We start from the raw sequence: 57,671 nt of genomic DNA, 5'->3' as shown, positions 1-57,671 counted from the left end.
CACATCATCCAACCGCAGGTAGTATAATAAAATAATTTTTCTCCCGCATGAAGATTCGCATGCAGTGCAAGTTCCTTTGTATGATTGAGTAGAACGCCCGCACCTTGCACAATGCATTTGGGAAGACCGGTCGTACCGGAAGAAAACATAATGTAAACAGGATCCTGAAACGATATGGATTCGTAGTTTGGTTTCGCATTTTCTTCTTTCGGAAGATCGTCATAACGAATCGGTTTTGTTATCCCATCTAACAAGAATGAATCGCCTGTAAAAGAAGAAAGGATCGTCGACTTATAATCCGCGAACGATGCGAGTTTTGCAGATACCTCGCCCACTTTATCCAAAATGGAAATCTTTTTGCCTTTGAAAAAATAACCGTCGACTGCGAACAATACTTTCGGCTGAATCTGTTCGAACCTGTCCAAAATTCCCTTTGCTCCGAAATCGGGAGAGGCACTGGACCAAATGGCTCCTAAAGAAGTGGTGGCGAGCATTCCGATTGTAGAAACCGGTGCATTGGGAACCAAACCGCATACCCGGTCCCCTTTAGAAACACCCAGGGTTTTAAAATAAGAAGCTAGTTTGAAAACTTCAGACTTTAACTGAGAATAGGTGAATGTTTCCTTTTTTCCATCTTCGCCTAAGTAAAGAATGGCGATATCCTCCGGTTTTCCTTTTTCCAAAAGATTTTCCGCAAAATTCAGCTCGGCCCCGACAAACCATTTTGATTCCCAAAATTTGTCCGACCTTTGCAAAATACGATCCGGCGCTTTATGAAAGATAAACCCGGATTCTTTAGCCCAAAGAGACCAAAATGATTCCAAGTGGACAATCGACCAGTGATGAAACGAATCGTAATCGGGAAGGGAGACCCCCTCTTCTTTTTCTATTTTGATTCTAAATTTTGTAAGTAAAGTTTCCGGACCGGAAGCAGTCCAAAGTTTTCGGGATAAAGCCATGGTATGCAAAATAGAGAAATTGTGATTTGGAAGCAAGTCTCTTTGCATAAAAGAAGTGGCACAAATTTCTTTCCACTGAATCTTGGAGCTTATGTTATTTAACTCTTTGGACTACCTGGTATTTTTTATTTCCTGTTACATTATATACTGGTTGTCCCCGAGAAATTTCCGAAAATACATACTGATTGTATTTTCACTTATCTTTTACGCTTATTGGAGCAAGGCGTTTTTATTCCACTTCTTTGCATTTATCGTCCTCAGTCATTTTGCCGTAATAGGCATTCTCAAAACAAAAAAGAAAATATTTTTGATCCTGGGAATTGTAGTCAATTTGGCGAATCTCATCTTTTTTAAGTACATTCTAACATACTTACAATATATCATCAAAGAAGATTCGGCCCGGTTTCCTTTCAGCGACTCAATCACTAGTATCGCCCTTCCCCTTGCCATCAGCTTTTATACATTCCAGATGATCGCATACATTATAGATGCGTGGAGAGGAAAATTCACCGAGTCTCCTTTTCTTGACTTCGTATTATTCATTCTGTTTTTCCCGCAACTGATCGCAGGTCCCATCATGCGACATGATGATTTTTACAATCAGATCGAGAAGGCACAACTTAACTGGGATTATGTGCAAAGAGGATTTTATCATCTGATTTCCGGGATCATCAAAAAAGTTTTGATCGCCGACCAAATGGCAAAACTAATCAACCCGGTTTGGAATGATCCCACAGGTTACGACGGACTTTCCGCTTTTCTTGCTGTACTCGGATTTTCCGTTCAAGTGTTTTGCGATTTTTCGGGATACACTGATTTTGCACGCGGGTCTGCATTTCTTTTGGGATATGAAATCCCAGAAAACTTCAAGGCCCCCTATTACTCCGTCAGCTTCACCGAACTTTGGACCAGGTGGCATATCACTCTTTCGACCTGGATTAGAGATTATCTTTATATCCCTCTCGGCGGAAATAAAGTCTCCGAAACCCGTTTCAAATTCAATACGATACTGGTCATGTCACTCGGCGGACTTTGGCATGGAAACACTTATACTTTCTTTTTCTGGGGTTTGCTCCATGGGATTCTTCTCGGAATAGAACGCTCGTTATTTGGCAAGATAGACAGAAAGAATCTGAACTTACAGAAAAAAATCTTCGGCTTTATCATAGTAACGATATTCTGGCTGATCGGTGCTTCTTTTTTCCGTGCGGAAAATTTCGAAAAATTGGTTTTACTATGGAGTAATACTCTCAATCTGAAGGGGAACATCATCTACAAACCTGATTTTTGGGTTTTGGTTTTTGCATGTTATTCGATTCAATTCATAGAATTCAAAAATTATTTTTCACCGAAGTTTGCAGATATGGGAAAATGGTTGGTACCAGCAACCTGTATCATCGCCTATTTCGCTTTGGTCAAAATAGAAACCCAAGTGGAAACATTCATCTATTTTCAATTTTAAGAATATAAGTTATCATTATGAAAAAAATATACTACTATCCGTTGTTCATCTTTCTGATTGTTTTTCTGGCAGATAAAATCGCCTGCATACCGGTCTTACTCGAAAGCGGAAGAAGGCATTACAAAGCCGGTCAGAATATCCTTTTGGGAATCAATCCTGTTTGGACTGCGGATAAAATAAAACAGGAAACCGGTTCGACCACCGTATCCGTGTTTGGTTCTTCCAGATCCTATCTGTTTCATGAATGGAAAGAAATCCCCCTCAAGGAGAATTATTTTTCCAAACCGATTGCGATAGAAACCAGATCCATTGTCAAAGCTTCCGATTTTTTACTCAACTATCTCTTGATCCGATCCATGGGCAAGGTAGGTTATAAACCGAATCTGGTTGTGCTTGAATTTTCGGAAGAGATGTTGAATGAAAAAAGCCCCTTCACTTTCAAAAGCAAATCCGAAGAATTGATTCTGAATTCGGATGAACTTATTTCCCTTTTTCCTTATCTGGAAGGAGAAGGAAAAAGAAATGTGCTGTTTAAAATCCTATTCCCTTCCTATAATTATCATTTTCAACCGTTACTTGCCATTTCCAATATTTCCAAAGGCAAAAAGATAGAAGAAGAAACTCTCTTCGTGGAAATGATCGCGATCATGAATGAAAAACAACCTTTCGATCCGAAGAACGTAGGGTTTCCTTTGAATTCTTTTTCTCCGCAAGATTATCAAGCAAGGATCATCGATTATACAAACCAATTGATCCAAAACGATATCTTGAGAAATTATTCATACTCTTCCAATGAAGAAGGGGTATTTCATGCGACCATCGATTATTTGGAAAAGAACAATATACCAACTGTTATATGGGAGCCGACAGTGCATCCTTATTTTCTGGAAAAAAGAAAGCAGATCACCGGGGGAAATCATTTCCAAAAACTGAAAGAAAAATACATTTCCAAAGCTTCCGGAAATGTCCGCACCCTTTCCTTTGTGGAAGATCCTTTGAAATGTGACATATATGTGGATGCAAGCCATGTCTCCCCTGTCTGCATTCCGGAAATGGCGGACCGCATTTTTTCCGTTGCCAAAACCATCCCTAATTTTAAAAATTAAAGAAACCATCTCATATGAATGCGAAGACAAAACAGAGGAATCGGATTTGGCGGAAAAAAACCGCACTGACTCTATTTATACTTACATTCTGTTTGAACTTTGCTTTCCAAAAAATCGTAGATAACGAGGCGAATTGCGGAGTTTTAGGCGCGCCGGAAAGCGCATGCCCTTATGCATTTTTGGACCACGGTACCCATAAAGATATGGATCATTCTTTAGGCGAAGAAGGGGAACATGAAGACCATGTATGTTTTTCCTGTCCTTGCAATTTGCAACTTTCCGTTTCCTGGGATCTAAACCTCTATCATATCTATATCAATTTGAACTCTCTCTACTATCATATCGACGAGCCTGTGAAAAAAGAACTACCTAGTTTAAAAGGATACTTCCGCCCTCCACGTCTCTCCTTCTCCTAACAAATTGTTTACGATAACCTTAGGTTATCAAGGAGAAGCCATGTCCGTTTGTTATTCGAGAAGGGAAAAAACCTTCCTGTTTTTATTTTTCTTATTATTTCCACCAAATCTCTATCTGGTGGCAGAGGATTCTGTCCCACCCTTCTGTCGTCCTCCTTGGGACTTAACAAAGATCGCAAATTGTATCGTAGAGAATCATCCTGTTTACAAAACAGAATTACTCAGGCTGAAGGAAATCCAGGGAAGAAAGAAAATTTCCTCATACTATTTTCCAGCCAATCCGAATATTTCCACTTATTCTTCCCACAGAAGGGCAAGTGGTCCGAATGAAATTTTTTCCACGACTGCACAACAAGCTGCGAACTTCCAGGTGATGGTCACTCAGGAAATTTATACCGGTGGAAAAAGAGAAAAAGCGATTCAAATTGCAGACGACGAATTTAAGTCTCAAGTTTTCCGCATGGAGTCCGTTAGGCGAAATTTAAGTTTTTCATCTCTTCAAACCTTAATTCGTTATTTGAATCTGAAAAAGGAAGAGGAAATTACCAAAAATCTTTATCTTCTTTCTAAAGATCTGAGTTATCTGGCAAAGGCAAGAGTCCGGGAAGGGATTTCTCCCGCGATGGATGAAAGTCTGTCCGCTGCGGAAGAGTTGAGAATGGCGAAAGTCTGGCAATCAAGTGTGAGAAGATTGGAAGAGACAAAGGGAACGTTGTATTTGCTTTTATCCATTCCTTTGGAAAGTAAACTGGAATGGAATCCGGAAATTCATATTGCGCCGGATCTTCCGAACGACAGAGATTCCGTTATCCAATTGGCATTATTACAAAGACCGGAGATCCCTCTTTCCGAAAGGGAAATTCTACTCGCGATCCACAGATGGGAGGAAGTCAGACTTCAAAAAATTCCTAATTTGAATTTCGGTGCATTTGTTCAAAACGACGGATTCAATGAACGCGTAGTAGGCGGTCAAGTAAGTCTTCCTCTTACGATTTGGAGGGATTACGAAGGAGAATCCGCAGTCGCAAAAGCGAAAGAGGAACAAGCTCGCGAATCGAAAGAAACCGTCACAAGGATCGTCAAACAGGAAGTCATCAATGCTTTGTCCGGATACTTGACTTTAAAAGAAGAATTCTCTCTTTACAACACGGATCTGTTGAATCGAACCGATGAAGATTTGAATTTCTTAAGAGAAGCTTTGAAAACGGGAAAGGTCAAAGTCATAGATGCGATCAATAGCCAAAGAGTGCTTGTACAAACAAAGCTCAACTACATTCAAACCAAAACGGATTATGAGTCGGCTCAAATGGAATTGATCCGCGCCTTGGGATTACCGTTGGAAAATTTAAACCTTATTGAAAACTTATGAAATCAAAACTTATATTCAAATCTTCCGTCGCCGCAGTTCTTTTTGCACTTGGGATTTTCTATTTCGTATTTTCCGGAAAATCAAATAATATCGATAAACAAGAATTAGATGAAAAATCGGAAAAAGACACGGTACAAATCGATTCGGAAAGACAGAAAAATATCGGAATCAAAACGGAGCAAGTCGAGGTCAATGATTTCAGTTCCAAACTTCAACTCATCGGAGAAACGGAAGCCGTACCGGATGCTGTCATTGATATTCCCGCAAGAGTTTCAGGAAGAATCACGTCGGTTCATTTTATAGAAGGAGATAAAATAAAAAAGGGACAAAATCTGGTTGTAATCGATTCACCCGAACTTGCAAAACTCAGATCCGTTTACCAAACCGCCAAAACAAAATACATTGCCTCCGAACAAAACTACGAAAGGATTCGCTCTTTGGTACAGATGCATCTTGCCGCCAAACAAGAACTTGTCGATGCAGAATCCAATCTAAAGGTAATTCAATCGGAGAGGATAGCAGCGGAAGAAAATCTCCGTGCGACAGGACTTGCCATCAATAATGAAATTTCAGGCATCTATCGTGTGACCGCACCTAGATCCGGGCTTGCCATTATGAGAAATGCTATTCCCGGATCACAAGTGTTGGGAAGCCAAACGCTGACCACGATAGCCGATATGTCTGTTTTGTGGTTCCAGGCAAAGATTTTCGAAGGGGACTTGCAATTTCTTAAAGAAGGAGATTCCGTCAAAATAGTGTTAAACGCTTATCCTGACATCCTATTTGAAGGAAAATTGGATCATATCGGAGAAAAAGTGGATCCCGTGTCACGAACCATCCATGCGAGAATTGTTTTCAAAAATATCGGAAAGAAAGCAAAAATCGGATTATTCGGAAAAGCAAATATAGAAACCGAATCCAGAAGAGGAATTTTAATTCCTAGCTCAGCGGTGCAAACTTACCAAGACAAACATTTCGTATTTTTGCAAACAGAACCTACCCGGTTTCTTTGGAAAGAAGTGGAGATCGGTACGGAATCGGAAGGAAGAACGGAAATCAAATCGGGACTGGCTGAGAATGATCACGTGGTAACACAAGGAACATTCGAACTCAAAGCGATTTTATTCAAATCCACATTTGGGGAGGAATAATCATGGAATTCCTTACTCATATTGTTAGGTGGTCTCTCCAAAATAGATCAATTATCATGGTTGGCACCATATTTCTAATCATGATCGGAATCGATTCCGCAGGAAAAATAAAAATCGATGCGGTTCCGGACATAACGAACGTACAAGTACAGGTAGTCACGACTTCTCCCGCACTTTCTTCTTTGGAAATCGAACAATACGTAACTTATCCTTTGGAAAGAGCTTTATCCGGCATTCCGAGATTAAAAGAATTGCGTTCCGTATCAAGGTACGGATTTTCTCTTGTAACCGTAGTCTTTGAAGACGGGACGGATCTTTATAAGTCCAGGCAATTGGTAAGCGAACGATTGATGGAAGCTTCATCCAATATTCCCATCTCCTTCGGTGTTCCTGCGATCGCTCCGATTACTACCGGTCTCGGCGAGGTATTTCAATTCACTCTAGAAAGCGATCATCACAGTCTAACAGATCTTACTACATACTTAAATTGGTTTATCAACCCTTTACTCAAAACGGTACCGGGAATCGTAGAGGTGAATACATTCGGAGGAAGAACCAAACAGTTCCAAGTAATTGTTGACCCGAAAGTAATGATCTCTCTCGGAATTTCCTTAAAACAAATCGCTGAAGCAATCACAAATAACAACGCAGCTACCGGAAGCGGTTATTTGGAAAAAAACAAGGAACAGTTGATCTTAGGAAGTGACGGTCTTTTAAAAACGCTACAAGACTTCGAAAAAATTCCTGTAGGTAGAACAAGCGACGGATTCCCAATTTACCTGGGCTCTATTGCAAAAATAGAAGAAGGTTATAAACTCAGAAAGGGTGCTGCGACTGCAAACGGGAAAGGGGAAGTAGTCGGAGCCGTTACATTGATGCTGCTCGGAGAAAATTCTTTAGATGTAACTAAAGGAGTCAAAACCAAAATCCAACAGATTGAGAAAACTCTTCCTACGGGGATGAAAATCATACCATATTACGACCGTTCCGTGATGGTAGAAAATACGATCAAAACGGTATTCTGGAATCTTACGGAAGGCGCGATTCTTGTTATTTTCGTTTTATTTCTAATGATAGGAGATTTGCGATCCGGGCTCGTTATTGCGGCAACAATCCCCTTATCTATGTTATTTGCACTCACAATGATGCATATAAGGGATCTGCCTGCAAATCTTATGTCCATGGGAGCAATTGATTTCGGGCTGATCGTAGACGGAGCAGTGATTTTAATTGAAAATTCGCATAGAAGACTTTCAGAGAAAAGAAAAGAACTGAAAAGAAACCTGACCGACGGAGAAAAAAAAGAAACCATTCTAACCGCTACAGTTGAAGTTAGAAAAGCAACCATCTACGGAGAAATCATCATAGGGATTGTTTATCTCCCTATTCTTACTTTAGGAGGAACAGAAGGAAAAATGTTCATTCCTATGGCAATGACGGTATTATTTTCTTTGTTAGGTGCATTTTTCCTAACGCTTACCGTTATTCCGGTACTTGCTTCTTATATTCTGAACGCGAAAGACAATAATGAAGAGGAGACTTATCTTTATCAAAAAATCCAGAAGTGGTATTCTCCCAAATTGGAGCGTGCGTTTTTAGAGGGTAAAAAAATAATCTATGGAACCGTCGGCGTATTTGCCTCTTCTCTGTTTCTCTTTTTTCTGATGGGAGGAGAGTTTTTGCCGAACTTGGATGAAGGAAACATATTACTAGAGGTAACAAGACTTCCCAGCTCTTCCCTGACAGAGTCGGTAAATACTTCCCAAAAAATCGAAAAATCATTGTTAAACGAAATACCCGAAGTCACTGCAGTAGTTTCCAGAACTGGTTCTCCCGAACTTGCAATTGAACCGATGGGTGTGGAAAAAACGGATGTGTATCTGGATTTGAAGCCTAGAAACGAATGGAGCCTTTCCAAAGAAGAGCTGGAAGAAAAAACCGCAAATCTGATTTCAAATCGTATTCCCGAAGTAGCCTTCGGAATTTCCCAACCGATTGAGATGAGAAATAATGAAATCATGGCGGGTATCCGTGCAGATGTGGGAATTAAAATTTACGGAGAAGATTTGAAAACTCTGAAGATTTTGAGCGAAAAAATCGCAAATGAAATCCGATCGGAAAAAGGTGTCGTGGATCTTAGAATCGAACAATTATCAGGATTGGAATATTTACGAATAACACCTAACAGGGAAAAACTGGCAAGGTACGGGCAATCAGTAACTGACGTAAATCAAGTTGTTGAATCTCTTTCCGCAGGCCATAATACAGGAGTATTATACGAAGGAATGAAACGATTCGAAATAGTCGTTAAATCCGATTGGGGAAAAGATCCGGCTTCCATCGCCCATCTACCTGTGGGAGTAACTAAAAACACATACACTCCTCTTTCCGAACTCACGGATATAAAACAGGAAGACGGTCCGGTTCAGATCAATCATGAGAATCAAATTCGTATGGCACTCGTTCAATTCAATATTCGCGGTAATGATATGGTAAGTACCGTCAGACACGTTGAAAAAAAGATTAATGAAAAGATTATTTTTCCGGCAGGTTACCGTTATGCACTAGGAGGAGAATTTCAAAAATTCGAATCCGCTTCACAAACGTTAATGGTAGTGGTTCCGATCACTCTGTTTGTAATTTTACTGATTTTGTATTTGGCATTTCAAAATTGGAAACCGGCATTGATTATTTTTTTAAATGTTCCTTTTGCAATTACAGGAGGAATCTTTGCCCTGTTTCTCAGAGGGATGCCTTTCAGTATTTCTGCAGGTGTAGGATTCATCGCACTTTTCGGAATCGCCGTATTAAACGGTTTGGTATTGATTACTTTTATAAGAGAGCTGGAAGTAAAAGGAGAGAGTTTAAAGGATGCGGTGATTCATGCCGCAAAACAAAGATTACGTCCTGTTTTAACTACGGCACTGCTTGCTTCTATAGGTTTTTTGCCAATGGCGATCAGCACCACTCCGGGAGCAGAGGTCCAAAGACCTCTTGCTACCGTTGTGATCGGTGGGTTGATCTCAGCAAGTATTTTGACTCTATTCGTCTTACCGATCGTCTATTTGAAATTTTCTGCGAAAAAAGCTTTCATACTTTCAAAAGAAGCATAGTCCGCTTTCGCATTGTAAGCAATTCCGGGAATTCCGTGTTTTTCGGAACCCGGTCTTGTGAATCCGTGAACCGCGCCTGGATGAGAAACAAAGCTGAATGGAACTTTAGCATCTGTTAAATTCTTTGTAAATTCGGCGACGACTTCTTTCGAAATGAAAGGATCATCTCCGCCATGGTGTACTAAAATTTTAGACTTAACCGGTTTCGATCCTTTTCCTAAATTGGGACGCGGCAACATTCCATGAAATGATACGACTCCGCCTTTTAGGTTTGCACCGTCAAATGCCAGTTCCAAAACCCCTTTTCCTCCGAAACAATATCCGATCGCACCGATTTGATTCGGATCTACGTTCGGATCTGCTTTTAGAATTTCCAAAGCCTTATATATTTTTTTCAAAAATGCTTTCGGATCTCTGTTCGCAGCGGAAAGTTTCCCTGCTTCGTTATGATCTTCCGTCACAACACCTTTTCCGTAAACATCCATTGCGAAGGCAACATAACCCAAATCGGCAAGCTGTTTCGCTCTTTGTTTTGTGTAGCCGGACAATCCCCACCACTCATGAATCACTAAAATTCCCGGACGTTTTCCTGTAATCGACTTGTCCACAGCAAGAAAACCTTCGTAAGTTTTACCATCTAACTTGTATTCGACTGCTTTACCTTCTACGCTCGCCTTTACCGGCTGTTCCGAAGAAGGTGTTGTAGAACAAAATCCTAGTGCCGTAAGGCATGAAATGAATATAATTCGTTTGAACATAAATCCTCCAAAATTCGGACTATCCCCATCAAAATCCGAATCTTAGCAACTTATCCGTTCTCATCATTCTTTTTCCATAAGTATTTTTTTAAAGTTCCGTTCCCGGATTTTTCAGTAATCGGGGGAATCTGTCTTAGGCTGAAGATTATCCCTAAAGGCCTGAATTTCGCGTATACCAGTCGGTCTACCTTTAGTTTTTTCACCCAATAAACTTTCACGAAAGAATAAAATTTTATCGCTTAATCTTACTACGAATGTTAATCTTAACGAGAACACCGAGGCATATTATGATCAAGGGCAATTATTTCCAAACCAATGAAGATTTCAAAGAACACTTCCACGATCTTGTCGACTGGGACGAAATCGTAAATATCTACGAACACGGATTTGCAGACGCAAAAGAATACGAAAAAACGAAAAATCATCGTTTGGAAATGGCACCAACTAACGTAGAAGAAGCGGTTGCCTATTACGAAGAGATTTTAAATTCCTGCGGTGAAATTTCAGGCGAATATGTTTCCCAAGTAGCGCAAGATGTGGATCATGAAGGTTTGAAGTATGCCAATGGAGTAGTGACTCATCCGCAAGCAATGGTGGACGTTATACATAAATACCATGAAGCAGGACTCGGTCCGGCAGGGTTCAAACGCAAATACGGCGGATTAGGAGTTCCTAATATAGTTAAGGCGATGATTGCCGAACTTATGTACCGTTCCGATAGTTCGATCACGATCGCAGTAGGAAGCATGGGACTTGCCAGTATTCTGGAAAGATGTGCTTCGGAAGAAATGAAAGAAGAATGGATTCCGAAACTGATATCGAATCATTATACCGTAACTATGGGGCTTTCGGAACCGGATTTCGGATCCGACCTTCCCAACATTACGACAAAGGCCGTAAAAAAAGGAGACGATTGGTTTCTAACAGGTACTAAGCGGTTTCAAACGATGGCTTGCGGATTAAATGGAGAACCAGGCATGACTCTGACTCTTGCGAGAACGGGGACACAAGAAAGCGGAGCGCGCGGCCTTTCCTTTTTTATAGTGGAAAATAAAGACTACGAAGTCTCGGGCATCGAAAAAAAACTAGGTATCAAAGCTTCCGCAACATGCGAAGTAGTCTTTGAAAATAGCAAAGGTTATCTGGTAGGAAAAGAAGGTTTCGGACTTGTAAAGTACGTTATGGGAATGTTAAACGGTGCAAGGCTCAGTGTCTCTTCCCAAGGTACGGGAATCGCCACGACCGCATACGAAGAGGCGAAAAAGTACGCAGAAGAACGTATCCAATTTCATAAACCGATCATTACGATCCCTGCAGTCAAAAGAATGTTGGATCGAATGGAGAGGGAGATTGCAGGGATGCGTTGTCTTATGGTAGAGGCTGCCTATTCCGTTGATAAATACTATTGGACGGAAGATCTAAAAGACCTGGATCCTGCGAGCACCAAAGCGAAAGATGCAAAACTCTGGGAGAAAGTGGCAAACACTCTCACACCTATTTCCAAATACTATAATTCCGAAATGTGCAATGATTTGGTTTATGACGCCTTGCAGGTATTTGGTGGCGCTGGGTATACGGAAGATTATGATTTGTCCAGACTTTACAGGGATGCGCGTATCACCAATATCTACGACGGAACCACTCAGATACAAGTCAATGCTGCCATAGGAGGAATCACATCCGGAATGTCCCAAACGGGAATCTTTCGCCAATACCTGGACCAAAGATCGGAAGGCCTGAGCTTTGAAAAAAACCTATCGGAAACAAGAAAGGTATTCGAAGAGATCGTCGAGTCTTGGAAAAAAATCACAGATACTACTTTGCGTGAAAAATTCGCTTTCGAAGTAGTTGAGTCTAGTGCTCGTTTGGTGGTAGGAATTCTAATGGAAAGAGCGAAAGCAAAATCGAAAAGCAGAAAGGATTTGAGAAAAACCTGGTGCCAAGGATTTCATGCCGATTCTCTGGCTATCGTCACCGGCAATTTGATTCGAATTCAAAATGCGATTTAACTTCGGTTAAATTATTTTCAGGTTAAAACTTAAAAACGCATAGCAAATAAAAAGGCCAGAGGAATTTCTCCCCTGGCCTCTCCGTTAAATCTCTATCAGCTATCTCTCTCTCTATTAGGCAGGAATCAATTCTTCGGAAGTCGTATCCACCATTACAATTTGCGGTTCCGGCATCAATTGCACTTCCTTCACATTTCCCAAAAGTTTCTTCGCAATCTTATTCGGGAAAGAATATACAAAGATACGCTTCCATACTTCCGCGAATTGTTTTGCAAAACTTCCCGTGTTATAATTTTGTCCGTATTTTTTACAAACCGCTTCGAGTCTCGGTGCAATCTCCTGGTAACGTCTGGAAGGAACATCAGGATACATATGGTGTTCGATTTGGTGGCTGAGATGACCGCTCATCAGGTAGAAGAATTTGCTTCCGCTGATATTGGAGGAACCTTTCAACTGACGAATGTACCAATCCGCTCTCGTTTCATTTTTAATCTCTTCGGGAGAAAACGTTTCCGCATTTTCAGTGAAGTGGCCGCAAAAGATAATGGAGTAAGTCCAAACATTTCTGATCATATTCGCAAGAAGATTTCCCAAGATCACTTTTGGAAAATTAAGACCTGCAAGGATCGGAAAGAAAAGATAATCCTTTACCAATTGCAATTCTATCTTTTTGAAAAATACATCTCTATATTCTTTCAGAGTTCTTTTCTTTCTGAGTTTTTTTGGAATCTCCATATATTCCACACGATAACCATGAGCACCGACTCCCCATTGAAAGTGAAACATCAAAAACAAATTGGAAAACATTTGTGTTAAGTGAACCGGTTTCCATTTTTGATCGTCAGTTAGTCTCGTGAAATTATAGCCGTAATCATGATCCTTACCCAATACATTTGTAAATGTATGGTGCATATAGTTATGATAAAACTTCCATTGTTTTGAATCGGATACGATATCCCATTCGAATGTTCGTGAGTTGAATCTTGGATCATTCATCCAGTCATATTGGCCGTGCATTACATTATGCCCGATTTCCATATTATTTAGAATTTTGGAACCTGCGAGTAACAATGTTCCAATTCCGAATGTAATCGGTTCAAAGCTGAAATGAATCAACCCTCTTCCCAAAATTTCAGTATAACGATATGCTTTGTGGACTCGTTTGATATGATTCGCATCTTCAGTCCCTACTTTTGCCATCACATCTTTTCTGATTTCTTCCAGCTCCGCACCGAAAGCTTCCGTTTCCGCTTTTGAAAGTTTTTTACTTATTGTTTTCATATGATTTACCTATTTCCTGTTCGTTAACTAAAAAATACTCTTCTAAAAATCCAGTTCCAGTTTTTCATCCACTCGCGAAAGACAGAGTTGGATATTTCCTTCTCCACTGTCCGACATAGTTTCATCTTTGATGTTTGTTACGGACCCGCTCGTTTTTCTACAAGTGCAAGTATGACAAATCCCCATTCTACAGCCGCTAGGCGGATAGATTCCCTGATCTTCCAATTCTTCCAAGATGGACTTTTCACCTTTCAGAAGAACAGTCTTATGAGACTGTAAAAGTACCACTTCTACGGGACCGCTACTTTGGTAATTGGTTTGAATCTGGGTAGGTAATAAAAACAGTTCCGAGATCACTTGATTATCTTTTAAAAACTCTTTTGCAGAAGTTTGCAAAGGAGCAGGCCCGCAAAGATAAACCAATCTTTCCTTCAGATCGGGAACGAACTTGTCCATAAGTTCCGTAGTCAAAAATCCGGATTCATAACCTGGGGAAGGAACATCGGTCAAAACATGTTTTACTTCCAACCACGAATTACCCGTTTCGAGCTTTGCAAAGGATTGAAAAAAAATAATGTCTTCTTTAAATCGGGAAAAATAAAGTAATTTCGCCTGACCTTTGTAATTCGACTCAGCCAGGGTTTTAATAATGGAATGAATGGGTGTAATTCCGCTGCCACCGGCAATAAACAGAAGTTTGTCGGGAAGTGCAGAAGGATCAATCGTAAACTCTCCGCTTGCCTGACCCAATTCAATGACGTCCCCCACTTTCAATCTGTCATTGAGAAAGTTGGAAACAAGTCCGCCTTTCTGGCGTTTCACAGTGATTGTCGGGTTTTTTGCCGATGGGGAAGAGGATAAGGAATAATAACGGGTCACTCGGCGTCCGGCGATCTCTACAGTGACCGGAACATGTTGTCCTGCCTGAAATCCCTTCCAATGACGATTCGTTTGGAGAACGATTGTTTTCGCATCTGCAGACTCGGAATGGATGGCAATTACTTTTGCTTTTGCCGTGGAAACCGAATATAATGGGTTGATTTCGCCCAAAACGAACTCTAACCAGTTCGTAGGTTGGAAATAATTCCAATATTCTTTGGGACTGTTGTAGATAAATGGGAGCACTTTCATATTTTCGCCTCTTTTTTGGTGAACGACTGTTCACAGATATAACTTACAGTGTTAAATATGTCAACCCTGAATTAGGTTATTTTTTCCTTGATCGGAAAAAAAAGTGAACGATCGTTTACAAAGATTCATTTATGAAGCTAAACCTTCGTTACCAACAGAAACTGCGCACCCGCAGCACTTTAATCCAAGCTGCCCTGAAACTTATGGGAGAGGAAAAAAGTTTGGGTGAATTGAGCTTACGTGAAGTAGCCGGAGAAGCTGGGATTGTTCCTGCCGCTTTCTACAGGCATTTTAAGAACATGGAAGAGTTGGGGCTTGCACTTGTAGATGATATGAGTATCAAACTCCGCACCATCTTGCGTGAGGCCCGTAAAAAAGGCGCTTATAAGACCGCTCTCCAGGAATCCATCGCCCTCTTTTTCGATTATGTGAAAGAAAACAGATTATTGTTCCGCTTTATCTCACGCGAGAGAACAGGGGGAAACAAAAGAATTCGCGCGGCCATTCGCAATGAAATGGCTTTCATTACGAATGAGTTAGCATCCGATATGCGACTCCCCAAATCAGTTCCCTTTTCGGATATTGAATTCGTATCGGAGATGATCGTATTCAATGCCTTTCATATCGCGGGGGAATTTTTAGATTCAGATCCGAAAGATTCGCTCAGTGAAAAAAAATTAAAGATCAAAACCGTAAAACAACTTCGACTTATCTTTGTAGGTATTCTCAGAGGCAGAAGCAAAGGAAAGCGCAGATCCGTTGTTAGGGGATAGCTAGGAAAGAATCTATTTTAGATTGAAATCAAAATCACTTAAAATAGATTTGAACTGATTTTGCCATGATCTCCAAAAAAAAATTTCTAAAACGTCTTAATTCATTAAAAACCCATTCCCCTTTTAATCCGTTCGTATTCGGTCGATCTGTTTTTCTTTGGATCTTTGTCGGTCTTATAGGAGGAACGATAGCAGGAGGATATTGGATCATATTAGAACACCTGACAGAATTGATGTCTTATGCGAAAGGATGGCAGGTCATTCCTTTGATGGCATTTTCGGGATTATTTGCGGGACTTATCATTCATTTCATCGGGGATCCGGGTGAGATCAAACTTATAGTAAACAATATCCGGTTCAAAAAAGGAAGACTGGAACCGAAAAACAATCCGTCCATGTTTCTATCTTCCTTGCTCTGCATCGCTTCGGGAGGAAGTCTGGGCCCGGAAGCTCCTCTTGTACAAATCACAGGTTCCACAGGATCTTGGATCGGAAAAATACTTCGTTTGAAAGGAGAGGATTTTCGTTCTTTGACCATCGCGGGGATGGCTTCCGGGTTTACTGCTCTTTTCGGAGCACCGGTAGGTGGAAGTTTATTTTCTCTGGAAATACTTCATCATAAGTACGTTGTAGAATATTATCAAGCCATTATACCGGCGTTAGTTGCAAGTTGTGCCAGTTACGTAGTTTTCGCCTTGATCGTTCATTTGGGTTTCGGACCAACCTGGCATTTTCCTTCTTACCATGTCGAGTCCATGTTTGATTTTATATTTGCAGTGCTCTTTGCATCGGTAGCCGTCTGTTTCGGATGGGCGTTTATCTATCTCACCAAAATTTTGAATTTCACCTGGAAAAAAACAAGACTCCCCATCTATGCGAAGATGTTCGCGGGTGGATTGATTTTGGGAACGATTGCTTATTATCTTCCACTCACCCGTTACTTCGGTCATGAAGAAATCAATACTATCCTGACCAATGAATATTCGATTCAATTGCTGATCAGTTTGTTTGCATTTAAAATCATCGCCATTGCAATCACAGTCACATCCGGCTGGCGGGGAGGATTTATCATTCCTATGTTTTTTGTCGGAGCAACTTTGGGATTGATTCTACATCATTTTTTTCCCGGTGTAAATCTTACGCTGGCGACAGTCAGTTGCATGGCAGCAATCAATGCTTGTGTTACCCGTACTCCCTTAAGCACGATTTTACTTTTGTCGGCACTCACCGGATTTACATATTTCGTTCCGATCACATTTGCCAGTTTGACCGGATACTTTTTTTCACCTAACAATCCTTTTATCTCAACGCAAAAACACAGAGAGGAATAATATGACGATTCGAATCAAATTATCCGATTACGGAAAGACCGGATTCCAAAAGATTCTGGGGCATAATTCGAAAATCTTAGATCGTTGGAACGAATTGGACGAAGCACTCTTCACAGAAACAAATTTAGAGCCGGACCTATTGGAACAAGTTCGGCGAGTGATGGCATTCGAAAACAAATGTGAATACTGCATGGTAAAAGGAGGCCGCTCGGAAATTCGAAAAGAAAACTCCCGGTCCCGGATCGCCTTAGCAGCCGCCTTCGCGGACTTGTTCGTGAAAGATCATCTTTCCATTTCCCAATCTCATTTCGAAATTTTAAAAGAAGAATTTAACGATAAAGAAATATCGGAGTTATGCGCTTTCATTGCATTCACCTCTGCTTCTCAAAAAATAGGCAGAATTTTCAATCTTACGGAAGATTATCAATTGAATCGAGTAACAACGATGAAAGAACTGAACGAAGCCCATTCGGAAGAATCAAAATGATCGTAAACGTATCCACCGAGTTAAAATCCGATTTTGAAACGATAAAACGCTCAGTGCTTTTACCTAAATTACTGATTTATGTAACAACTCCTCTGATCAAATTCACTCCTTTGGATCCGAGTCATTTTCCTGTTATCTGGAAGGACGGAGAATATCTGGTAGATATGAAATTATTCGGAATCATTCCTTTTGGGAAACAATACATAGGAATCCAAAGGTTTCATGATACTATAGATGAATTCATATTAAGAGATAACGGTCACGGTGAATTGATTCAAAAATGGGATCATTGGATTTTTATCCGCAAAACAAAAAATGAAAATCTGATTTCTTATACGGATCGAATTGAAATCAAAGCAGGCATACTGACTCCGTTGATTTGGATCTTTGGAAATATATTCTACAGATGGAGACAACATCGTTGGAGAAAATTAATTTCGGAAGGATTGGAAGCTTTATAAATGGACATATATATTAAAAAAATGAAACAGCTCGAATCTTCTTTTCTTTCCATTTATCCTGACGGGTTTCAACATCCTCGACTAAAAGAGATTGGGAAAAAAATGAAATCGGAACAACTGTTTCTTCTCGCCCAAGAATCTTTTGCCAAAGAAAAATTCGAAGAACCGTTGGAACTCACCAAAGCAATGGTGAAAGTAATCACCCGTTCTCCTTTGGTTTCTTTGTTTGAAAAACCGAAGTTGAGAGATTACGTGGAAGCACTTTCCAAGAAAGACAAAGAAATTCTTTCTAACGGTTTGTATGAATTTTTTTACGGAAAAGAAGAACTGGGATTCAATCTTCAATTGGATGTTTTGAGCAAAGGCAAATTGGCGAAATGGTCTATCCTAACCGTTTGCCCGACATATCTTCGCCCTCAAAAGGAGATTTTTGTCAAACCGACGACCACCAAAGATATATTAGCTTATTTCCAGATCCCCGACTTGGAATACAAACCGACCCCGAGTTATGAATTTTATAAAAAATATAGAACCTGGATCAATAAAATGAAAACCCAGGCAGACCCCTCGCTTTCTCCTTCCAATGCTGCATTCAGCGGCTTTTTGATGATGAGCCTAGGCAAAAAATAAATACCGTTTCATTGGCCCCACGATAGTATTTTATCGATTTTTCAAAAAAGTCGGGAAATTTATTTCTTGATTTAGTATGTGTACATATAATATATATATTTACATTAAGTGCAATTAGGAGTCTACATGTGGACTAAATCGTATTCTATCATTACAGAAAAAGTGACAAAAGAACAAATCTGGAAACTCTTTGAAGATGTAAACAACTGGCATACATGGGACGAAGGGATCGAATTTGCAAAGCTGGAAGGAAAGTTCGAAGCAGGTAACCATTTCATTCTAAGGCCGAAGGGTGGTCCGAATGTAAAAGTGGAACTGTTGGAAACAGTAAAAAATGAAAGATTTTCGGATGTAACCAGATTTCCATTGGCTCAAATGTACGATGAACATCTATTCGAAGAAACTGAAAACGGATTAAGAATCACTAATACGATTTCAGTCAAGGGAATTCTCGGTTTTTTATGGATCAAATTGGTAGCACAAAATATTGTAGACTCTCTTCCGAAGGATGTGGCAAAACAGGTGGAAACAGCTAGTAAATTATGAAGTCCCAAGACAATACGTTTAGTTTTGAAAAAGCGGAAGATAGCTCAGGTTTTCTGCTTTGGCAAGTTACCAATCTTTGGCAAAGGGAGATAAAAAAGGCGTTGGAGAAATACGACCTGACTCACTCCCAATACGTCCTTTTGGCAAGTATCCATTGGTTGACTTTGCACAACCAAGATGTAACACAAGTATTATTATCTTCACATACTAAAATAGATCCGATGACCACTTCCACTGTCTTACGTACATTGCAGACAAAGGGGCTTATACAAAGACAAGAGCACCTTACAGATACCAGGGCAAAAACGGTAGTTCTAACAGACGCGGGAAAGAAGATTATAAAACAAGCTGTGAAGGCCGTGGAAAAATTCGATTCCGATTTTTTCAAAAGCCTTGGCGCAGGGACAAATGACTTCAATAAAAAACTACTTACCTTATTGAAATGGATCGAAATATAATTTTATTTTTCAAACAAAGTCTTTTTCAAATGAATCAATAGGAGATATATGTGAGCCAATTGGATGTAATAGAGATCAAGGCATTTGTGCCTGCGAAAGACTACGAATTATCAAAACAATTTTATCAGGATATGGGATTCAATCTAAAATCGGAAGGTGGCGGAGTCGCATATTTCCAGGTAGGAAAGTCAAGTTTCCTTTTGCAGAATTTTTACAATAGGGAATTCGCAGAAAATCTTATGATGCATTTGTTAGTGGAAGATGCTAACGCTTGGTTTCAAAAATTATCAAACAATAGTTTGTCGGAAAAATATAAAATTAGGATTACAAGCCCGGAAACACAACCTTGGAGAATGGTTGATTTTATAGTTGCCGACCCTTCGGGAGTTTTATGGAGAATCGGAAATAATATTTAACAACAGGAAATACAAAGGCATCATAAGCCCTTGGGATAGATGATAAAAACCGGAACTTAGTGATGGAAAAAGACGAACTTATTTCTAAAATTTTCGGGGATTTTACGAAAGCGATAGGCGGATTGTAAATTTTGTGTTAGGTGGAGATTTGCAGCCCACGACCCTCACCCCCCAACCCTAAAAAGGGAGGGGGCTCGATCGATTCCCCAAATAAAACTATGTCACATTAATATTCACCGCCACGGATTGCAGCGAAAATCAAACGGAAAACATTCCCCGCTCTTTTTCGCGGAACATCCTGCTCCGACGAAAAAACCCCGGCCATCCTTGGCCTCCGTTACCGCGAGAATTGTTTTCCGTATTTAAAAGTTGATTACTTTACTTATTTTACGGGAGTGAAAAGCAGGATCCCACGAAGCGGGAGGCAGACTAACATTAGTTTAATGTAGTTTCAATTTTCGAAATTTTCAGATCTCTGCCGAATGGGATCAGATAAACATTGACCGATTCCGTTTTACCTCGAACGGAAATCGTGTGTTTCTCAAAGCCAGAGAAATCAGCTAACGAATATTTGGCTACATTTTCAGAAACGATTACTTCACAGGAATATTCTTTAGTAGCGGACTCAAGACGACTTGCAGTATTCACTGCATCTCCGATCGCCGTAGGTGTGGTAGAATTTCCAAAAGTTCCAAGAATCACCACTCCGCTATGAATTCCGATTCCCATTCGCAATGGTTCGGGAAGTTCTTTTTGGAGACGTTCATTCAGATGAACCAATTGTTCGCTCATATTTTGCACAGCAATTACGGCTTGGTTGCTTGCTTCTGTTAGGTTGGTATCCAATCCGAAGATCGCCATTAAACCGTCACCCATCAGCTTATCGATTTTACCACCTGCTTTTTCGATTTCAGAACCTACTTGCTGAAAATAGGAATTCAGAATAAATACCACGTCATAGGGTAACATCTGCTCGGTGAATGTGGTGAATCCCCGCAGGTCGGCAAACAAGATTACTATTTCTTTTTCCGTTCCGTAAATATATCTGCTTTGGCGGATCGCGTCGATCGCAGTAGCATTTGTAGGGAGAAGCGGTTCAATATAAATATCCGATTTAGGAATGGCCTGGCAAGCCAGTCGGACGGACTTGGGAGCGGAGATTCTTGCGAGTACTGCTGTCTCTTCTTCCGAAGGAGAATCCAATTCTTCCAGTCCGGATTCAATATGTACTCTGCAAGTGGAACAACGCCCTCTTCCTCCGCATACATTTGCATGAGGCAATTTCGCGAGCTTACTTGCTTCAAGGATCGTCGTACCAGGAGATACAATGGAAATTTTTCCATTCGGATAATGTACTTTGATCGTCTTCTTTTTGTTTTGTGATCTTAGAAAAAACAACCGAAACACAAATAGAGAAAATATAATAGAATTAAATACAAGACTGGCACCTGTGCCGACTTGCAAGGAATACTCTTTGATCTTTTCCACTTTCTCAGGTAGAGTCAAAAGAAACTCTTCCAACCATTCCGGGTCTTGAGAAAGCAGGAAGGCTTCTTTCTGCGCGCTGATGATTCCCATGATCGAAAGAACGGGAAAAATCGATACGATCACTAAGAACAGGTTGGAATAACGGATAAACCAAGGTTTGTATCTCAACCAAAAATAAAGTCCGAAACAACCGTGCGCCCATACAATCAAAAGTAAAGTGACGTCAATGGCAGTGAAAAAAGATCCGTATACTAAGAACAGATGAGTGTAACTGTCATCAACACCTAACATTTCATTCATTGCAACAGTGACCGCAATATGACCGATCAAAAGTTGAGGGATCGCCAATCCGCTGAAAAATTGTAGAAACTCCCCTTGGGACATTTTTAAAGTCTTTCTCGATAATATGCTGCTAAGAGTGAGAATGATGTGGATGGATGTAGCAAAGAAAAGGATGGGATGAATGGCCGGAAAGCGCCAAAAGCCGATGAAAAGTTTTCGGGAGGATTCAAGTAAATCCAAAGAAACAATTCCTAAGCTATGATTGAGAAGGTGTGTGAAAACATAGGCAAAAAGAACAAGACCTGAACCCAACCTCAAACGATTTTTCCATCCAAAGATCAAGTCCATATATTTTACCTATGTCTTAGGGTGAAGAGGGATGAAAATCAGTCGAGAATAATTAATTCAAATACAAAGAGATATCCGATTTCAGTTTTACTTGGAAAGAATCGATCGGAATCTAAGTTGTGAATGAAGGCTACGGGATATGAATGAAAAACTAAAAACCTTTTTTATCAGAATCAATTTGGTTTTGAAAGTTCAACCTCAGGAAATTCCCATTCTCATTTATTCCAGTCTATGTTTTTTTTGCATTCTTTCTTCCTATTATATACTTCGTCCCATCCGGGATGAATTGGGAATCGAAACTGGAACCAAAACTCTTCCCTGGCTTTTTTCGGCCACTCTTGTTTCCATCATTCTACTCAATTTCCCTTTTGCCTGGCTCACTCATAAACTGAACCGGAAGAGTTTACTCAATTTTCTATTCCGTTTCTTTCTATTGCAATTGTTGGCTTTTGCATTTTTCTTTTCTACCAGTTCGCATAATATCTGGATCGGTCGCATATTCTTTGTTTGGGTTTCTGTGTTCAATCTTTTCGTCGTTTCCGTATTTTGGGTGTTAATCGTAGATCTCTTTCGGGAAGAAGAAGGTAAACGCCTTTTCGGAATCATATCCGCAGGAGGTTCGATAGGAGCGATTGCGGGTTCTCTCTTTACAGCAAGCCTTGTAGAACATACTTCCAAAACAAATCTACTCATTGCATCGGCAATCCTTCTGGAGCTTGCAGCCCAAACGGGAATGCGAATGTACACTGTTCGCACAAAATTACAAAAGGAAGAAATCGATTCTACAAAACCCATAGTGGAAAGCAGTTCCCTCTTTTGGGGATTATTGGGTATGTTTCGTTCACCTTATCTTGCTAATGCGGCGCTTTATGTGTTCATTTATACTGCGACATCTTCTTTGATCTATTTCCAGCAGGTTCATATTTTTGAAACGGGATTCTCTTCCACCGGAGAAAGAACTTCCTTATTGGCAAAGATGGATTTGATCGTGAATGTTTCCACATTGATCATTCAGATTTTGTTTACAAGCAGGATCATTCAATTTCTGGGAGTGAGCGGAGCTTTGGCTGCGCTTCCCATCATTGGAATTCTGGGCTTCGGATTTTTGAGTGTTTTTCCTTCCATCGCACTTGTTTTTATCATTCAAATCACAAGAAGAGTGGGACAATTTGCGTTGGCAAAACCTACAAGAGAAGTTTTATTCACTCTCGTATCCAAAGAAGACAAATTCAAAGCCAAAAACTTTATGGATACCGCAGTCTATAGGTTAGGCGACCAATCCGGGGCATGGATTCACGCTTTTTTCTCATTTGTAGGTATGAATCCGATCCAGATTTCCATGTTAGGAATAGGGGCTTCCTTGCTTTGGCTGTGGAACGGAATTTGGTTGGGGAAAAAAGAAAAGGAATTGGTCTTGGAAGCCGAACAGAAACCTGCTTCAGTCTAAGAGAAAATCATATCCAGGAGGAAAGTATGTTCAGCAGAAAAAAATTCATACTTGGCAGTTTATTTATCGCATCCTCTTTAAAAAAAATAAATTCCGAACCGAATTCTAGGAATCCTTCCATGGAAACACAATCAAATCCATCTTCGAAAAATACAAAAGTTCTAAAAGCAAAGATTCTATCCAGTGGAGAAATTCTTCCACGGGTAGGACTTGGCACCTATCAGACATTTGACGTAGGAAAAGATCCGTCAAAACAAAAGGAACTGTCTTTTTTATTGGAATACTTTCACTCTTCGGGAGGAAGTATGATCGATTCTTCTCCTATGTACGGAACTTCCGAGGAAGTTGTAGGTGATGTTTCTTTGAAAACGAATTTAAATGAAAAATTGTTTTTTGCAACTAAGGTATGGATCAGCGGAAAAGAGGCAGGCGAAAAACAAATGTTATCTTCTCTTTCCAAAATGAAACGAAAACATATCGAACTGATGCAAATCCATAACCTCGTCGATTGGAAAACTCACTTAACAACACTGAAAGATTGGAAGGAAAAAGGAATCATCCGTTATATAGGAATCACACATTATACAACGAGCGCCTTCCCGGACTTGGAAAAGATCATCCGGTCGGAAAAAATAGATTTTTTGCAAATCCCCTACTCCATTGCGGAAACAACCGGTGAAGAAAGATTGATTCCTGCCGCATTTGATCGGGGAGTGAGTGTTATCGCAAATGAACCGTTTGCACACGGACGGTTGTTTTCCATGATCAAAGGAAAAGACCTTCCCGGCTGGGCAAAAGAAATGGGAATTTCCACTTGGGCAGAATATTTTTTGAAATTCATTTTGGCTTCCGAACAAATTCAATTCGTAATCCCTGCGACAAACAAACTGAATCACCTTAAAGAAAATATGACAGCCGGCATTGGCAACTTACCGTCCCTTTCCGATCGAAAAAAAATGAAGTCGGAGTTTTTTTAAAATTTGAGATGCAGTTTTTCAAAAGGAAAATTAATCTTATCTTAGCATTTGAAACTCGGAGGTTTGTTATGCGATTTTCTTTTTTAAAAACAAGTCTTTTACTTACCACTATTTCCATCGTAGGCGGTTTATCCGCAGCCGACATCAAACTGACAAGTAACGCAATCAAAGAAGGTTCTAATCTTACCAATGCGCAAGTTTTCAACGGATTCGGTTGCAGTGGCGAAAACATTTCTCCGGATCTGAATTGGAGCGGAGCTCCGAAGGAAACAAAAGCTTTTGCCGTCACAGTTTATGATCCTGATGCTCCAACGGGAAGCGGATTCTGGCACTGGGTTGTTTTCAATATTCCTGCCGATGCGACAGGGCTTGCTTCTAAAGCAGGAAACGAAAAAGGAACTCTTCCTCCAGGCTCCATTCAAAGCAGAACTGATTTCGGTAAACCTGGTTTTGGTGGAGCATGTCCGCCTGCAGGAGACAAACCTCACCGTTATATCTTCAAAGTATATGCTCTAAAGGATAAAATCCCTTTAGACTCGGAAGCATCGGGAGCCTTGGTAGGATTTTATATCAATAGCTTGAAATTGGCAGAAGGAAAATTGAACGCAAAATTCGGTAGAAAATAAATCATATCTTCAAACTTAGGATTACCGTTAAACCTTCGTTTGGATTTGAAATCGTACTGACTACGCCGTCAATCTGTTCCGTCAGATTCTTTACCAACATAAATCCGAGTGTATTTGCTTCACTCGGATTTGTAGATTCGGAGAGCCCGCAGCCGTCATCGGAGACCATCAGATTCACATGCTCATTGACTTGACGCAAATGAACGCGGATTTCTCCTTTATGATCGTTGGGATAAGCGTATTTCAAGGCGTTTGTAATCAATTCGTTTAGGATCAACCCCACAGGCAAAGCACGTTTCAAATCCAATTGGATCTTTTCCAATTTAACGGAAAATCGAATTTTTTTGGAATCAATCGCATACATTTCCGAAAAAGAATCGATTAAATCCTTAATATACAAGTGTAGATCCAATCTATCGATTGCGGACGATCTGTACAATCTTTCATAAATCTTGGACATAGAATGTATGCGAGACTGTGCATTTAAAAAAATACGTTTTGTCTCTTCGTCTTTTATATGATTCAATTCAAAGCCGAGTAAGTTGGAAACAACATTCAAACTGTTTTTGACTCTATGTTGCAGCTCTTTCAGAAGGACTTCTTTCTCGTCTAAAGATTTTTGGAGTTCCGCTTCTGCATGTTTTTTCGCAGTGATATCATGATTGATACTGAGTAAGTATTTTTCGCCGGAGATCACAATCTGTTCGACAAACACCACTATATCGGCGATCTCTCCCGATTTTTTACGAATCTTCATCTCTTCGCCTTCGATTCTACCGGTGTCCCGTAGGATTTCAAGGAGGCGTTCTCTTTCTTCGGAAATCCACCAGTGTTGCGTTTCCTTTGTACTTTTTCCGATGATTTCGTCCTTTTTATATTCGAACAATTGGCAAAATGCTTTATTCACGCTTACATAAACCCCATCCGCATAACGAGTAACAGCCATTCCCATCGGACTGGATTTAAAAATAGCGGCAAATCTTTCTTCCGATCCGCGCAATTCTTCCTGCATTTTATAATCTTCCGTTACATCCCGAAAAACAAGCACCACTCCCAAAACATCGCCTTTTTCGTTTTGAATCGGCGCGCCACTGTCCGCAATTTGATACTCTACTCCGTTTTTAGCAAGTAAGGCGGTATGATTCGCTAGACCGACGATCTGCCCTGTTTTTAAAACCTCATCAATCGGATTTTTGGCGGGTACCCTGGTCTTTGCATTTACGATATGAAATACGTTTCTTACGGGAGCTCCGATTGCTTCGTGAAACGGCCATCCGGTTAATTTTTCCGCAACAGGATTCATTCTTGTGATTCTTCCTTGGTTGTCGGAAGCGATCACTGCGTCTCCGATAGAGTTCAAAGTAACCCGAAGACTCTCTTCTTTCTTTTTAACTTTTTGGTTCGCGTAAAAAAGATCGAACGCCATATCAATGGAAGATTGCAATACAAAGTTGCCTGAGTTTTTAATCACATAACCGTATCTTGTGATGCCTCTTACTTTATCAACCATCTCTTTTTCTGCATGTGATGTTAGAAAGACGATGGGAACTTCAATCAATTTCAGGATCTCTCGGGAAGTTTCCGTTCCGTCCATCCCGGCTCCCAAATCCATATCCATCAAAATCAAATCAATCTCCTGTCCGGATTGAATCAATTTGATTGCTTTTTCTCCCGAGGATGCGGTAAAAACAGTGTATCCCGCCAAACGCAGAGCTTGCGCTTCCGCCATTCCGATGATTGTATCATCTTCTACTATAAGTAAGGTTTTTTTTTGTTTTTCGACTTGAGTAATCATGACGTCCCTCACAAGGATTCTTTTCGCAAATGAGCAAACTCTATTTTTATATTTTCAAAACAGTTTATCCATTAGAAATTCATAATTTTGGATTTTATTTCTGATTTATTAGAATCTGAATACCTCCCCTCTTCCAGATGTATAGACAGTTTTTTGATCGATTTTTTGCAAAATAGGAGGAAAAATCTCTTTTTCCATAAGGATTCGTTTTTTCGAACTGTTTATGTAATCATTTTTACGACTTATCTCTTCAGTACATAAGAGATACCCCGTTCATCTCCTTATGTGATCCATTTCGGAGAATTGAAAAAAGAACAATGTCCGAAAAACGCGACTTACAGGGTTTTTATGAAAAATAAAGTAATAAAGCTAAGAGTATCGATTATTTTATCGAGAACAAAAAAAGCAAGACCACCAAACAAAAATTAAATCAATTTAACCTTTGTTATGGTTCAAAAAATGCAAGGTTTTCAGGACCTTCATGAATTACGATTCTCATGACCTTTCCGTTTGTTTTCGCCACTTCTTCTTTGAGTCCTGCAAAAAACCAACGGGCCACATTTTCCGAAGTGGGATTTACCCCCTTGAAATCAGGATGTTCATTGATCAGTAAATGATCAATGCTATGAACCAATTCCTGCAAACGGTTTCTTGCGGTTAAAAAATCGTAGCTAATTCCGTCCGGGCGAATGTTCTCTTTTCCCGATAGGAAGACTTCCACCTTCCAGGAGTGGCCATGAATCGGTTCATCGGAACCATCCGGAAAATAATCATACAAATAATGTGCGGACTCAAACCGCCCTTCGATCCGAACGTAAAATTTCCCAGATTCTTCGGTAAACATTCCAATTGACGAATAGGGGAACGTCTAATATTTGTATAGTAAATTACTATCCGAGGTGTTCCTGATGACCGAATCAACCGCAGCCCGTTTTCATAAAGAGATGACCGTTGGAGAAGCAATTGCCATCCATCCGGAGGCTGGTCTTGTTTTCTCTAGCTACCACCTAGGTGGTTGCTCACATTGTTCCATCAACGAAGTCGAAACCATCGAACAAGTTTGCATGGGCTATGGTGTTGAAGTAGACACTCTGATCGATTCTCTCAACAATCTTTTCGCCGACGACGAAGGCTAAGATCTAGGCCGCCTCCCACTTCGTGGGACCCGGCTTTTCGCTCCAACCTCTGCCTTCGGCGAGGGTTTCCGCTGCAATCCGTGGCGGTAGAATATTAATGTGACATAGTTTTATTTGGGGATCGATCGAGCCCCCTCCCTTTTTAGGGTTGGGGGGTGAGGGTCGTGGGCTGCAAGCACCCACCTAACACAAAATTTACAATTCGCCTATCGCTTTCGCAAAATCCCCGAAAATTTTAGAAAAAAGTTCGCTCTTTTGCCTTTTAGGCTACTTCCCCACCACAGCTGGAACCTGCACCGGCGGTGCATCCGAAACAATGATTCGCCACAACAATATTTCGATTCACAAAGGTTTCATAATCGAAGTGATCGACATGAGAAACAGGTTTCGCTTCCAACTCCAACATCTGGTTGAAATCACAGTCGTAAATTTTTCCATCATACCCGACTGAAATTTGGTGCCGGCACATCAAACCTTCCAAGGTCATCGGATTATAAGCATTGACCAAAGTTTCCATATAAGTTTCAAACTTACCCGTTCGCACAAGAGCACCTAAGTAGCGATTGATGGGCATATTATTAATGCAATAGAGATTGTTAAATACGATTCCGTACTTTTTGTCCAGGTTTTCCTTAAATTCACGCTCCAATTGTTTTTGTGCGGAACTCAAAAAAACACCCACTGGATTATAAACCAAATTCAACGGAAGTCTGGTCCCGTATCCTAATTTATTTAACTTTTGCAAGGCGGTAATCGATTTATTAAAGACTCCGTCTCCTCTCTGCTGATCGGTCCTTGATTGACTGAAATAAGGTAAGGAAGAACAAACTTCCACTTCATTGGCAGCCAAAAATTCATGAAGGTCTTCGTTCCCCTTCTCCTCTAAAATGGTAAGATTGCAACGATCGATTATTTTTTTGCCAAGTTTGCGAGCCTCTTCCACCAAATAGCGGAAATGAATATTTCCTTCCGGCGCCCCACCTGTGATATCAACGGTTTGAATCGCAGGAACGGATTTGATAATTGCGAGACATTTGTCGATCGTCTCCTTACTCATCATCTCCGTCCGAATCGGAGATGCGTCCACGTGACAATGTTTACATGCTTGGTTGCACCATTTGCCTACATTGATCTGGAAAGTAGTCAATGTTAATCCTGTCAAAGGATTCTTTGCATCCGTTCCGATTCTGATTTGTTTTCCAAAAGAATCAGGATAAGATCCCAGAATATTCATCTGTTCATCGACTAACATAGACTATCTCCTTTAAAACTGATTTACTTTCCCATCTATTAGATGGAAAGTTCATCGATTTTGTTGTTCATTTGAACGCTATGAACCAAATTAATTCCCGCAGCCATCGCTGCAGCAACATGAACCGCTTCATTCATTTGCGCTTCATCGGCACCTTTTTGTAAAGAAGTAGCTGTATAAGCATCAATGCAATAAGGACATTTCAATGCATGGGAAACCGCTAGTGCGATGAGAGCCTTCTCTCTCTCGCTAAGAGCCCCTTCTGCCATCACGGCGCCGTAATATGCGAAAAACTTATCTGCAAGGTCTTTATTCACTCTTCCGATTTCAGGGAACTTCGCCAGATCCTTTGCATTATAGTAATGATTTGCTGTTGAACTCATACTTTATCTCTCCCGTGATTAGATCATTTCTAATTTCTTTTGTCAAATTTCCGTCAGGAACCTTTTTCTTCAATGCCAAGATAACGGAAAAAGCGACGAAATATTGGATCTTACCGGGCGGTGCAAAGAATTTTAAGCAAAACCCACAATATTTTGAAAAAATATTATGTCGGATCTTAGCCACATAACACTTGTTTTAAAATAAATTGCCATAGTTGGGATAGATACGGGTTAGAGAGAGCGGAACCTTTGTCTTACAACCAATTCTGAACTTTATCATATTTTTACGTATTTATCCTGAAACATAAATGAAAAAATCAATTTAGATTTTCCAGTTCATGAACTGGAACGACAGGCATCTTTTCTTGCTTTAAAATTTTTAGAATCCGTTCTGCCAACGCCTGGCCTGCTTCAAATCAATGAATCAGAACAAAATCCATAAGGACAGTCGGAAAAGGAAACATATGACAAAGTTCAAACACAGTATACTAATCGTAGTTATATACTCATTCGGTGTATCTTTCTCTTTCGGGTGTAAGTCCTCCTCCGATGATATCAATCCTCTTTGGGCCATACCGTTTTTAACGGGAGCTACTCAAGGAACTTCCGATTCTATACCTGCGATCAATAATAGCGGAACCAAAGAATGGACCAGGCTTTTGGGCGCAGGGGGAGGAGTAGGGACTCGAGGAAATGCAATTACAAGCGATAGTTCCGGAAATATATATATTACAGGTTACACACAAGGCAATCTGGACGGACAAACTTTAACTGGAAGTAATGATTTGCTTATTACCAAATATAGCAGCGCTGGAAACAGACAATGGACTAGGCTTCTAGGGGTTGCAAGTGCTTCGACAATAGGAAATGCAGTTATAAGTGGTAGTTCAGGAATATACATTACGGGTATTACCGGAGGAAATTTGGATGGGCAAACAAAAACAGGTTCAAACGATCTATTCTTAATTAAATACGATAACAGTGGTAATAAACAATGGACTAGACTCTTGGGTGTGGCAAGTGCAGAGACAACTGGAAATGCAATCACAAGTGATGGTTCCGGATATATATATATTACAGGCTACACACAAGGCAATCTGGACGGACAAACTTTAACTGGATCAAAAGATCTATTCATAACTAAATATGATAGCAACGGTAACAAACAATGGACAAAGCTTTTGGGTGTGGCAAGCGCTTCTACATTCGCACGGGGAATCATAAGTGATAATTCAGGGACTTTGTATATTACCGGAACAACAAATGGCAACTTAGACGGTCAGACGAAGACGGGATCAAATGATATGGTTATTGCAAAATTCGACAATAATGGAAACAAAGAATGGATCAGACTTTTGGGTGTGACAAATTCGACTACGGAGGGATTTGGAATTGTAAGAGATAGTTCAAGCAACATATATATTACAGGCAATACACAAGGCAATTTGGACGGACAAACTTTAGCAGGATCAAAAGATTTATTCGTAGTCAAATACGATGCCAATGGGAACAAACAATGGACCAAACTTTCGGGTGTGACGAACGGACATATTACCGAGGTACTTACAATTACAAATGATAGCTTCGGAAATGTATACACTGCCGGTAGCACCACTGGCGGCTTGGATGGACAAACCATAACAGGGGGAAAAGATTTATTCGTAGTCAAATATGATAAGAATGGCAACAAACAATGGACTAGACTCATGGGAGTTGCAAGTTCGGGTACCAATTCCTACGGAATCGTAAGCGATTCTTTCGGGTATCTGTATACTACAGGTAGTACTTCAGGCAATCTGGACGGACAAATAAAAACAGGAGGAGAAGATCTATTCATAGTTAAATATAAGTAAGATTATGACTTTCACCCACTGCTTTAAAACCGGTTTTGCCGAACGATCCTTCAAATCCTTCTTAGTTTTTATCGGTGGGGAAGGGCCAAGGCATTTAATATTAGTTAGGTTCTATTTTAAATTCGGACTTCTCTTCCGGGATTCTGGGAATCTCCCCGATCGCGACTCCCAATGCAACCCGGTTGAGGAGTCTTTGGTAATTTGTCTTTTTGAAAGTGATTTCCGAATTCAAGGTAGCAAGCCGCGTGGAAATTACATCCACCCAACTGGTTCTACCCATTCTGTACCCGGACTCTTGGCTCGCCAGAGTGTCTTTCGCATATTGATAGGCTTTTTCATAAATAATGCACATTCGCTCCGAGTTTTCCAAACTTTGCGTTGCATTTTGAATCTCTTGGAGAGCGGCTCTTCTGGTTTGAGAAGCATTCAACTTCGCTTGTTTGGTGGCAGATTCCGCATTTTTTAAATCGGCCATTTGACCCAAAGGAGTGAGAGGCATAGTTACGGCCAATTGTGCAGTTACGTCTTTATTTCTAGTTTGACCTTCCATAGGAAACGAATAATACGTGTTTACCGCTATGTTCGGAGAGAACCCGAACCAAGCTTTGTTTTCGTTTGCCTTTGCCACTTCGATTCCTTTTTGAGTGGAAATGACATCGTATCTCTTCGGCAAATATTCATCCACTTTTCCGATTTGAATTTTTTCGAGAGGGTTTGCAATGTTTGCCAGTTTGATTTTGGTATCGAATCCGACCATCATCGCCAAAGTAGTTTGCACCTGCTCCAATTGAAATCTTGTATCTTCTAAAATGGCTTGGGCATTGGCAAGGCCAGTCTCCGCATTGAGAAGTTCCGATCGCATAATACGTCCTAACGAATACAATCTCCTTCTTTCTTTCACGGATTCCGTATTTAATTCCAAAGCTTCGGTGGCATACTTCAAACTTTCTTCCAATTGCAAAACATTAAAATACCCTTGGGCTAGTTCCAGATACATCCTTCCTGCTTCGAATTTTGCCTCCATTCGCCTTTGATCTGTTAAACTTTTATTGGCCTTATAATCCTGATATGCGGTCAGCCCTCCCGTTAAAGGAAAACTTAGTAACAAACGGGAACCGGCTCCGACTGTAGGCGGTAAAGAAGAAGTCGTCGAAGAAGGAACTAAAGATAAATAATCTCCATTTTGAACGGATTGATAGGTTCTGTAATTTTCCACTAAGCTTGGTTCTGTGGTATGACCGGGAATCGAATAAAATTTATTGTAAACATAGGAAAGAGTAGGAAGAAAACCGGCGAATGCTTTGTCCTTTCCCGCCATTGCCTGATTGGTCGCTTCATCTTTCAAAGCGATTCTTTCCGTTCTTTCCACAGCCAAAACAAACAAATCATCCAAAGAAAGAGAATCTTTTTCAAGAGCCGCTTCCAAATCTTTTGTTGTAACTCCTGTTATTTTTTTCAAACTATCTTCCACGACTCCGTCGTTTAATTTTACTTCCGGACGGGAAGAACAAGATCCGAGGGAAAATAATGAAAATATAAGAATCGAAAAGGAAAAAATATAAAAACAAACGTTAGTTAGTTTTTTTTCGTTCATTATTTTTCCTTTTCCATCAGATAATAGGCGGCGGGAACTACAACAAATGTTACCAAAGTGGAAAGAACAAGTCCGCCCAGTATGGTCACTGCCATAGGAACTCTGGTTTCCGCACCCGGACCAAGTGCCAAAGCAGGAGGAATTGCGGCTGCGATAGAAGCGAAAGATGTCATAAGTACGGGACGCAAACGAACAGGACAACCTTCCCGAATCGCTTCCGCTACCGTTTTACCTTGCGAACGCACATGATTTACAAACTCGACGAGTAGAATGGAATTTTTTTTCACAAGCCCCAAAAGCATAATGAGACCGATAAAACTGTACATATTGAACGATTGCCCCGTAATGAAAAGTGCCACTAATGCCCCCGAAAAACTGAACGGCATAGAAAGCAAAACGTATAACGGTTGTTTTAGACTATTAAATTGGCTCGCCAAAATCATATAAGAGACAACGATGCCCAACACAAGTGCAAACATAAGCCCGCTTGTGGATTCATTTGCCGTTTTTGCGGAACCCGAAACCTGTACGATATAACCTTCGGGTAACATTTCTTTTGCGATACGGAGTGATTTTTCCAAACTGGCAGTCTGCCCGATCGCTTGCGGAGGATTTCCGAATAATTTAATCGCGCGATCCCGGTTGACCCTAGTGATACTTTTTAAAGTATTTTTGGTTTCTAAAATCAATATGTCCTTTAGGCGGACAAATTCTCCGTACACATTTCTGACTCGTATATTGGGAATGATTTCCGCATTTTCTCCTTGGTTCTTGTTGATCTTAATCCTTACATCGTAACTTCTTCCATTTTCGGTAAAACGACTGACTTTTTTGCCTCCCATAAGAGGTCCTATCGTATTACCAATGTTAGCCATGCTGACACCTCTTGCGGCGGCGGCATCCCGATTGGGTAAAATCCTCAACTCTTCCTGACCCAGTACATAATCGGTATCAATATCCTGCAGAATGCCTTCCTTATCCAACCTTTCTCGAATTTTAGTAGATACATCCGCGAGAACATCCCAACTTGGACCGGTTAATACCAGTTCTACGGGATATCCTCTACCGGCACTGAATCCCCTTTGCGAAATATCAATAATCGAAAATTTTGCCTCCGGAACCAGAAGTTTCAAATCCTTCCGCAGATCTGCAAATACGTCGCTTTGCGTGATTTCTTTCCCCGTTCTTTCGTTGATCGGTCTTTTTCCCATTTCTTTGATTGAAACAAAGAACATAGCTCCGTTCGATTCCGTACCGTCGAATCCCCCAATGGTTCCCATATATTTTTCAATTTCGGGTTTTGCCATAAGATGGGATTCCACTCTTTTCATTGCTTCGTTTGTGGCAAAGATAGAGGAACTAACAGGCATTTTAGCACGAAGGACGAATCTTCCCAAGTCCTGAGGAGGAATAAATTCTTTTTTCAATCCTAAAAAAAATCCGAGCGATAGAACAAAGAGAACCGTTGAAACAAACAAAATGGTTTTTGGAAAAGCGACCACGTAATCAAGCACCCAGGCATAAAATGCTTCCGCTTTTCGTAAGAATTTTTCCACCAAAGGATCCACTCTTTTGAATAGGGAAAAAAATCCGATCGTCCTCGCGATGATGCTATAGAATTTAGAATCCTTGTAGCTGGAAAGATTCCATTTGGAAGTGATACCAATCATTTCCTGCTTCTTGGATTTTCCCTTTTTCGTTTCTTTTTCTTTATACCTGGAAGCACGCATAGGAGTGAAACTAAGCGCTTCGAAAAGAGAGAGTGCGACCGCCACGGCGACAGTGATTCCAAATTCCAAAAAATATCTTCCGATGACACCGGACATAAATGCTACCGGCAAAAAAATAGCAATGATGGCTAGAGTCGCAGCAAGCGCCGCAAAACGAATCTCAGACGCTCCTTCCAAGGCGGCATTGTACCAGGTTTTTCCCATCTCTCTATGTCTGCTGATGTTTTCCAAAACCATAATGGCATCATCCACTACGATTCCCACCGCCAAAGAAAGTCCGAGCAACGTGAATGTGTTTAAAGTAAATCCTGCATAATACAGTACTAAAAATGTACCAATGATAGAAGTGGGAATGGCAAGTAGTACGTTGGCCGTACTTCCCCAACTCCCCAAAAACAATCTACAAACAAAGCCTGTAAGAAGAATGGAGAGTAACAAAGTAAACATCAATTCATCTACCGAGTCTTTGATAAAAGTAGTATTATCATTTGCAATGGCAAGGTTGTATCCGCGAGGAAGAGTGGCTTTCAACTCTTCCATTTTGGCTTTTACTCTATTGGCAACTGCTACTGCGTCGGAACCTTTTATTTTTTTGATCCCAAGTCCCACCGACGGGATTTGATTGAATCTTCCGATTTTTTTAATCTCGTCTAACCCATCTTCAATGGTTGCGACATCTTTCAGACGAACAGGCCGAAACATGGCTGCACCGCTTCTGGAATTGATAAAGATATTGGAAAGTTGATCTACCGTAGGAACATCGCCTACGGCCCGGAGGGAAATTTCCGATTTTTGGTTTTGTAATTTTCCGGAAGGAACTTCTATATTTTGTTCGAGTAAAGTATTTGTAATATCATCTACAGTCAGTTCGGCGGCCGCCAATCGGTTCGGATCCAGATAAACATTAATAACCCGGTCGACATACCCGCCTAAAATAATTTCTCCGACACCCGGTAGTTCCTGGAATTTATCTTTTAATACGGATTTAACATAGATCATCTTCTCCTGTTCCGTTCTGCCTTCGGCAGTCAAAGCAACCCATATGATAGGGTTGTCATCCGGGTTGGATTTAAGAAGAACGGGAGGGTCAAGCGCAGTGGGAAGTTTATTTTGAACCTGTGCGATTTTGGTTTGGATTTCCTGAATTGCAACATCCACATCACGATTTAACTCTAGTTCGACGGTGATCGTTGCAGCGCTATCCGTCGATGTGGATCGAACCTCTGTAACTCCTTCCACTGTAAGAAGAACTTCTTCAATCGGATCTACCACATCCGTTTCCATAACGGATGCATTCGCCCCCTGCAAAGTAAGAGCGATATTTACAATGGGGAAATCCACATTGGGCATCTGAGACAATCCCAAACGGGAAAGTCCGATGCATCCCAGAAGGATGATCCCAATCATCATCATCCAGGAAAAAATAGGATTACGTATGGAAACTTCGGATAATTGCAATGGACCTCTGAATTTAGGAAGCGCTGAAGTATAGACCCAAGTTTTCACTACAGGGTTCCCGAACTTTTAAAAAAGGAAATTCAAAGATAACCTTCTTTTTTGCCGAAATCCCGAGATCGGAGGGATAAATAAAATTAAGTAATAAAGTTCGGTCTACGTTTTTCTATCAAAGAGAGAAAACCTTCTTGTCCGTCTTTGGTTTGAATTGTACGCGCGAAATGTTGTATATCCTGTTCAAATACCTTGGAAAGGATAGGATGATAAAAATCGCGGAGTGCTGTTTTCATTCCACGGCTTGAATTATAAGTGAGTTTTGCAAGTGAACTTGCAAATTTCAATCCTTCGTTAAACAAAGATTCTGCGGGAAAAAGTTCGTCTACAAGGCCGATCTCCTTTGCTTCCGGAGATTTGATTTGTTTTCCGGTGTACAATAAATCACGGGCATTTTTATAACCCACAAGATCTTTCAATACCATCGTAGGAACGGAAGGAAAATTCAAGCCCACGATCGCTTCTGAAAATCCAATCCTTGCCCCTTTATCCACCATATAACGATAATCGGAGAATAACGCAAAAACCGCCCCTGCCGCCATACAATGTCCGTTGATGATGGAAATGGTGGGTATGGGAAACAAAAAATAATCCGAAACAGTTCCGATCAAAATAGTAACCGCTTCTTTGATCTCCGCATCCGACTTTCCATACATTAGGGTCGGTTCGATTCCATTGGAAAAAAACTGGGTTTGAGCGGAGGTAAGTAGAAGTGCGCGCAAATTTTCATTTTGCGCGTGTTTCTTTAAAATGCCGCCGAACGTGGAAAAAGCGTTCAGATCAAAAGTATTTTTTTCATTGGTCTGCATCCTGATCTCCAGGATGCGTTCCCCGTGAAATATTTCTGCAAAAATGGACATTAGCTGTTTTTGTAAAGTTCCAAAATCCGATCTTTGTATTTTTCAGTAATGACATGCCGCTTCATCTTCATCAGGTTTGTAAGCTCGTCACCAACTTCGAACGGTTTGGTGATAATGGTAACATACTGAACCTGCTCGAAATTTTTAAAACCTGTCTTAACACTATTGAAATTACGGACTTCTTTTTTATAAAAATCGACTACCTTAGGTTCGGTGATCAATTTTTCCGGTTTGGTCTCGGTGATTCCATTGTCAGCAGCCCAAGCAGCAAGAGCATCGAAATCAGGAACAATGATGGCACCCAAAACCTTTTGATCCTGTCCTACCACCATGGATTGTTTGATGAAAGGAGATTCGTCGATTTTATTTTCAATCGGTACAGGCTCTACGTTTTCACCACCTAACAGAACAATGGTGTCTTTTGCACGGCCGGTCAAAGTCAAAGTTTTTTTGAAATTGATCATTCCGATATCACCGGTATTCATCCAACCGTCTACTATGGTTTTTGCCGTAGTTTCCGGATTTTTATAATAACCTTTCATCACTTGCGGACCGTTCAGGTGAACGACGCCTTTTACACCTTGTTTGCCCGAAATGATATTCTTTTTGTCATCTATATGGCAGAGAACTTTTCCGGCATCATCGCGAATTTGAACTTGTGTGAGAGGAACTATATCCCCCACAGAACCCATGATCGGACGTTCAAAAGAACGAACTGAAATCACCGGACCTGTTTCCGTCATCCCGTATCCTTCGAGTACGGTAATACCAATGTCCATGAAGAAAGCGTCTACGTGTTTTTGCAACGCTCCCCCGCCGGACAAAGTTGCTCTCAAATGACCGCCTGTCGCCTGGCGGATCTTGGACAATACAATCCGATCCAGAGTGAACACATTCAAAATCAAACCGAGTCCGCTGATCACATAAGCAACTGTCGAAAGAGGGTTTCCAATGGAACTCAAGTAATAACCCGCGATTCCACCTAATATAGTTAAGCTGAAAGGTGCTGTTACCAAAAGTTTAACGATGGCAATCACGCCGCCGATTAACGATTGAAAGATATTTCTATTTTCATAATCCACTTCCAAACCTTTTAGAAAACGAATGGAGGAGTGATAGTGTTTGGAGAAAAAGTAAGCTACTTTGAATAATAATCTTCGAACGGGAGGAGTCTGTTTCGGATCATTGATCCTGGTGTAAATTCCGTTATAGATACTTTCCCAAACACGAGGGGCCGAAGCCATAAAAGTAGGTCTCGCTTTTTGGATATCGTTTCGAAGGTCGGTAACTTTTGTATAATAAGTAGATCCTCCGTTTACGATCGCAAAGTATTCCACAACCCTTTCAAAGATATGCCAAACGGGAAGGATGGACAACATACGATCTTCAGGCGTTACTTTTGCAACGTTCGGAACCACGTAATGCAATTGGTGGATCATATTCGAATGCATCAGCATTACACCTTTCGGCATCCCCGTTGTTCCGGAAGTATAGATGAGAGTGAAAAGATCGTCCGGCTTGATTTTGGAAATACGTTTTTCCGCTTCTTTTTTCCCTTTGCTGCGTAACTCTTTTCCTTTTTTCAACAGGTCCAGGAAATGCAAAACTCCCGAGCCGGATTTGATTTTGGAATCCTGATCGAGGATGATGACTGTCTTGACTCCCTTGATTTGGGATTTATTGTTTTTGAATTTCTCGTAGACCTTATCATTTTCAATAAAAACGATTTTTGCCCCGGAGTGATTGAGGATATAAACGATTTCCGAATCAGTAATATCCGATCCGCGAGGAACATTGGCAGCCCCTGCAAGCAACACTGCGCAGTCAGCAACGATCCATTCTTTGCGGTTGTCCGCGAGGATTCCTACATGATCCCGAGCATCCACACCTAAATCAATGAGTGCTTCCGCGAGAGCTAAACCATCTTCGTAAAGTTCTTTGTAGGTGATGGCTTGGTATTCTTTTGCCGCATTTTTATACCAGAATGCCGGCTTGGTTCCGAATTTCTCCGAAGACTCTTTATAAACTTCTGCTAGGTTGTTTGCCATATCTCTCCCATCTGAAACGGACTTAATACTAAATCCAAATTTCAGATGGTCAAGAGATTTTTAAGGACTCAGTCCCAGGAGAATTTATTCTGTTGATGTCCTTTTTTCAGGTGGCGCTTTCTGATTTCGGTCAATTTGTCCATTTGTTTGGAATCCAGCAGGTTTCGCGCTTTCAGGCCGAGCTGAGGAAGTAGGGTTTCGCTCTCTATATTGGAAAAAAAGCGGTCTTGTCGCGTAAAAGAGCTTTTTAGCTCCGGGTTCATTTCTGGGTAGAAATCCATGTCGGCCTCCGTGCGTCCTTGGTTCCTGGGGTGTTTGTTTGTTAGGGCTCATCATCCGTGACAAGTGGTCCTATCCCCGATATGTATATCGCAGGAAAAGGAAAATACTGAAGTAAAAAATTTTGCTTGTACTATTTTTTTTCATTCTGTTTTTGGTATTCGTCTATGACGATTCGAATGATCAATGCTACAGGGAAACGAAACGGCCGTTTCGTCGCCTATGAATACGGCGAAGATCTGTTCGGAACCCTCTATTTGGACAAGTTTTCGGGTAGAGAAAGGGGCAAATTGATCGACAAATGGAGATTAAATGACCTGGGCAGCCTTGTTCGAGTACTTGATTTAGAAATTACCAAAAGAGAAGAAGAAAATTACGAACGACATAGATTCGCCTGATTTCCCCACAAGTTTCTTAAACTTCAGAAAGAAACGTTATTCCTCACTCATTCCCAAAAGAAAATCCCAATTACAAAGACTTTCTCGTGTCAGGTTGCTTGTATTTTTTTCCATCATCGTAGGGTTTTTCGGACTTTATCTGAACAAATCGGAATTTTTACATTATGCCTTTCTAAGTATACCTATCGTTGGTTTTGCGATTCTGGTTTCCATTTACCAAAAGCGAAAACACCATCTCGCCGGGTTGGAAAAAACCTTAGCTCTCATTGAAAGAGAGTTGAATCGAAAGAACGGAGTCTTGAAAAAAATCCCTTCCTTGGAAGTTTGGGAATTTCCGGAAGCAATCCGAAACCACCCTCTTTCCGTTGATTTGGACTTGTGCACAAAACAAGGATTATTTGCTTATCTCGATACGACTGTTACAAAAGACAGTTGGGATTTGTTTTTAAACCGATTATTGCAAAATACAAACGAAGACCCGAAGATTTTACAAACAAAAGTAAAAGAGCTTTTGAAAAACAGATCTTTGAACTACCAATTGCTCCGAAAGGCATTTCCTTACGGGGGAGATACAAAAGATAAAATTCCTTTTTTTAATATCACTAAAGATTTTCATTTTTGGGAAAAACAAAGATACCTTAGGTTTCTTTATCCGATCCTGGGAGTGTTTACTCCTTTTTGGCTGCTTCTTAGTTCTTTTTTTTCTTTGCCGTTCGCACCTTTGTTATTGTTTATTAACCTAATTCTATTTATACGGTATCGTAAAAATTCTCTCAAAATTTGGAAACAAATCCAAAATCTGAATCAAAGTTTGGAAAATTTCGAATCCGTTTGGAAACGATTGCATCCGAAACGAAGGACGGAAATTCGAAAGATGTCCCATGCCTTGGAAAAATTGGGCAATTCTTCAGAATGGATCATTTCTCCCCTACCCCATTTTATTTTGAATGCGATTTTTCTTTGGGATCTTTGGAAAGTGAATCGATTTGAAAAATGGAAATTCAATTGGGCTCCTCTTTGGGTGGAATTGAAAGAAGATTGGATCCGTGTGGATTCGCTGCTTCCTTTTACGAATCTTTCTTTCCTAAACCCGAAGATGGCATTTCCCGAATGGAACGACAAAGGTTATATGGAAGCGGAAAATTTAGGCCATCCTTTGATCGGAATCGACCACCGTATAACAAATATTTTACCTACGGTAGGGAGAGGAGGTTTGTTTATCATTACCGGTTCCAATATGTCGGGAAAAACAACTTATCTTCGAGCCATCGCAGTGAGTCTGTTAATCGCCGGGAGCGGAGGACCGATTCCGGGAACCAAAATGTCCATTGCTCCTTTTGAAATTCATACTTTGATTCGTTCCCAAGATTCTTTGGAAAACGGAATCTCTTTCTTTTATTCCGAGGTTAGAAGACTTTCCGGAATCATCAGAGAGACGAGGCCGGATACGAAGCTGTCCGTACTTTTTTTGGATGAAATTTTAAAAGGAACCAATTCCAAAGAAAGACAAATCGCCACCCGTGAAATCCTATTCGCTTTAAAAGAAAAAGGAGCGATCGTTTTTCTAACCACCCACGATTTGCAAATTGCCGAGATAGAAGGTGCGACTCCTTTTCATTTCACAGAATTAGAGTTAGATGGCGAAATGATATTCGATTACAGACTCCGGGAAGGGATTTCCCATACCACAAATGCACTACGGATTTTAAGAAAAGAAGGAATCCCCATTCGGGAAGAGATCTAAAAAAGGCAAAAAGGCGAACTTTTTGGAATAAATTTCCAAGAACCCGAGTCATCTCTTTACAAAGGGAAGGTTGTATGGTAGATGGAACGCATTGGGTGGCGGGTGGTTAACCCCACCCAATGTCGATAGGGCGGGGATGGTATACTATGAAATCCCACCACCTCTCTTCCACATCCAAACCCCCGCGCTAGCGATCGAAGCGGAAATCAAGTAACTGATTCATTTCTAAAACAAAGAAATCATTTCTCGCGGTGACGTAGGCCAGGATGGCCGAAGTTTTTTCGTCGGAACAGGAGGTTCCGCGAAAAAGAGCGTGGAATGTTTTCCGTTTGATTGCAGCGGAGAGCGCGGTCGGGTCATAAAAATAATTCACAAAACAAGATTTATGCGAAGCGCCCGAAACCTGTTACATAAGAATTGGATTATAGAAATTGTGAATTCGATTTTGACAGCAAAAAGTAATAAGATATAAATCGTTTTTTCATTTACGTTGAGGCGGAATGCCGATAAGATTTTTTTTATGGATCGAAAAAAAGGAAGCTTAGCGATTTTTTTAATTTTGTCAATATTCCAAATTCAATGTTCCATTTCAAAACCTGCGACTCTCATTCTTGTTTCTGCGGAAAGCGAATGGAATTCCGTTAAAAAGATTTTAAACATCGATTCAAAAGTAATTCTTCATAGTCCGTATGGAGAATATTTTTCATACACGTTAAAAAACAAATCGGGTGATGATAAAACGATTCTCTTTCTCCAAGGAGGCTGGGGCAAAATCGACTCGGCTGCTTCCACACAATGGGCAATTACGAAATTTTCACCGGCTTCGGTCATTAACTTAGGAACTGCAGGCGGTTTTATCGGTAAGATAAAAGAAGGAGAGATTCTATATGTAAATCGGACCATTGTCTATGACATTATTGAACGAATGGGAGATTCGGAAGAGGCAATCCGTGATTATACCACGGACATAAAAAGCTCGCAAGATCTTGCAAAATCGAATCAAATCGCCGGTTTAAAATCCGGAGCGATTCTCTCTGCCGATCAGGACATCGATCCGAAACATTTGCAATTTCTAATGAACAAATATCACGCATTAGCTGGTGATTGGGAGTCGGGATCCATTGCAAGAATTTGTTCGAAGAATCAAGTTCCTATAATCATTTTAAGAGGAATCACAGATGTCGTTGACCCGAACCGGGGAAGTCGAACTTACGGAAACCTGCCGGACTTTCAAAAACAAACGGAAATGATTATGACAAAAGAACTGAATTTGCTTTCTGAATTTTTATAATCTGATGCGATAGAAGTAAAAATAAATCCCTTTTTCCATATCTGATCAGTCAAAATAAAAGACTGATCCAAATGAAAACATTACGCCCTTTTTTTCTTATCACAGATATAGGTTTTGTATTGTACTGGCTTATCACAATACTTCATATCATACCGGATGAGTGGCTTTTCAAAGATTATACAAATCCGTTACTTGTTAGCTGGAATTGGTCTTTTCTTCCGCTGGATCTGTTGATTTCTTTTTCAGGACTACTCAGCCTGCATTTATATGGAAAAGCGAATGCAGCCTGGAAACCGGTCAGTTTGATTTCACTCGTTTTGACATTCTCTTCCGGTCTCCAAGCAATTGCATTTTGGGGGATACGATTGGATTTCGATATAACCTGGTGGCTTCCTAATTTGTATCTACTTTTGTATCCGATTTATTTCATTCGAAAGTCGGTCAAAGGGGAATTGGTCTAATGAAAATAAAATTTTTATCCGTAAATTGAGCAGATAAAGATACATTCTTCAAATCAATTCTTCGGAAAATGTTCTATATGAAATTCACCTTCTCTACCGAAGTAAATAACCCGTTTGCCGGATAGATAAGCAATATAATAAATACAGCCTGCCGATGTTACTTCATCGATAAACTCCCGATAGTTGATCTTTCCTGCTTGTACTTTTTTAATGGTAGCGCTAACCGCTTCGGCTGAAAATTCTTTTGCCGCGGAGGGAAATTGATGAGGAACTGGCTCCAAATGATTTTCCCCTTGCGCCGTATAATACCTATTTTCCGCTCGAACGAAATCGACGTGATAGGATTCTATGTTTTCTTTCAGAAGAATACCTACTATTTGCGGGAAAGTAATTTTCCCTTCCAAAGACAAATCGACGGTTTCCTTAATTTTTTGTATATTCATACTCTCTCCTTTACTCAATCGGCAATTTTGTAAGTTGATTGAACTCGGCTGTTTTTCTTAGAAGTTCAGTTAAAGTTTTCCGTTCGGATAAACTTAAAACTGAAAAGAATTGTTCATCGTTTTCATCTGCAATCGACGCCAATTTCGGCAACAGATGTTTTGCTTCCTTGGTAAGCTCGATCTCCTGATAACGACGGTCATTCGAAGATTCCTTACGAGTGACAAAACCTTTTTCCAACAAACGATCTACCAATTTTGAAATCGCTCCTCTCGTAAGTCCTGTAAGATCAGCAATATAACTGGGTACTATCGTGTTTTTACATTCATGCATTTCACGAAGGACGACCCATTCCGCTACGGTGAAACCTTGGGTTTCCAGTTTTTTAGCAAACGAGTGGGATACGTTGTTGGAAACGATCCTCATCCAAAAACCAATGTGTTTTTTTAAATCACTTACTTCCTTGGTTTGAGTTTTTTTCATAAAATCACAATAGTTTCCACAGAAACTATTGTCAATATAATAATTTCCTAGGAAACTACTTTTTATAGGATCGTCGTGGTATGACTGAATAGAAACGGTGGCCTTGGTTTTTCATTCCGGAATGCGAAACCAGGGTCATTTCGTCGAAGATACCACAAATTCAAAAACCTTTAGGCAAAAAGGCGAACTTTTTGGAATAAATTTCCCAGAACCCGAATCATCTCTTTACAAAGGGAAGGTTATATGGTAGATGGAACGCATTGGGTGGCGGGTGGTTAACCCCACCCAATGTCGATAGGGCGGGGATGGTATACTATGAAATCCCACCATCTCTCTTCCACATCCAAGCCCCCGCGCTAGCGATCGAAGCGGAAATCAAGTAACTGATTCATTTCTAAAACAAAGAAATCATTTCTCGCGGTGACGTAGGCCAGGATGGCCGAAGTTTTTTCGTCGGAACAGGAGGTTCCGCGAAAAAGAGCGTGGAATGTTTTCCGTTTGATTGCAGCGGAGAGCGCGGTCGGGTCATAAAAATAATTCACAAAACAAGATTTATGCGAAGCGCCCGAGAATGACAAACCTCATTTGCCGGTTTTGATTTTTGTGTCGTCCTCATTCGAAAAAAGATTTCGAAAAGACTTTATCCCGGAGCCGATCGTATCGGTGACATTGTCGACAGCTCGATTTACATAATCAGACATAGCAGAACCGGCGATCCCACCGACAGTAGCCCCAGCAGGTCCTGCGAGCAAAATGGTTCCGGCATAAACCGAACCGAGCCACACAGGATCAATATAAGGCGTACTTGTTCCGTAAGTTCCTTTATAAATAATAGGAAGTTTCAATACCTTGCCAGCTAATCCAGGTAATGCTACCGTGAATTGCATGTCGATTTTTTTATCAATCGTAATGCTTCCGCTACCTGAACCGGCAATCCCATCCGCCTTCAAAATAAAATTACTGAATTGAAATTTTCTGGATGCATAATTCATATCCACATCAATCTCCTTATAAGGAGTCGCTCTTGTGAAATCCAGTTTTTTCAGACTGATCAGGTTTCCGATCGAACTAATCGGTTTAAGAATATTCGTATAACTGAGTAACTCGCCATCCTTAGATTTGAATGCAGCATTGATATTAAGATTATCAGTTAATTCACGTTCGGTGAACCCCTGGGAATTCAATTCAAAGTTCGTTTCCAAAGTTCCGGTGATGGGAGAATTACCGAATTGGTGAAATAGAATGTCTCCAAGCGCGATATTCTCTGCTTTCCCCGTAATTATAAGTTTTCGATCCGTGCCGAAAGTCACATTGCCGGTTGAGACTAATTTCCCTTTATACAATGCAAGATTCAATCTTTTGATTTTCATCAGGCTTTTGTGATACCCGAGTGCGAGATTCATTTCATCGGCAAAGATACCTCGAATATTCACTCTTCTCAAATTAAAGTCCAAATTCACATGCATTCGATCCACATACTTGGTATCCGGCATATCTCTGGTAATGATTGATTTTTCCAAATCAGCGTCTAACCAAAGTTTAATGATATTCAAAGTAGAATCTACTTCCAGATAGTCCGATCTTCCTTCAAAATAAATCTGAGGAACCAACCCGAAAGTAACATACCCCGCTCCGAAAATTTTGATCTTGCCCTTCCATTCCGCAGATATATCGGAGAAAGATAATTTTTTTTCTGTAATATTATATTCGATAAGTACACTGATATAGGCATCGCCAAACGATGATTTACCTTTAAGAGCAAGATCTTTGATATTTACATTTTCCGCGCGGGAAGCAATGACTTCATTGGTTCTTTTATAGAAAGGCATGACACCGGTAAACTTCCCATTTCTGCAATCGGCATTGGGAAAAATCACAAGTATATCTTGTAAATTGCTTCCTCTGAATTCATCAAAATGAGCCGAACCCTCCACGCGGAGATTTTCAAAATTCATCTCATCATATATAAACGAAGCATTTGTATATATTTGAAATGTATCATCATTGACTTTGCCATATAGGTAAAAATCCAGACTTCTTAAGTCCTTATCAATCTCTACGCTACTCTCCCAAATATAAAATTTGATTTTTCTACTATAAAGCTCATCATCAAATTCTATCATTATATTTTTGAGTTCAAGTCCCTTGGGAAGACCTCCAAATGTATCCGAAAACAAAAGTTTTTCTTCTATTTGAATTTCCGGAACATTTGATACCGGACCTTCTTTTTTTTTCTCGGTTAACTTCGCAAACAATGGAAAAGATTCGTTCTTCTCTCTTTTCAATTCTATCTTTCCGGTATTGAGATAAATCCTTCTGATTTGAAGAGCTTTACCGATGAAAACTCCGTGATAAATTTCGATTTTAACTTTCTGAACCCGTATCAGTTGGTCCTGATTTTTAGAAACCGTAACTTGGCTCAGCTCAATTCCGGGAAACGGAAAAAACGTAGGAGTTGATTCTTTATAATCGAAAGAAAGTCCGGACTTAGAATTAACTTCAGTTAGTATTATATTCTTGTAATAATCGGGATCAGCCATCAAAGGATAAAGAATCATAAACATACTGATCGAAAAGATGACGATGGATGCTAAAAAAATAGTTCCAACATATCCTTTGATTCTTTCCCTGAAAGAAATATACATGCAAATTAGAAATTAATTTTGCAATGGAAAATGGCAAGCTACCTTTTGGTCCGCGGAAATTGTTTTTTCCAAAGGCCGTTCTTTTTTACAAATATCCTGTACATTTGGACAACGAGTATGAAAATAACAACCGGATGGTTTGTTAATAATACTCGGTATTTCACCGACTAAAGGTCGTTCAGGGGAATTTCTTTTTTTAATATCAAAACTTGCGGAAAACAACGCTTTTGTATAAGGATGAAGAGGATGATTGATGATTTTTTCCTTTTTACCGATTTCCACGATCTTCCCCAAATACATAACCGCAATCTCATCCGAAATATGATTCACTATATTCAAATCATGGGAAATAAAAAGATACGAAAGATGAAACTTATCTCTCAGCTCCAATAAATTATTAACTACTTGTGCCTGTGTAGATATATCCAAAGCCGATACGGCCTCGTCACAGATTACCAATTCCGGTCTTAAAATCAAAGCTCGTGCGATCGCGATCCTTTGTCTTTGCCCTCCGGAAAATTCGTGCGGGTATCTGGTTAGAATCGATTCGGGTAAATTGACTTGGGCCAAACTTTCTTTCGCTTTATCTTCACGCTCTTTTTTCGATAAACCTTTGTGATGGACAAGCAAACCTTCTGTAATGATTTCTTCTACGGTAAGTCTGGGATTTAAAGAAGAATAAGGGTCCTGGAATATTACCTGAATTTGTTTTCGAACGGAAAGTAGTTCGGTCTTTTTCAATTTATGAATCGACTTTCCATTATAATCAATATCACCGGACCGAATACCAACTAACTTTAAAATGGCGCGCCCCAATGTGGATTTGCCACAGCCGGATTCCCCAACGAGTCCCAATATTTTTCCCGGAGCGATTTGGAAAGATACATCTTCCACTGCTTTCGTATAAGTAGGTTTTGACAGAAATCTTTTATTCGTATAGGAGACTGTTAAATTTTTAACTTCTAACATTTTCTTCTCCTAAGGCGAAACAAAACGCAGACTGAGTATCACTTAACTTTCGTAATGCTGGCTGAGCCGTTTTACAAATTTCCATTTTAATGGAACATCTGTCTTGAAAATGACAACCGATAGGATAATCTTTCGGACTTGGCACCATCCCTTCGATAATTTGTAATTTTTTGCCAAGTTTGTCATGGGAAGGATAAGCTTCAATCAGGGCTTTAGAATAAGGATGTTTCGGGGTATCAATGACTTCGTCTACGGATCCGATTTCAACGATTCTTCCCGCATACATAACCGCCATTCTTTGTGCCAGGTGGGACACCAAACCGATATCATGTGAAATGAACAATATGGACATTTTGATTTCTTTTTTGAGTCGTAAAAGAAGTTGAATGAGCTGGAGTTGGATCGTTACGTCGATTGCGCTGGTCGGTTCATCAGCAATGAGTAATTTAGGATCGCACATCAATGCCATGGCGATGCACACCCTTTGCAGCATCCCTCCGGAAAATTGATTCGGGTATTGACCTAATCTTTGTTTTGCATCCGTAATCCCCACCGTTTGAAACAGATATTCGGCTTTTGCCAACGCTTCCGTTTCCGTGCCCAACCCGTGATGAAGAAATCCTTCGATCATTTGTTCTCCGATTCTTTGAAGAGGATTCAACGAAGAAAACGGTTCCTGGAAAATATAAGCGATTTCCTTTCCCCTGATTTTCCTCATCTCTTCCGAACTCAAACGAAGAAGATCCTTTCCCGAAAAATCAATGGAACCGGTAGGATAGATTGCTTGATTTGCGGGAAGAAGTCGCGTCATCGCAAGAGAAGAAATCGATTTGCCACAACCGGACTCGCCCACCAAAGCGAAAATTTCACTCTCTGCAATGGAAAAGGAAATGTCTTTGATGATATCGAGTTTGCCTTCTTCCGTATTCAATTGAACGCTTAGATTATTAACAGATAACAAAGGAGATGCGCTCATTCGTAGACCACCTTTTCCTTCGGATCAAAAGCGTCCCTCAATCCTTCACCGACAAACGCAGATAAGTTGATTGTAATAAATAAAGCGAGAGACGGATAAGTGATCAACCACCAGGAACTCAATCTTTCCCTACCTTGGCCGATAAGTTCTCCCCAAGAAGGATTGGGAGCGGGAATCCCGTAACCTAAAAAGTCCAGAGCGGATAGTACTGAGATTGCCGAAATCAGGATAAATGGTAAAAACGTAACCAAAGGTGTCAATGAATTCGGCAAAAGATGCTTCAAGATGATGGAACGGGAAGATACACCTAAAGTTCTCGCCGCATCCACAAATTGTTGGCTTCTGAGTTTTAAAAATTCTCCACGCATATAATAACTAAGCCCTATCCAACTTAACGAAGCATAGGTGACGAGTAGAATAAAAAATCCTCGTCCGAAAAAAGTACCCATTATCAAAATCAAATATAAAAAAGGAATCGCTGCTAAAACCTCAATGATCCTTTGCCATATCAAATCGATATTCCCGGCATAGTATCCTTGAATCCCTCCGATGATAGAAGCTAATATCAATTCGATCAATACAAGAATGAGACTGAAGGTCATTGCCAAACGATAGCCGTAAATAATTCGCGTAAATACATCCCTTCCCCGGTCATCCGTTCCGAACCAATGAACGAGAGAAGGTTTGGACGGAGGATTGGAACCTTCCTCCAGACTTTCCAAATTGTCTTCATTGACACCGAAAGGAATCAAAGGAAACACCATGTAATTTTCCGGTTTTTGAAAAGTTTCCGTTTTATTTAATTTTTTATAATTCGGTTCCGTTTGGTTCGGACCGCCGAATTTCGAATCGGGATAAAAGAAAAAAATAGGAAATGAAATTTCGCCTTCATACGATACGAACAAAGGTTTGTTGTTTATCAGAATCGGTGAAAATAAGGATAATAGATAACTGTAAAATAAAATAAGTAAGGAATAATAAGCCCTTTTATTGGATTTGAATTTTTTCCATTTACGGATATTTGCAGGATTATTGAACATATTTATTCGAAGTTGATACGCGGATCTATCGCCACATAACAAAAGTCAGATATAATTTTCCCAACCAAACCTAAAAAACTTTGTGCTAAAAGTAGTCCCATCATTAGGTCTGTATCTCTTTCTTTGACCGCCTCAAAACTGAGAAGTCCCATACCGTCTATATTGAAAACCAATTCTATAAACAAAGATCCAGAAAAGATCAACGTTAAATTGCTTCCGAACCCCGTGGCAATGGGAATCAAAGAATTTCGAAATGCATGTTTGAAAACCGCATCTTTGAAACTAAGCCCCTTCGATACGGCCGTTCTTACATACTCTTTCGCTATTTGATCGAGCAGACTGTTTTTCATAAGAAGAGTCAGCACGGCAAACGACCCGATCACATAACATAGTACAGGCAAAAACATATGACTCAAGCGGTCGTTTATCTTTCCCCAAGCACTCATATCTTCGTAATAATCGGACACTTCATGACCCAAAGGAAAAAAGGAAAAAACCTCTCCCGATGCAAAAAGAAATAACAATAACATGGCGAAGGCGAATACGGGAATGGAATAAGTGAAAAAGATAATCAGACTGGTATACAAATCGTAAAGAGTCCCTTCCTTCAAAGCTTTCTTGATCCCCAAAGGAATGCAAATCAGATAGGTAAGAAAAAAACCGGACAATCCGAATGTCAAAGACACAGGCAATTTCTCTACAATGAGATCGGTGACTTTTCGGGAATGAAGTCTGGACTCTCCCAAATCAAACGTAACAATCTGACCCAACCAGTATAAATAAGCAATGGGGATCGGTTTGTCCAAATGAAGTCGTTTTTTGATCAGTTCGACTTCTTCTGCTGAAATCTGTTTCGAAGAGGCACCTGCAAGATTTGCAGCACCTTTGATTTTTGCAATCTCACTATCCAGCGGACCGCCGGGAGCCAAATGGGAAATCAAAAATACCAAAAACGTGATTCCTATCAATGTAGGGAAAATCAAAAGGAATCTCTTTAAAAAATATCTCCACATAAGTTTAAGGCTCCCACCATTTCTTCTTATAGGAATATCCCTTCAATTCTAAATAACCATTAGCCTTTATTTTTTTTCCATCCGATGAAGTTCCCTCAGCCGACACCATCCCTTCCCAATAAATAGTTCCCGTACTTTTTCTTGCATCGAACTCCTGTTTATCGAAAGCCGTAGAGACTTCCCACTTCGCATTGGGAGTTCGAATGTTCCAATGAAGAGGATATTCGATTTTTGTATCGGGGCTTTTCCATTTATCATCGGAAGTAGGGTTCATGCTGACTTCATCTTCTTTGGAATAGGAAAAAACTTTTCCGCCCGGATCCCTGTAAGTTCCGAACGTTTCCGGCTTTGCAGTCGAATTTTCTTTAAATCGAAAAACAACCAAATCACTTCCATCTTCGGCGGATAAACAAATCCAATCCCAACCGGTTGTTTGCGCGCCAAGCGAATAGGACATGCTTGGATCTTTTTTAATATCTTCCAAGGCACCACTCCACTCATGATCCATCCAGGACACACCCGACAATAAATTGTATTTTTTACCTTCTACCGAAAACCCACCTTTCGTTTTAAGTCTCGGATAACTATAGTAATACGAAAATATCCCGGGCCTCTTATTTGATTTAACGGAATATCCCTCTTTACCATGCGATAGAATCCGACCCGATCCTTCCAAATCAAAATCAAGGCTTATCTTTTTATTTTTGGGATTTGCAGTGATATGAAAACGATCCTTTCCTAAAATTTGCAGATGGTATTCACCACTCCAAATCAGATTTTTATCAAAGCCCGCAAGTCCGCCCAAGTTCCTGTGCAATACATCATTACTATAATGGATTTGTTTGTTCGGATCCGAGATCGCAAAATGAACCGGAAAAATTTCTATTTTAGAAACGGAATCTTTGTCTTTTAAAGTCACTTTGAAAAAAGAAAGTTCGTATCCGAATTTCAGATTTTCCGTCGTAACCAAATGACCGACGAAATAACACCATTCGATTCCGTAGTCTCCGTGAAAATTATGATCTTCCGGAAATTTGAACGCAACCAGATTGAAAAACAGATAAAGTAAAATTAAGAATCTATTCTTCATCTAACATTGATTCCCATTTCTTTTCCAAAGGGATAATGTTTTGATTTTGTATGTCGATCCGTTTCATTCGATCCAACATATCTCTCATCTTCGCCTTTGCACCAAGCTTCAAGTATACCATTGCCAGATTATAAAGAACGGACAAGTTATCATCTTTCAAAGAATGGGCCTTCTTCCATTCCAATTCCGCTTTTTCGAAAGATTCCAGCTTATAATAACAAAACCCGAGCACCGCATGAGAAATATAATTATTCGTTTTAAACCGATTATAAGATTCAAGCAAAGAGGATGCTTCCTCGAATTTTCGCGAATGAGCGAGTGCTCTTCCGTAAATCAACTGAGTGTTCAATTCCCTCGGCAAAATCTCATACGCTTGTTGAAAATATTCACAAGCCTTTGCAAAGTTTTTCGCCTTATAGCTTTCATCACCTAACTTTTTGTAATCGTTGAATTCGGGAAGTTTTGTGGAAAGTTGCCATCCCAATAAAGTAATATCATCCATAGGATCCGTTCCCATAGTGAATTCCTTATGAAGTTGCATGATATGTTCTATGGTTTCCTGGATTGTCATATCGGCACAAGACTCGATTGCATTTAACAACCGTTCTTCTCCGTATGGAACACCTTTGTCACTTTCCGCCTCGGTGATCCCGTCCGTATAAAGAAATAATTTATCGCCGGGTTCCAATTGAACGGAGTGATCCTTATAGGTATCTCCACCTTCCGGAAACATCCCTAGAAATGTTCCTTCTCCTTCCAGAATTTCAGCTTTGTTGGTACGCGCGCGATGCAAAATCGGTCTGGGATGACCCGCGGTAGAATAAACTATTTTATAATCGTCTTGGATCAAAGCGTATACGCAAGTCGTATAACCTTGCTGTTTTACCAAATCAAGCAAATCCCTGTTGATAAATTTAAACGTCTCCGAAGGTTTTCCCATTTTGTAATTGGTGAACAACATCTTGGACAGAGCAGTGATAAATGCCGCCGGCACTCCGTGACCGGATACATCGCAGACAACGACACCTAACCGATCAGATGCGAATGGAAAATAATCGTAATAATCTCCGCTGACTTCCTGCATGGGATAATATGCGGTCCAAAATTGAATCCCTTTCCAATCGGGAATGATTTGAGGAATCAAACCTTTTTGAATGTTCTTTGCAAGACGAAGGTCCTTAGCAATGGACAATTGTTTCTTTTCCAGTTCGAATTTAAACGATTTTAAAACTTCGACAGCCGCTTCCAAATCCCTATTCTCGATGGCAAGTTCTCTGGATTTATCCACAACGTCATTGATATCGACGATGGAGATTTTTTCGTTCAAAGTATCCCCTCTGGATACTATCATAACTTTATGGCGATTGTTACTGTTTTGATCTTCGTTTGCAATGGCACGGGAAAGGCTCAGTGGTTCGTCTGTCCACGTTAAACGGTATTCGTTTACGTCCGCACCGAAAACGATATCGTCTCCAAGATCTTTGTGGGATACGTGAATTCCGAATAACCTGGTTTTGGTCATATTGATTTTGTAATCTTTCAATTCATACAGAACGGCGAGTCCGTTCAGCATACCTTGAAAAAAAATAGCGTCATACCATTTTTCCTTATAACGGGAAAGGTATTCGAATTGGAATAACGCAGTCTTCGGGCCTGTGAAAAAAATATGCAAAAATACAGTTCTTGTTAGGCGGTTAATTAAGATAGGTATCCGATGGATCAATTCGTCTATGAAGATTTTCGTATCATCCAAAGGAAGCAGATCGAAAGCGTTTGTAATCAGAGTTTCCGTTCCCAGATGGTACAAAAGCCCGGAAATATCTACGGATTTGGCAATGGTGGAAATCAACCGGTCTTCCAAATCCTGAGAAATCCAAAAATTGGAATCTTTTAGGATTTTTCGGAATGTTGCTTCCTCCACAATCTCAGGAAACGGATTTGATCCGGAATAACTTTGGTATTCCTGGAGATAGGCTTTGATCAGCCCCGAAACCCTTCTGGAAGAAATTTCTCTAGCGGATAATAATTTTGATCCTTCCTCTGGCATAGACATTGTATCGGTAAAAACTAAATTTCAATCGCTCCTTATGCAATAGATTTTTATATGGAAGAAATGATTTGGTTTCTTAGGATACTTTTTGTTTTTTTGACTGTTCTTGGTATCTCCGCCATTACAAAATCCAATTCAGAAATTGTACGGAGCACAACGACTTCGGCGAAATACGAGCCAGCCGTTAAACTATTGTTACAGACTTATATCCCTCGTTTGATCCGCCTCCCTCTGCCGCAGGAAGACATAGCTGTCAAGTATCTGGGTGAAGATCTGCATTTGATCGTGGAAGATTCGATTCCAAATGAAAAAATTTCCTGGCGACTGGAAGGATTCCACAATTATCTCTATTTGCGGGAAGAATACAAATTCCAGACAGTCGAGAACAATGTTCAAATAGAGGCAAAGGCAGAGCTATTGCCAAAACCAGGATTCTTTTCCCGTTTTATGTTGTTATTTTTTGGAGATTCCCTGCTCTCCGACCTTTTGGACAAGAGCTTAACCGCTTTGCCCAAACCTTAATTCAAAGTTATTTTTTAGAGCTTTTTTCCAACAAGGCAGTGGCCATAACCATTACACCTTCCGATCTGCCGAGGGCGCCCATTCCTTCGGATGTGGTCGCCTTAATCGAAACACAATCCAAAGGCAAAGACAGAATATTTGCCAATGATTGGATGAGCTCGGATCGGATGGGATTTATCTTAGGAAGATCTCCCACGTAGGTACAATCTACGTTTACCAATTTCCAACCGCGTTCCGTGATGAGGGAAATGCATTTTTGAGTGATGAGGGAAGAGTTTATGTTTTTGATCGAAGGGTCGGTGTCAGGAAAATGCTGACCGATATCACCCAGAGACAAGGCACCTAAGATCGCATCGGACACTGCATGCAAGATCACATCCGCATCGCTATGCCCCAGGAAAGCGTATTCGGATTTGACTTCCACCCCAGCTAACATAAGCGGGCGAAAAGGTTCGTGTATCAATTTATGGAAATCTATTCCGTTTCCGATTCTAAACATACGATCCTACTTTTTATAACTCAACTCTAACATACGATTGACCGACTTTTGAGCCAAACGAATCACTTCCTCGTCTAAAAAGATTTCAAACTGTTCGTAGAGCAAAGCATCTCTCACTTTTTCCAAAGTGATTTTTTTCATATGCGGGCAGGTTTGACATGTGGATACGAATTCCTTTTCGGGAAATTCGGATTTTATATTGTCTCCCATGGAACATTCGGTCACGAGCATGATCTTGTTTGTTTTTGAATTTTTTACAAAGTCGATCATTTGGGAAGTGGATCCGGAAAAGTCGGAAACTTTTACCACGTCTTCATGGCATTCCGGATGAGAGATCACAGTGAGCTCCCCACCAAACAACCGCTTTGCTGTTTGGATATCTTCCGGAGTGTAGATTTCATGCACCATACATCGTCCCGGATGGGAAATAATCTTTTTCGTCGTATTGTTTCGAACGTTTCCGGCCAAGTATTCATCCGGCAAAAAGATCACAGTGTCCGTTTCCATCGCGTTGACGATTTGTACCGCATTGGCGGAAGTACAACATACATCCGTCTCGGCTTTCACTTCCGCAGAACAGTTCACATACGTTACGACGGGAACTCCCGGATATTGGGCTTTTAGTTTTCTTACGTCTTCCCTGGTGATGGATTCAGCGAGAGAACATCCCGCTTTCGGATCAGCAATCAGTACCTTTTTGTTAGGCGAAAGTATCTTTGCCGTTTCCGCCATAAAATGGACTCCGTTGAAAAGAATAATATCTGCCGTGGTATCCTTTGCCATCTTGGAAAGATAAAGAGAATCTCCGATGATATCGGAAACTCCCCAGAATACGTCGGGGGTCATATAATTATGGCCGAGAAGCACCGCATTTTTTTCTTTTTTCAAACGATTGATTTCGGCGACCAAAGGGAGAATTCTCCCTTCGATTTCATGATCCAAAAAGATCGGTTTAAGTTTTGAGACTAACTCATCGTTTGTGACTAATGACATAAAGTCCCCCTCTAATGATTTGACTAAAAAAATTAAATAAACGGATCGGCACTTAATTTTGTGCCTGTATCCTTAAGTCCTGAACTGGCGGGAGGGGTTCCGTTGTCAATGGACGCACAGTTATTGAACTGCAATTTCCAGGCGGCGTTCGCATTTTGAGTACTACCCGTAGAGGTGGATCTTTGTGCTTTTCTGAAATCCGCATTTGTATTGAAGGAAGATTTCTGGCAACCAGTGCCTTGGGTATAAATCAAGTTAGCATCTGTAAAACAGTTGAAGTACAATTCGGCAACGGAATCGGAATTTTTATCGGAAGGAGTGATTTTGGATTTTAATGCCGAGATTAGAGAAGGACAACCGGTCACCGCATTGTCAGGTGTTCCTACACAGGTAGCTTCGCTCAGTAAAAATTTCTGACAGGAAGAATTCACTCCGGAGCTTTGGGATAAAAGAACGCTCAAAAGTTGAGGGTCAATTTCATCTTTCTTCTTTGGCTTGCAAAGAATGGTACTTACCAAAACAATCAAAATGATGAATAAGCGAAAACTAATCTTTTTCATTCTCCTTATACTTCTCGTTTTTATTTCCTTTACTGTCTATTTCCTTTTTTTTAAAAATGATGCCCTACTCCGGAGCAAAAAGCCCTTTGACAGCGGCTCCGAAGTTACTTGGAAGCAGCTTTCCGACCGACCGGACCTACTTTTAACGGAAGATTATCCTAGTGATTTAAAGAACTTTTTAGATGAGCTTTTCGGGAAAGAAACCTACGAATGGGGTGCGGACAGATCGGTAACGTACGACTATTTGGTTCTTCATTATCCCGGAGAAAGAGCCTCCGTTCTCTACGCTATCTATGTCGCTTACGCAAATTATAGAGATGAAATCGCAAAATGGGAAAAAGATCCGAATTTAAATTCGTGGGAAAAGCAGGAAAAAATTCTGCAGATCAGAAATGATTTTTTTCCCAAAGGAATCAAGGAGATACTTTTTCCCTATCACCCGAGCCAGACGGCGCAAAGTTTTCTTTACTATACCGAGAACTACGTTCAGAAAAATCCCTACAAGTATTCCAAAGAAAGAAAATCACATCTCCTTAAAAAAAGACAAAGTCTGTATGGTGAACAATTGCACGAAATTGCTAAGTGGGAAAATCAAAACTTAAAGATTGCAATCACCAAAATGATTTATGCCCGCGAATTGGAAGTAATGAATTCCTTGGAGAAAGAAATATTTTTACAACGGATCCTAAGCGATGAATCACACGCTGATTTTTGGAATTGACAAGCCCCGCTCGATCGAGTCTTATTTAGAGAACATTTCTTTCCTTAGGGAGCCTTCATGAACAAAGCATTCATTTCCTGTTTCAGCATCGTATTTATTTTAGGTTGTTCCAGCGGAGCCAAACGGTTGGATAATAACACGGACTACGTTGCGGATTCCGGCGGATTGACTAGCCAGGAATTGGTTCGCGCCGCTGAAAAGTTAGCCGATGAAATCGGAGTATTTTTTAAAGAAAATCCGCAGGAAGCCGGCGTATTTGTCGCCCACTTTCCAACACGCAATGACACTTCCGAACAAATTCAAACGGAACT

55 protein-coding genes (2 of these 55 only partly in view) are annotated in these 57,671 nt (G+C 40.4%); 27 read left to right on the top strand and 28 right to left on the bottom strand.

The window, feature by feature from the left end:
* Positions 1-959, bottom strand: the start of a protein-coding gene (locus DI077_RS01665; RefSeq protein ID WP_109022208.1) for an acetoacetate--CoA ligase. The gene continues 994 nt to the left of window position 1, outside the view; only the first 959 of its 1,953 coding nucleotides appear in the window; it begins with the start codon at positions 957-959; the stop codon falls past the left edge of the window.
* A gap of 91 nt (positions 960-1,050) precedes the next feature.
* Here DI077_RS01665 and DI077_RS01660 point away from each other — a divergent pair, with 91 nt between their 5' ends.
* From DI077_RS01660 to DI077_RS01635, 6 genes are read left to right on the top strand one after another with little or no spacing between them, the layout of a single operon-like run.
* Entirely contained in the window at positions 1,051-2,421 is a 1,371-nt protein-coding gene (locus DI077_RS01660; RefSeq protein WP_109021995.1) for an MBOAT family O-acyltransferase, read from the top strand.
* A gap of 17 nt (positions 2,422-2,438) precedes the next feature.
* On the top strand, positions 2,439-3,527 hold the full coding sequence (locus DI077_RS01655) for a DUF1574 family protein (RefSeq protein ID WP_109021994.1): 1,089 nt from the start codon (positions 2,439-2,441) through the stop codon (positions 3,525-3,527).
* A gap of 14 nt (positions 3,528-3,541) precedes the next feature.
* Positions 3,542-3,943, top strand: coding sequence for a hypothetical protein (locus DI077_RS01650; RefSeq protein WP_109021993.1), 402 nt, complete (start codon positions 3,542-3,544; stop codon positions 3,941-3,943).
* 40 nt (positions 3,944-3,983) lie between these two features.
* Positions 3,984-5,312, top strand: coding sequence for a TolC family protein (locus tag DI077_RS01645; RefSeq protein ID WP_109021992.1), 1,329 nt, complete (start codon positions 3,984-3,986; stop codon positions 5,310-5,312).
* On the top strand, positions 5,309-6,463 hold the full coding sequence (locus tag DI077_RS01640) for an efflux RND transporter periplasmic adaptor subunit (protein ID WP_109021991.1): 1,155 nt from the start codon (positions 5,309-5,311) through the stop codon (positions 6,461-6,463). Before DI077_RS01645 ends, DI077_RS01640 begins: the two co-directional genes overlap by 4 nt.
* 2 nt (positions 6,464-6,465) lie before the next feature.
* Positions 6,466-9,576, top strand: coding sequence for an efflux RND transporter permease subunit (locus DI077_RS01635; RefSeq protein ID WP_109021990.1), 3,111 nt, complete (start codon positions 6,466-6,468; stop codon positions 9,574-9,576).
* Here the strand turns inward: DI077_RS01635 and DI077_RS01630 are convergent.
* Positions 9,525-10,334, bottom strand: coding sequence for a dienelactone hydrolase family protein (locus DI077_RS01630; RefSeq protein ID WP_109021989.1), 810 nt, complete (start codon positions 10,332-10,334; stop codon positions 9,525-9,527). The genes DI077_RS01635 and DI077_RS01630 overlap by 52 nt on opposite strands.
* A gap of 287 nt (positions 10,335-10,621) precedes the next feature.
* On the opposite strand from DI077_RS01630, the gene DI077_RS01625 reads away from it, so the two are divergent.
* Positions 10,622-12,343: an acyl-CoA dehydrogenase family protein gene (locus tag DI077_RS01625; protein WP_109021988.1), complete on the top strand. Its 1,722-nt coding sequence runs from the start codon at positions 10,622-10,624 to the stop codon at positions 12,341-12,343.
* Positions 12,344-12,457: 114 nt separating this feature from the next.
* Here DI077_RS01625 and DI077_RS01620 read toward each other — a convergent pair whose 3' ends face one another.
* Positions 12,458-13,624 (bottom strand): fatty acid desaturase family protein, encoded by a 1,167-nt coding sequence (locus DI077_RS01620; protein WP_109021987.1) that lies wholly within the window; start codon positions 13,622-13,624, stop codon positions 12,458-12,460.
* 42 nt (positions 13,625-13,666) lie between these two features.
* Positions 13,667-14,755, bottom strand: a complete 1,089-nt coding sequence (locus tag DI077_RS01615; protein WP_109021986.1) for a ferredoxin reductase — start codon at positions 14,753-14,755, stop codon at positions 13,667-13,669.
* Positions 14,756-14,886: 131 nt separating this feature from the next.
* Here DI077_RS01615 and fabR point away from each other — a divergent pair, with 131 nt between their 5' ends.
* The 8 genes from fabR (at position 14,887) to DI077_RS01575 (ending at position 19,857) form a co-directional block, all read left to right on the top strand.
* Positions 14,887-15,528: an HTH-type transcriptional repressor FabR gene (gene fabR / locus DI077_RS01610; protein WP_109021985.1), complete on the top strand. Its 642-nt coding sequence runs from the start codon at positions 14,887-14,889 to the stop codon at positions 15,526-15,528.
* Positions 15,529-15,593: 65 nt separating this feature from the next.
* Positions 15,594-16,859, top strand: a complete 1,266-nt coding sequence (locus tag DI077_RS01605; RefSeq protein ID WP_109021984.1) for a chloride channel protein — start codon at positions 15,594-15,596, stop codon at positions 16,857-16,859.
* A 1-nt stretch (position 16,860) separates the two neighbouring features.
* Complete coding sequence (locus DI077_RS01600; protein WP_109021983.1) at positions 16,861-17,346, top strand: carboxymuconolactone decarboxylase family protein; 486 nt, start codon at positions 16,861-16,863, stop codon at positions 17,344-17,346.
* A complete protein-coding gene (locus DI077_RS01595) occupies positions 17,343-17,807 on the top strand; it encodes a hypothetical protein (RefSeq protein ID WP_109021982.1) in 465 nt (154 codons plus the stop codon). The genes DI077_RS01600 and DI077_RS01595 overlap by 4 nt, the downstream gene beginning before the upstream one ends.
* Before the next feature lie 21 nt (positions 17,808-17,828).
* Positions 17,829-18,437, top strand: a complete 609-nt coding sequence (locus tag DI077_RS01590; RefSeq protein WP_217351571.1) for a hypothetical protein — start codon at positions 17,829-17,831, stop codon at positions 18,435-18,437.
* A gap of 126 nt (positions 18,438-18,563) precedes the next feature.
* On the top strand, positions 18,564-18,983 hold the full coding sequence (locus DI077_RS01585) for an SRPBCC family protein (RefSeq protein ID WP_109021981.1): 420 nt from the start codon (positions 18,564-18,566) through the stop codon (positions 18,981-18,983).
* Complete coding sequence (locus DI077_RS01580; protein ID WP_109021980.1) at positions 18,980-19,441, top strand: MarR family winged helix-turn-helix transcriptional regulator; 462 nt, start codon at positions 18,980-18,982, stop codon at positions 19,439-19,441. The genes DI077_RS01585 and DI077_RS01580 overlap by 4 nt, the downstream gene beginning before the upstream one ends.
* Before the next feature lie 50 nt (positions 19,442-19,491).
* A complete protein-coding gene (locus tag DI077_RS01575; protein WP_109021979.1) occupies positions 19,492-19,857 on the top strand; it encodes a VOC family protein in 366 nt (121 codons plus the stop codon).
* Positions 19,858-20,292: 435 nt separating this feature from the next.
* On the opposite strand, the gene DI077_RS01570 is transcribed toward DI077_RS01575, so the two are convergent.
* Complete coding sequence (locus tag DI077_RS01570) at positions 20,293-21,975, bottom strand: adenylate/guanylate cyclase domain-containing protein (RefSeq protein ID WP_109021978.1); 1,683 nt, start codon at positions 21,973-21,975, stop codon at positions 20,293-20,295.
* Positions 21,976-22,114: 139 nt separating this feature from the next.
* On the opposite strand from DI077_RS01570, the gene DI077_RS01565 reads away from it, so the two are divergent.
* From DI077_RS01565 to DI077_RS01555, 3 genes are all read left to right on the top strand, one after another.
* Positions 22,115-23,422, top strand: a complete 1,308-nt coding sequence (locus DI077_RS01565; protein WP_109021977.1) for an NTP/NDP exchange transporter — start codon at positions 22,115-22,117, stop codon at positions 23,420-23,422.
* Between the two features lie 119 nt (positions 23,423-23,541).
* Positions 23,542-24,399 (top strand): aldo/keto reductase, encoded by an 858-nt coding sequence (locus DI077_RS01560; RefSeq protein WP_109022206.1) that lies wholly within the window; start codon positions 23,542-23,544, stop codon positions 24,397-24,399.
* Between the two features lie 68 nt (positions 24,400-24,467).
* A complete protein-coding gene (locus tag DI077_RS01555) occupies positions 24,468-25,025 on the top strand; it encodes a YbhB/YbcL family Raf kinase inhibitor-like protein (protein WP_109022205.1) in 558 nt (185 codons plus the stop codon).
* Between the two features lies 1 nt (position 25,026).
* Here DI077_RS01555 and DI077_RS01550 read toward each other — a convergent pair whose 3' ends face one another.
* Together DI077_RS01550 and DI077_RS01545 are read right to left on the bottom strand one after the other, a co-directional pair.
* Positions 25,027-26,820, bottom strand: coding sequence for a PAS domain S-box protein (locus DI077_RS01550; RefSeq protein ID WP_109021976.1), 1,794 nt, complete (start codon positions 26,818-26,820; stop codon positions 25,027-25,029).
* A gap of 445 nt (positions 26,821-27,265) precedes the next feature.
* Complete coding sequence (locus DI077_RS01545; RefSeq protein ID WP_109021975.1) at positions 27,266-27,664, bottom strand: 6-pyruvoyl trahydropterin synthase family protein; 399 nt, start codon at positions 27,662-27,664, stop codon at positions 27,266-27,268.
* 64 nt (positions 27,665-27,728) lie between these two features.
* Here DI077_RS01545 and DI077_RS01540 point away from each other — a divergent pair, with 64 nt between their 5' ends.
* On the top strand, positions 27,729-27,956 hold the full coding sequence (locus DI077_RS01540) for a DUF1858 domain-containing protein (protein WP_109022204.1): 228 nt from the start codon (positions 27,729-27,731) through the stop codon (positions 27,954-27,956).
* Positions 27,957-28,218: 262 nt separating this feature from the next.
* On the opposite strand, the gene arsS is transcribed toward DI077_RS01540, so the two are convergent.
* Both arsS and DI077_RS01530 read right to left on the bottom strand, forming a co-directional pair.
* Positions 28,219-29,208 carry an arsenosugar biosynthesis radical SAM (seleno)protein ArsS gene (gene arsS / locus DI077_RS01535; RefSeq protein ID WP_109021974.1) on the bottom strand — a complete coding sequence of 330 codons (990 nt, stop codon included), beginning with the start codon at positions 29,206-29,208 and terminating at the stop codon, positions 28,219-28,221.
* Positions 29,209-29,246: 38 nt separating this feature from the next.
* Positions 29,247-29,591 carry an arsenosugar biosynthesis-associated peroxidase-like protein gene (locus DI077_RS01530; RefSeq protein WP_109021973.1) on the bottom strand — a complete coding sequence of 115 codons (345 nt, stop codon included), beginning with the start codon at positions 29,589-29,591 and terminating at the stop codon, positions 29,247-29,249.
* A gap of 464 nt (positions 29,592-30,055) precedes the next feature.
* Here DI077_RS01530 and DI077_RS01525 point away from each other — a divergent pair, with 464 nt between their 5' ends.
* Positions 30,056-31,444: an SBBP repeat-containing protein gene (locus DI077_RS01525; protein WP_109021972.1), complete on the top strand. Its 1,389-nt coding sequence runs from the start codon at positions 30,056-30,058 to the stop codon at positions 31,442-31,444.
* Positions 31,445-31,544: 100 nt separating this feature from the next.
* Here DI077_RS01525 and DI077_RS01520 read toward each other — a convergent pair whose 3' ends face one another.
* The 5 genes from DI077_RS01520 to DI077_RS01500 all read right to left on the bottom strand — a co-directional run bounded on the left by DI077_RS01520 (position 31,545) and on the right by DI077_RS01500 (position 39,466).
* Positions 31,545-33,038 carry a TolC family protein gene (locus tag DI077_RS01520; protein WP_109021971.1) on the bottom strand — a complete coding sequence of 498 codons (1,494 nt, stop codon included), beginning with the start codon at positions 33,036-33,038 and terminating at the stop codon, positions 31,545-31,547.
* Entirely contained in the window at positions 33,038-36,226 is a 3,189-nt protein-coding gene (locus DI077_RS01515; protein WP_109022203.1) for an efflux RND transporter permease subunit, read from the bottom strand. The genes DI077_RS01520 and DI077_RS01515 overlap by 1 nt, the downstream gene beginning before the upstream one ends.
* Before the next feature lie 134 nt (positions 36,227-36,360).
* Positions 36,361-37,137, bottom strand: coding sequence for an enoyl-CoA hydratase/isomerase family protein (locus tag DI077_RS01510; protein ID WP_109021970.1), 777 nt, complete (start codon positions 37,135-37,137; stop codon positions 36,361-36,363).
* Positions 37,137-39,185 (bottom strand): AMP-dependent synthetase/ligase, encoded by a 2,049-nt coding sequence (locus DI077_RS01505; protein WP_109021969.1) that lies wholly within the window; start codon positions 39,183-39,185, stop codon positions 37,137-37,139. The genes DI077_RS01510 and DI077_RS01505 overlap by 1 nt, the downstream gene beginning before the upstream one ends.
* Positions 39,186-39,253: 68 nt before the next feature.
* Positions 39,254-39,466 carry a hypothetical protein gene (locus DI077_RS01500; RefSeq protein WP_174705660.1) on the bottom strand — a complete coding sequence of 71 codons (213 nt, stop codon included), beginning with the start codon at positions 39,464-39,466 and terminating at the stop codon, positions 39,254-39,256.
* Positions 39,467-39,631: 165 nt separating this feature from the next.
* Here DI077_RS01500 and DI077_RS01495 point away from each other — a divergent pair, with 165 nt between their 5' ends.
* Positions 39,632-39,862 (top strand): hypothetical protein, encoded by a 231-nt coding sequence (locus DI077_RS01495; RefSeq protein WP_109022201.1) that lies wholly within the window; start codon positions 39,632-39,634, stop codon positions 39,860-39,862.
* Between the two features lie 94 nt (positions 39,863-39,956).
* A complete protein-coding gene (locus DI077_RS01490) occupies positions 39,957-41,606 on the top strand; it encodes a MutS-related protein (RefSeq protein ID WP_242935305.1) in 1,650 nt (549 codons plus the stop codon).
* A gap of 187 nt (positions 41,607-41,793) precedes the next feature.
* On the opposite strand, the gene DI077_RS01485 is transcribed toward DI077_RS01490, so the two are convergent.
* Positions 41,794-41,979 (bottom strand): hypothetical protein, encoded by a 186-nt coding sequence (locus DI077_RS01485; protein ID WP_109021968.1) that lies wholly within the window; start codon positions 41,977-41,979, stop codon positions 41,794-41,796.
* Between the two features lie 147 nt (positions 41,980-42,126).
* Here DI077_RS01485 and DI077_RS01480 point away from each other — a divergent pair, with 147 nt between their 5' ends.
* Positions 42,127-42,897: a 5'-methylthioadenosine/S-adenosylhomocysteine nucleosidase gene (locus DI077_RS01480; RefSeq protein WP_109021967.1), complete on the top strand. Its 771-nt coding sequence runs from the start codon at positions 42,127-42,129 to the stop codon at positions 42,895-42,897.
* A gap of 71 nt (positions 42,898-42,968) precedes the next feature.
* On the top strand, positions 42,969-43,358 hold the full coding sequence (locus DI077_RS01475; protein ID WP_109021966.1) for a DUF5360 family protein: 390 nt from the start codon (positions 42,969-42,971) through the stop codon (positions 43,356-43,358).
* A 53-nt stretch (positions 43,359-43,411) separates the two neighbouring features.
* Here the strand turns inward: DI077_RS01475 and DI077_RS01470 are convergent, their stop codons facing one another.
* The 10 genes from DI077_RS01470 to DI077_RS01425 form a co-directional block, all read right to left on the bottom strand.
* On the bottom strand, positions 43,412-43,801 hold the full coding sequence (locus tag DI077_RS01470) for a DUF1398 family protein (RefSeq protein WP_109021965.1): 390 nt from the start codon (positions 43,799-43,801) through the stop codon (positions 43,412-43,414).
* Positions 43,802-43,811: 10 nt separating this feature from the next.
* A complete protein-coding gene (locus DI077_RS01465; RefSeq protein WP_109021964.1) occupies positions 43,812-44,282 on the bottom strand; it encodes a MarR family winged helix-turn-helix transcriptional regulator in 471 nt (156 codons plus the stop codon).
* 356 nt (positions 44,283-44,638) lie between these two features.
* Positions 44,639-44,824 (bottom strand): hypothetical protein, encoded by a 186-nt coding sequence (locus tag DI077_RS01460; protein WP_109021968.1) that lies wholly within the window; start codon positions 44,822-44,824, stop codon positions 44,639-44,641.
* Between the two features lie 39 nt (positions 44,825-44,863).
* Positions 44,864-46,927, bottom strand: a complete 2,064-nt coding sequence (locus DI077_RS01455) for an AsmA family protein (RefSeq protein WP_109021962.1) — start codon at positions 46,925-46,927, stop codon at positions 44,864-44,866.
* A gap of 12 nt (positions 46,928-46,939) precedes the next feature.
* Positions 46,940-47,896: an ABC transporter ATP-binding protein gene (locus DI077_RS01450; protein ID WP_109021961.1), complete on the bottom strand. Its 957-nt coding sequence runs from the start codon at positions 47,894-47,896 to the stop codon at positions 46,940-46,942.
* The gene (locus tag DI077_RS01445; protein ID WP_109021960.1) at positions 47,883-48,872 is read right to left on the bottom strand and encodes an ABC transporter ATP-binding protein; all 990 of its coding nucleotides are present in this window, start codon (positions 48,870-48,872) and stop codon (positions 47,883-47,885) included. Before DI077_RS01445 ends, DI077_RS01450 begins: the two co-directional genes overlap by 14 nt.
* Positions 48,869-49,912 carry an ABC transporter permease subunit gene (locus tag DI077_RS01440; protein ID WP_167837216.1) on the bottom strand — a complete coding sequence of 348 codons (1,044 nt, stop codon included), beginning with the start codon at positions 49,910-49,912 and terminating at the stop codon, positions 48,869-48,871. The genes DI077_RS01445 and DI077_RS01440 overlap by 4 nt, the downstream gene beginning before the upstream one ends.
* A gap of 2 nt (positions 49,913-49,914) precedes the next feature.
* Positions 49,915-50,925 (bottom strand): ABC transporter permease subunit, encoded by a 1,011-nt coding sequence (locus DI077_RS01435; protein WP_109021959.1) that lies wholly within the window; start codon positions 50,923-50,925, stop codon positions 49,915-49,917.
* A 4-nt stretch (positions 50,926-50,929) separates the two neighbouring features.
* On the bottom strand, positions 50,930-52,015 hold the full coding sequence (locus DI077_RS01430) for a lipocalin-like domain-containing protein (protein ID WP_109021958.1): 1,086 nt from the start codon (positions 52,013-52,015) through the stop codon (positions 50,930-50,932).
* Entirely contained in the window at positions 52,005-54,062 is a 2,058-nt protein-coding gene (locus DI077_RS01425) for a SpoIIE family protein phosphatase (protein WP_109021957.1), read from the bottom strand. The genes DI077_RS01430 and DI077_RS01425 overlap by 11 nt, the downstream gene beginning before the upstream one ends.
* Positions 54,063-54,128: 66 nt before the next feature.
* On the opposite strand from DI077_RS01425, the gene DI077_RS01420 reads away from it, so the two are divergent.
* On the top strand, positions 54,129-54,587 hold the full coding sequence (locus tag DI077_RS01420; protein ID WP_135354928.1) for a hypothetical protein: 459 nt from the start codon (positions 54,129-54,131) through the stop codon (positions 54,585-54,587).
* A gap of 7 nt (positions 54,588-54,594) precedes the next feature.
* Here the strand turns inward: DI077_RS01420 and ispF are convergent, their stop codons facing one another.
* Genes ispF through DI077_RS01405 form a run of 3 tightly spaced genes read right to left on the bottom strand, consistent with a single transcriptional unit; the run spans position 54,595 to position 56,639 of the window.
* A complete protein-coding gene (gene ispF / locus DI077_RS01415) occupies positions 54,595-55,086 on the bottom strand; it encodes a 2-C-methyl-D-erythritol 2,4-cyclodiphosphate synthase (RefSeq protein WP_109021955.1) in 492 nt (163 codons plus the stop codon).
* Positions 55,087-55,092: 6 nt separating this feature from the next.
* On the bottom strand, positions 55,093-56,079 hold the full coding sequence (gene nadA / locus DI077_RS01410; protein WP_109021954.1) for a quinolinate synthase NadA: 987 nt from the start codon (positions 56,077-56,079) through the stop codon (positions 55,093-55,095).
* Between the two features lie 32 nt (positions 56,080-56,111).
* A complete protein-coding gene (locus DI077_RS01405) occupies positions 56,112-56,639 on the bottom strand; it encodes a hypothetical protein (protein ID WP_109021953.1) in 528 nt (175 codons plus the stop codon).
* Between DI077_RS01405 and DI077_RS01400 the strand changes: the two genes are divergently transcribed.
* Entirely contained in the window at positions 56,608-57,360 is a 753-nt protein-coding gene (locus tag DI077_RS01400) for a hypothetical protein (protein ID WP_167837215.1), read from the top strand. The two genes, DI077_RS01405 and DI077_RS01400, sit on opposite strands and share 32 nt — an antisense overlap.
* Positions 57,361-57,417: 57 nt before the next feature.
* On the top strand, positions 57,418-57,671 hold the 5' end (the start) of the coding sequence (locus tag DI077_RS01395) for a penicillin-binding protein activator LpoB (RefSeq protein WP_109021951.1). The gene runs 325 nt beyond the window's last position; 254 of the gene's 579 nt are visible here — the first part of the coding sequence; the start codon lies at positions 57,418-57,420; its stop codon lies off the right edge, out of view.

It is taken from the genome of Leptospira kobayashii (assembly GCF_003114835.2).
GTDB classification, from domain to species: domain Bacteria; phylum Spirochaetota; class Leptospiria; order Leptospirales; family Leptospiraceae; genus Leptospira_A; species Leptospira_A kobayashii.
This window is presented reverse-complemented; position numbering and strand designations above follow the sequence as displayed.

Bases quoted from the DNA above. Each gene is read 5' to 3' on its own strand.
- DI077_RS01635 (WP_109021990.1), top strand. From the start codon at position 6,466: ATGGAATTCCTTACTCATATTGTTAGGTGGTCTCTCCAAAATAGATCA.
- DI077_RS01630 (WP_109021989.1), bottom strand. From the start codon at position 10,334: ATGTTCAAACGAATTATATTCATTTCATGCCTTACGGCACTAGGATTT.
- DI077_RS01465 (WP_109021964.1), bottom strand. From the start codon at position 44,282: ATGAAAAAAACTCAAACCAAGGAAGTAAGTGATTTAAAAAAACACATT.
- DI077_RS01595 (WP_109021982.1), top strand. From the start codon at position 17,343: ATGATCGTAAACGTATCCACCGAGTTAAAATCCGATTTTGAAACGATA.
- DI077_RS01650 (WP_109021993.1), top strand. From the start codon at position 3,542: ATGAATGCGAAGACAAAACAGAGGAATCGGATTTGGCGGAAAAAAACC.
- ispF (WP_109021955.1), bottom strand. From the start codon at position 55,086: ATGTTTAGAATCGGAAACGGAATAGATTTCCATAAATTGATACACGAA.
- DI077_RS01500 (WP_174705660.1), bottom strand. From the start codon at position 39,466: ATGGATTTCTACCCAGAAATGAACCCGGAGCTAAAAAGCTCTTTTACG.
- DI077_RS01475 (WP_109021966.1), top strand. From the start codon at position 42,969: ATGAAAACATTACGCCCTTTTTTTCTTATCACAGATATAGGTTTTGTA.
- DI077_RS01480 (WP_109021967.1), top strand. From the start codon at position 42,127: ATGGATCGAAAAAAAGGAAGCTTAGCGATTTTTTTAATTTTGTCAATA.
- DI077_RS01505 (WP_109021969.1), bottom strand. From the start codon at position 39,185: ATGGCAAACAACCTAGCAGAAGTTTATAAAGAGTCTTCGGAGAAATTC.
- DI077_RS01545 (WP_109021975.1), bottom strand. From the start codon at position 27,664: ATGTTTACCGAAGAATCTGGGAAATTTTACGTTCGGATCGAAGGGCGG.
- DI077_RS01510 (WP_109021970.1), bottom strand. From the start codon at position 37,137: ATGTCCATTTTTGCAGAAATATTTCACGGGGAACGCATCCTGGAGATC.
- fabR (WP_109021985.1), top strand. From the start codon at position 14,887: ATGAAGCTAAACCTTCGTTACCAACAGAAACTGCGCACCCGCAGCACT.
- DI077_RS01450 (WP_109021961.1), bottom strand. From the start codon at position 47,896: ATGTTAGAAGTTAAAAATTTAACAGTCTCCTATACGAATAAAAGATTT.
- DI077_RS01525 (WP_109021972.1), top strand. From the start codon at position 30,056: ATGACAAAGTTCAAACACAGTATACTAATCGTAGTTATATACTCATTC.
- DI077_RS01420 (WP_135354928.1), top strand. From the start codon at position 54,129: ATGATTTGGTTTCTTAGGATACTTTTTGTTTTTTTGACTGTTCTTGGT.
- DI077_RS01615 (WP_109021986.1), bottom strand. From the start codon at position 14,755: ATGAAAGTGCTCCCATTTATCTACAACAGTCCCAAAGAATATTGGAAT.
- DI077_RS01660 (WP_109021995.1), top strand. From the start codon at position 1,051: ATGTTATTTAACTCTTTGGACTACCTGGTATTTTTTATTTCCTGTTAC.
- DI077_RS01605 (WP_109021984.1), top strand. From the start codon at position 15,594: ATGATCTCCAAAAAAAAATTTCTAAAACGTCTTAATTCATTAAAAACC.
- DI077_RS01625 (WP_109021988.1), top strand. From the start codon at position 10,622: ATGATCAAGGGCAATTATTTCCAAACCAATGAAGATTTCAAAGAACAC.
- DI077_RS01520 (WP_109021971.1), bottom strand. From the start codon at position 33,038: ATGAACGAAAAAAAACTAACTAACGTTTGTTTTTATATTTTTTCCTTT.
- DI077_RS01430 (WP_109021958.1), bottom strand. From the start codon at position 52,015: ATGAAGAATAGATTCTTAATTTTACTTTATCTGTTTTTCAATCTGGTT.
- DI077_RS01540 (WP_109022204.1), top strand. From the start codon at position 27,729: ATGACCGAATCAACCGCAGCCCGTTTTCATAAAGAGATGACCGTTGGA.
- DI077_RS01600 (WP_109021983.1), top strand. From the start codon at position 16,861: ATGACGATTCGAATCAAATTATCCGATTACGGAAAGACCGGATTCCAA.
- DI077_RS01565 (WP_109021977.1), top strand. From the start codon at position 22,115: ATGAATGAAAAACTAAAAACCTTTTTTATCAGAATCAATTTGGTTTTG.
- DI077_RS01655 (WP_109021994.1), top strand. From the start codon at position 2,439: ATGAAAAAAATATACTACTATCCGTTGTTCATCTTTCTGATTGTTTTT.
- DI077_RS01560 (WP_109022206.1), top strand. From the start codon at position 23,542: ATGGAAACACAATCAAATCCATCTTCGAAAAATACAAAAGTTCTAAAA.
- nadA (WP_109021954.1), bottom strand. From the start codon at position 56,079: ATGTCATTAGTCACAAACGATGAGTTAGTCTCAAAACTTAAACCGATC.
- DI077_RS01590 (WP_217351571.1), top strand. From the start codon at position 17,829: ATGAAACAGCTCGAATCTTCTTTTCTTTCCATTTATCCTGACGGGTTT.
- DI077_RS01455 (WP_109021962.1), bottom strand. From the start codon at position 46,927: ATGTATATTTCTTTCAGGGAAAGAATCAAAGGATATGTTGGAACTATT.
- DI077_RS01580 (WP_109021980.1), top strand. From the start codon at position 18,980: ATGAAGTCCCAAGACAATACGTTTAGTTTTGAAAAAGCGGAAGATAGC.
- DI077_RS01425 (WP_109021957.1), bottom strand. From the start codon at position 54,062: ATGCCAGAGGAAGGATCAAAATTATTATCCGCTAGAGAAATTTCTTCC.
- DI077_RS01440 (WP_167837216.1), bottom strand. From the start codon at position 49,912: ATGTTCAATAATCCTGCAAATATCCGTAAATGGAAAAAATTCAAATCC.
- DI077_RS01640 (WP_109021991.1), top strand. From the start codon at position 5,309: ATGAAATCAAAACTTATATTCAAATCTTCCGTCGCCGCAGTTCTTTTT.
- DI077_RS01620 (WP_109021987.1), bottom strand. From the start codon at position 13,624: ATGAAAACAATAAGTAAAAAACTTTCAAAAGCGGAAACGGAAGCTTTC.
- DI077_RS01555 (WP_109022205.1), top strand. From the start codon at position 24,468: ATGCGATTTTCTTTTTTAAAAACAAGTCTTTTACTTACCACTATTTCC.
- DI077_RS01400 (WP_167837215.1), top strand. From the start codon at position 56,608: ATGATGAATAAGCGAAAACTAATCTTTTTCATTCTCCTTATACTTCTC.
- arsS (WP_109021974.1), bottom strand. From the start codon at position 29,208: ATGTTAGTCGATGAACAGATGAATATTCTGGGATCTTATCCTGATTCT.
- DI077_RS01570 (WP_109021978.1), bottom strand. From the start codon at position 21,975: ATGGACTTGATCTTTGGATGGAAAAATCGTTTGAGGTTGGGTTCAGGT.
- DI077_RS01645 (WP_109021992.1), top strand. From the start codon at position 3,984: ATGTCCGTTTGTTATTCGAGAAGGGAAAAAACCTTCCTGTTTTTATTT.
- DI077_RS01470 (WP_109021965.1), bottom strand. From the start codon at position 43,801: ATGAATATACAAAAAATTAAGGAAACCGTCGATTTGTCTTTGGAAGGG.
- DI077_RS01550 (WP_109021976.1), bottom strand. From the start codon at position 26,820: ATGATTACTCAAGTCGAAAAACAAAAAAAAACCTTACTTATAGTAGAA.
- DI077_RS01435 (WP_109021959.1), bottom strand. From the start codon at position 50,925: ATGTGGAGATATTTTTTAAAGAGATTCCTTTTGATTTTCCCTACATTG.
- DI077_RS01585 (WP_109021981.1), top strand. From the start codon at position 18,564: ATGTGGACTAAATCGTATTCTATCATTACAGAAAAAGTGACAAAAGAA.
- DI077_RS01445 (WP_109021960.1), bottom strand. From the start codon at position 48,872: ATGAGCGCATCTCCTTTGTTATCTGTTAATAATCTAAGCGTTCAATTG.
- DI077_RS01405 (WP_109021953.1), bottom strand. From the start codon at position 56,639: ATGAAAAAGATTAGTTTTCGCTTATTCATCATTTTGATTGTTTTGGTA.
- DI077_RS01530 (WP_109021973.1), bottom strand. From the start codon at position 29,591: ATGAGTTCAACAGCAAATCATTACTATAATGCAAAGGATCTGGCGAAG.
- DI077_RS01495 (WP_109022201.1), top strand. From the start codon at position 39,632: ATGACGATTCGAATGATCAATGCTACAGGGAAACGAAACGGCCGTTTC.